Source organism: Enterobacter cloacae complex sp. SHL009, from assembly GCF_049237205.1.
Taxonomy (GTDB): Bacteria; Pseudomonadota; Gammaproteobacteria; order Enterobacterales; family Enterobacteriaceae; genus Enterobacter; species Enterobacter cloacae_M.
In genome coordinates this window covers 56114-113602 of the sequence record NZ_JBMKIW010000001.1, presented here as the reverse complement: position 1 = coordinate 113602, position 57489 = coordinate 56114, and the positions used below count along the sequence as shown (strand labels likewise).

At 56.9% G+C, this 57489-nt stretch carries 51 protein-coding genes and 1 pseudogene (1 of these 52 running past the window's edge); 27 read left to right on the top strand and 25 right to left on the bottom strand.

Translation table 11 applies throughout. The features are described 5' to 3' along the window. The first annotated feature begins 28 nt into the window (after positions 1-28). Positions 29-787 (top strand): DNA-binding transcriptional repressor DeoR, encoded by a 759-nt coding sequence (gene deoR, locus ACOTZC_RS00530; protein ID WP_008503427.1) that lies wholly within the window; start codon positions 29-31, stop codon positions 785-787. Positions 788-884: 97 nt separating this feature from the next. Here the strand turns inward: deoR and dacC are convergent, their stop codons facing one another. Beyond that, positions 885-2090 carry a serine-type D-Ala-D-Ala carboxypeptidase gene (gene dacC, locus ACOTZC_RS00525; protein WP_023310917.1) on the bottom strand — a complete coding sequence of 402 codons (1206 nt, stop codon included), beginning with the start codon at positions 2088-2090 and terminating at the stop codon, positions 885-887. A gap of 240 nt (positions 2091-2330) precedes the next feature. Here dacC and ACOTZC_RS00520 point away from each other — a divergent pair, with 240 nt between their 5' ends. Further along, positions 2331-2957: a glutathione S-transferase family protein gene (locus ACOTZC_RS00520; RefSeq protein ID WP_045403705.1), complete on the top strand. Its 627-nt coding sequence runs from the start codon at positions 2331-2333 to the stop codon at positions 2955-2957. Here the strand turns inward: ACOTZC_RS00520 and ACOTZC_RS00515 are convergent, their stop codons facing one another. Both ACOTZC_RS00515 and bssR read right to left on the bottom strand, forming a co-directional pair. Next, positions 2958-4076: a PQQ-dependent sugar dehydrogenase gene (locus ACOTZC_RS00515; protein WP_163353610.1), complete on the bottom strand. Its 1119-nt coding sequence runs from the start codon at positions 4074-4076 to the stop codon at positions 2958-2960. It abuts the gene before it with no gap. Positions 4077-4182: 106 nt separating this feature from the next. Beyond that, complete coding sequence (bssR, locus tag ACOTZC_RS00510; RefSeq protein ID WP_045355708.1) at positions 4183-4566, bottom strand: biofilm formation regulator BssR; 384 nt, start codon at positions 4564-4566, stop codon at positions 4183-4185. A 216-nt stretch (positions 4567-4782) separates the two neighbouring features. On the opposite strand from bssR, the gene rimO reads away from it, so the two are divergent. Next, positions 4783-6108 carry a 30S ribosomal protein S12 methylthiotransferase RimO gene (rimO, locus tag ACOTZC_RS00505; protein WP_023310913.1) on the top strand — a complete coding sequence of 442 codons (1326 nt, stop codon included), beginning with the start codon at positions 4783-4785 and terminating at the stop codon, positions 6106-6108. 63 nt (positions 6109-6171) lie between these two features. Here the strand turns inward: rimO and gsiD are convergent, their stop codons facing one another. Genes gsiD through iaaA form a run of 5 tightly spaced genes read right to left on the bottom strand, consistent with a single transcriptional unit; the run spans position 6172 to position 12394 of the window. Then, positions 6172-7083 carry a glutathione ABC transporter permease GsiD gene (gene gsiD / locus ACOTZC_RS00500; protein ID WP_024908682.1) on the bottom strand — a complete coding sequence of 304 codons (912 nt, stop codon included), beginning with the start codon at positions 7081-7083 and terminating at the stop codon, positions 6172-6174. A gap of 1 nt (position 7084) precedes the next feature. Beyond that, positions 7085-8005 (bottom strand): glutathione ABC transporter permease GsiC, encoded by a 921-nt coding sequence (gene gsiC / locus ACOTZC_RS00495; RefSeq protein WP_023310911.1) that lies wholly within the window; start codon positions 8003-8005, stop codon positions 7085-7087. 5 nt (positions 8006-8010) lie between these two features. Continuing rightward, the gene (gene gsiB / locus ACOTZC_RS00490; RefSeq protein WP_047173474.1) at positions 8011-9549 is read right to left on the bottom strand and encodes a glutathione ABC transporter substrate-binding protein GsiB; all 1539 of its coding nucleotides are present in this window, start codon (positions 9547-9549) and stop codon (positions 8011-8013) included. Positions 9550-9572: 23 nt separating this feature from the next. Further along, positions 9573-11444, bottom strand: coding sequence for a glutathione ABC transporter ATP-binding protein GsiA (gene gsiA, locus ACOTZC_RS00485; RefSeq protein ID WP_163353608.1), 1872 nt, complete (start codon positions 11442-11444; stop codon positions 9573-9575). An 11-nt stretch (positions 11445-11455) separates the two neighbouring features. After that, positions 11456-12394 carry a beta-aspartyl-peptidase gene (iaaA, locus tag ACOTZC_RS00480; protein ID WP_059446370.1) on the bottom strand — a complete coding sequence of 313 codons (939 nt, stop codon included), beginning with the start codon at positions 12392-12394 and terminating at the stop codon, positions 11456-11458. Positions 12395-12582: 188 nt separating this feature from the next. Between iaaA and moeA the strand changes: the two genes are divergently transcribed. Then, on the top strand, positions 12583-13815 hold the full coding sequence (gene moeA / locus ACOTZC_RS00475) for a molybdopterin molybdotransferase MoeA (protein ID WP_163353607.1): 1233 nt from the start codon (positions 12583-12585) through the stop codon (positions 13813-13815). A 1-nt stretch (position 13816) separates the two neighbouring features. Next, the gene (gene moeB, locus ACOTZC_RS00470) at positions 13817-14569 is read left to right on the top strand and encodes a molybdopterin-synthase adenylyltransferase MoeB (RefSeq protein ID WP_047173471.1); all 753 of its coding nucleotides are present in this window, start codon (positions 13817-13819) and stop codon (positions 14567-14569) included. An 89-nt stretch (positions 14570-14658) separates the two neighbouring features. On the opposite strand, the gene fsa is transcribed toward moeB, so the two are convergent. Further along, complete coding sequence (gene fsa, locus ACOTZC_RS00465) at positions 14659-15321, bottom strand: fructose-6-phosphate aldolase (RefSeq protein WP_045403718.1); 663 nt, start codon at positions 15319-15321, stop codon at positions 14659-14661. Positions 15322-15449: 128 nt separating this feature from the next. Here fsa and ACOTZC_RS00460 point away from each other — a divergent pair, with 128 nt between their 5' ends. The 4 genes from ACOTZC_RS00460 to ACOTZC_RS00445 all read left to right on the top strand — a co-directional run bounded on the left by ACOTZC_RS00460 (position 15450) and on the right by ACOTZC_RS00445 (position 21220). After that, positions 15450-16349, top strand: coding sequence for a glycyl-radical enzyme activating protein (locus ACOTZC_RS00460; protein ID WP_045619669.1), 900 nt, complete (start codon positions 15450-15452; stop codon positions 16347-16349). A gap of 4 nt (positions 16350-16353) precedes the next feature. Continuing rightward, on the top strand, positions 16354-18786 hold the full coding sequence (locus tag ACOTZC_RS00455) for a formate C-acetyltransferase/glycerol dehydratase family glycyl radical enzyme (protein ID WP_421635539.1): 2433 nt from the start codon (positions 16354-16356) through the stop codon (positions 18784-18786). A gap of 212 nt (positions 18787-18998) precedes the next feature. Continuing rightward, entirely contained in the window at positions 18999-19814 is an 816-nt protein-coding gene (locus ACOTZC_RS00450) for a Cof-type HAD-IIB family hydrolase (protein WP_421635538.1), read from the top strand. 149 nt (positions 19815-19963) lie between these two features. After that, positions 19964-21220, top strand: a complete 1257-nt coding sequence (locus ACOTZC_RS00445) for a DUF1479 domain-containing protein (RefSeq protein WP_421635537.1) — start codon at positions 19964-19966, stop codon at positions 21218-21220. On the opposite strand, the gene ACOTZC_RS00440 is transcribed toward ACOTZC_RS00445, so the two are convergent. Then, positions 21217-22290 (bottom strand): LacI family DNA-binding transcriptional regulator, encoded by a 1074-nt coding sequence (locus ACOTZC_RS00440; protein WP_047173467.1) that lies wholly within the window; start codon positions 22288-22290, stop codon positions 21217-21219. The genes ACOTZC_RS00445 and ACOTZC_RS00440 overlap by 4 nt on opposite strands. Positions 22291-22578: 288 nt before the next feature. Here ACOTZC_RS00440 and ACOTZC_RS00435 point away from each other — a divergent pair, with 288 nt between their 5' ends. Both ACOTZC_RS00435 and ACOTZC_RS00430 read left to right on the top strand, forming a co-directional pair. Further along, complete coding sequence (locus ACOTZC_RS00435; RefSeq protein WP_045355718.1) at positions 22579-23880, top strand: MFS transporter; 1302 nt, start codon at positions 22579-22581, stop codon at positions 23878-23880. A 17-nt stretch (positions 23881-23897) separates the two neighbouring features. Continuing rightward, positions 23898-26261, top strand: coding sequence for a glycoside hydrolase family 31 protein (locus tag ACOTZC_RS00430; RefSeq protein ID WP_248182401.1), 2364 nt, complete (start codon positions 23898-23900; stop codon positions 26259-26261). 187 nt (positions 26262-26448) lie between these two features. Here the strand turns inward: ACOTZC_RS00430 and ACOTZC_RS00425 are convergent, their stop codons facing one another. Beyond that, positions 26449-28044, bottom strand: coding sequence for an ABC-F family ATPase (locus ACOTZC_RS00425; RefSeq protein ID WP_023310897.1), 1596 nt, complete (start codon positions 28042-28044; stop codon positions 26449-26451). Between the two features lie 222 nt (positions 28045-28266). Between ACOTZC_RS00425 and ldtB the strand changes: the two genes are divergently transcribed. Then, complete coding sequence (gene ldtB, locus ACOTZC_RS00420) at positions 28267-29187, top strand: L,D-transpeptidase (RefSeq protein ID WP_045403737.1); 921 nt, start codon at positions 28267-28269, stop codon at positions 29185-29187. A gap of 42 nt (positions 29188-29229) precedes the next feature. On the opposite strand, the gene ACOTZC_RS00415 is transcribed toward ldtB, so the two are convergent. From ACOTZC_RS00415 to mntR, 9 genes are all read right to left on the bottom strand, one after another. Continuing rightward, on the bottom strand, positions 29230-29946 hold the full coding sequence (locus ACOTZC_RS00415) for a GntR family transcriptional regulator (RefSeq protein ID WP_045403739.1): 717 nt from the start codon (positions 29944-29946) through the stop codon (positions 29230-29232). 15 nt (positions 29947-29961) lie between these two features. Then, positions 29962-31284 carry a PTS sugar transporter subunit IIC gene (locus tag ACOTZC_RS00410; protein WP_045355721.1) on the bottom strand — a complete coding sequence of 441 codons (1323 nt, stop codon included), beginning with the start codon at positions 31282-31284 and terminating at the stop codon, positions 29962-29964. Positions 31285-31335: 51 nt separating this feature from the next. Beyond that, the gene (locus tag ACOTZC_RS00405) at positions 31336-32712 is read right to left on the bottom strand and encodes a glycoside hydrolase family 1 protein (RefSeq protein WP_126302844.1); all 1377 of its coding nucleotides are present in this window, start codon (positions 32710-32712) and stop codon (positions 31336-31338) included. Positions 32713-32860: 148 nt separating this feature from the next. Continuing rightward, a complete protein-coding gene (locus ACOTZC_RS00400; RefSeq protein WP_126302850.1) occupies positions 32861-33901 on the bottom strand; it encodes an aldo/keto reductase in 1041 nt (346 codons plus the stop codon). A gap of 102 nt (positions 33902-34003) precedes the next feature. Beyond that, complete coding sequence (locus ACOTZC_RS00395; protein ID WP_126302851.1) at positions 34004-35527, bottom strand: efflux transporter outer membrane subunit; 1524 nt, start codon at positions 35525-35527, stop codon at positions 34004-34006. After that, positions 35527-37098: a DHA2 family efflux MFS transporter permease subunit gene (locus ACOTZC_RS00390; protein WP_033145003.1), complete on the bottom strand. Its 1572-nt coding sequence runs from the start codon at positions 37096-37098 to the stop codon at positions 35527-35529. The genes ACOTZC_RS00395 and ACOTZC_RS00390 overlap by 1 nt, the downstream gene beginning before the upstream one ends. Continuing rightward, positions 37095-38189, bottom strand: coding sequence for an HlyD family secretion protein (locus ACOTZC_RS00385; RefSeq protein ID WP_163353593.1), 1095 nt, complete (start codon positions 38187-38189; stop codon positions 37095-37097). Before ACOTZC_RS00385 ends, ACOTZC_RS00390 begins: the two co-directional genes overlap by 4 nt. 101 nt (positions 38190-38290) lie before the next feature. After that, complete coding sequence (locus ACOTZC_RS00380; protein WP_115874561.1) at positions 38291-39400, bottom strand: anion transporter; 1110 nt, start codon at positions 39398-39400, stop codon at positions 38291-38293. After that, positions 39397-39870 carry a manganese-binding transcriptional regulator MntR gene (gene mntR, locus ACOTZC_RS00375; protein ID WP_045355726.1) on the bottom strand — a complete coding sequence of 158 codons (474 nt, stop codon included), beginning with the start codon at positions 39868-39870 and terminating at the stop codon, positions 39397-39399. The genes ACOTZC_RS00380 and mntR overlap by 4 nt, the downstream gene beginning before the upstream one ends. A gap of 183 nt (positions 39871-40053) precedes the next feature. On the opposite strand from mntR, the gene mntS reads away from it, so the two are divergent. Together mntS and ACOTZC_RS00365 are read left to right on the top strand one after the other, a co-directional pair. Continuing rightward, positions 40054-40182, top strand: coding sequence for a manganase accumulation protein MntS (gene mntS / locus ACOTZC_RS00370; protein ID WP_014831181.1), 129 nt, complete (start codon positions 40054-40056; stop codon positions 40180-40182). Positions 40183-40465: 283 nt separating this feature from the next. Continuing rightward, the gene (locus ACOTZC_RS00365) at positions 40466-42049 is read left to right on the top strand and encodes a phosphoethanolamine transferase (RefSeq protein WP_045403749.1); all 1584 of its coding nucleotides are present in this window, start codon (positions 40466-40468) and stop codon (positions 42047-42049) included. A gap of 145 nt (positions 42050-42194) precedes the next feature. Here ACOTZC_RS00365 and ompX read toward each other — a convergent pair whose 3' ends face one another. Next, on the bottom strand, positions 42195-42713 hold the full coding sequence (gene ompX / locus ACOTZC_RS00360; protein WP_023310884.1) for an outer membrane protein OmpX: 519 nt from the start codon (positions 42711-42713) through the stop codon (positions 42195-42197). A 354-nt stretch (positions 42714-43067) separates the two neighbouring features. On the opposite strand from ompX, the gene rhtA reads away from it, so the two are divergent. Together rhtA and dps are read left to right on the top strand one after the other, a co-directional pair. Next, complete coding sequence (rhtA, locus tag ACOTZC_RS00355) at positions 43068-43955, top strand: threonine/homoserine exporter RhtA (RefSeq protein WP_023310883.1); 888 nt, start codon at positions 43068-43070, stop codon at positions 43953-43955. A 299-nt stretch (positions 43956-44254) separates the two neighbouring features. After that, positions 44255-44758 carry a DNA starvation/stationary phase protection protein Dps gene (dps, locus tag ACOTZC_RS00350; RefSeq protein ID WP_010428924.1) on the top strand — a complete coding sequence of 168 codons (504 nt, stop codon included), beginning with the start codon at positions 44255-44257 and terminating at the stop codon, positions 44756-44758. A 45-nt stretch (positions 44759-44803) separates the two neighbouring features. Here the strand turns inward: dps and ACOTZC_RS00345 are convergent. Then, positions 44804-45008: pseudogene (locus ACOTZC_RS00345) on the bottom strand (IS4 family transposase); the annotation flags it as partial. Between the two features lie 200 nt (positions 45009-45208). Next, the gene (locus ACOTZC_RS00340; RefSeq protein WP_421635536.1) at positions 45209-45940 is read right to left on the bottom strand and encodes a hypothetical protein; all 732 of its coding nucleotides are present in this window, start codon (positions 45938-45940) and stop codon (positions 45209-45211) included. Between the two features lie 87 nt (positions 45941-46027). Here ACOTZC_RS00340 and ACOTZC_RS00335 point away from each other — a divergent pair, with 87 nt between their 5' ends. From ACOTZC_RS00335 to ybiO, 5 genes are all read left to right on the top strand, one after another. Next, positions 46028-46768 carry an SHOCT domain-containing protein gene (locus tag ACOTZC_RS00335; protein ID WP_226855144.1) on the top strand — a complete coding sequence of 247 codons (741 nt, stop codon included), beginning with the start codon at positions 46028-46030 and terminating at the stop codon, positions 46766-46768. 609 nt (positions 46769-47377) lie between these two features. Then, entirely contained in the window at positions 47378-48121 is a 744-nt protein-coding gene (gene glnH / locus ACOTZC_RS00330) for a glutamine ABC transporter substrate-binding protein GlnH (protein ID WP_013097464.1), read from the top strand. 83 nt (positions 48122-48204) lie between these two features. Further along, positions 48205-48864 carry a glutamine ABC transporter permease GlnP gene (gene glnP, locus ACOTZC_RS00325; protein WP_014169254.1) on the top strand — a complete coding sequence of 220 codons (660 nt, stop codon included), beginning with the start codon at positions 48205-48207 and terminating at the stop codon, positions 48862-48864. Beyond that, positions 48861-49583, top strand: a complete 723-nt coding sequence (gene glnQ / locus ACOTZC_RS00320; protein WP_023310879.1) for a glutamine ABC transporter ATP-binding protein GlnQ — start codon at positions 48861-48863, stop codon at positions 49581-49583. Before glnP ends, glnQ begins: the two co-directional genes overlap by 4 nt. A 125-nt stretch (positions 49584-49708) precedes the next feature. After that, a complete protein-coding gene (gene ybiO / locus ACOTZC_RS00315; RefSeq protein WP_045619660.1) occupies positions 49709-51922 on the top strand; it encodes a mechanosensitive channel protein in 2214 nt (737 codons plus the stop codon). Positions 51923-51970: 48 nt separating this feature from the next. Here ybiO and rlmF read toward each other — a convergent pair whose 3' ends face one another. Next, positions 51971-52882 (bottom strand): 23S rRNA (adenine(1618)-N(6))-methyltransferase RlmF, encoded by a 912-nt coding sequence (gene rlmF, locus ACOTZC_RS00310; RefSeq protein ID WP_023310877.1) that lies wholly within the window; start codon positions 52880-52882, stop codon positions 51971-51973. 243 nt (positions 52883-53125) lie between these two features. Here rlmF and mcbA point away from each other — a divergent pair, with 243 nt between their 5' ends. The 3 genes from mcbA to ybiJ all read left to right on the top strand — a co-directional run bounded on the left by mcbA (position 53126) and on the right by ybiJ (position 54327). Beyond that, positions 53126-53392 carry a DUF1471 family periplasmic protein McbA gene (gene mcbA, locus ACOTZC_RS00305; RefSeq protein WP_023310876.1) on the top strand — a complete coding sequence of 89 codons (267 nt, stop codon included), beginning with the start codon at positions 53126-53128 and terminating at the stop codon, positions 53390-53392. Positions 53393-53514: 122 nt separating this feature from the next. Continuing rightward, positions 53515-53781, top strand: a complete 267-nt coding sequence (locus ACOTZC_RS00300; protein ID WP_029739810.1) for a DksA/TraR family C4-type zinc finger protein — start codon at positions 53515-53517, stop codon at positions 53779-53781. 285 nt (positions 53782-54066) lie between these two features. Continuing rightward, the gene (gene ybiJ / locus ACOTZC_RS00295) at positions 54067-54327 is read left to right on the top strand and encodes a DUF1471 family protein YbiJ (RefSeq protein WP_023310874.1); all 261 of its coding nucleotides are present in this window, start codon (positions 54067-54069) and stop codon (positions 54325-54327) included. A gap of 115 nt (positions 54328-54442) precedes the next feature. Here ybiJ and ybiB read toward each other — a convergent pair whose 3' ends face one another. Continuing rightward, a complete protein-coding gene (ybiB, locus tag ACOTZC_RS00290; protein ID WP_023310873.1) occupies positions 54443-55405 on the bottom strand; it encodes a DNA-binding protein YbiB in 963 nt (320 codons plus the stop codon). Positions 55406-55670: 265 nt separating this feature from the next. Between ybiB and ACOTZC_RS00285 the strand changes: the two genes are divergently transcribed. The 3 genes from ACOTZC_RS00285 to ACOTZC_RS00275 all read left to right on the top strand — a co-directional run. Further along, positions 55671-56207 carry a fimbrial protein gene (locus ACOTZC_RS00285; protein WP_421635535.1) on the top strand — a complete coding sequence of 179 codons (537 nt, stop codon included), beginning with the start codon at positions 55671-55673 and terminating at the stop codon, positions 56205-56207. Positions 56208-56275: 68 nt separating this feature from the next. Beyond that, on the top strand, positions 56276-56950 hold the full coding sequence (locus tag ACOTZC_RS00280; protein ID WP_045403762.1) for a fimbrial biogenesis chaperone: 675 nt from the start codon (positions 56276-56278) through the stop codon (positions 56948-56950). Between the two features lie 25 nt (positions 56951-56975). After that, positions 56976-57489, top strand: partial view of a fimbria/pilus outer membrane usher protein gene (locus ACOTZC_RS00275; RefSeq protein ID WP_421635534.1) — the 5' end (the start) only. 2030 nt of this gene lie beyond the right edge of the window; only the first 514 of its 2544 coding nucleotides appear in the window; the start codon lies at positions 56976-56978; its stop codon lies beyond the right edge, outside the window.

The window sequence follows — 57489 nt, the reverse complement described above, 5'->3', positions numbered from 1 at the left end:
GGGGTTCACTTTTTTATCCCGAGGAACTATGGAAACACGTCGCGATGACCGCATTGCTCAGCTGCTACAGGCGCTGAAGCGCAGCGATAAGCTGCATCTTAAGGAAGCCGCCAACCTCCTCGGCGTCTCAGAGATGACCATTCGTCGGGATCTGAACAGCGAAAGCGCGCCCGTCGTGCTGCTGGGCGGGTATATTGTGCTTGAGCCGCGTAGCGCCAGCCATTACCTGATCAGCGACCAGAAGACGCGCCTGGTGGAAGAGAAGCGTAAGGCCGCCCGGCTTGCGGCCTCACTGGTACAGCCGCACCAGACGCTGTTTTTTGACTGCGGAACCACCACGCCGTGGATTATCGAAGCTATCGACAGCAGCATCCCTTTTACCGCCGTGTGCTACTCCCTGAACACCTTTCTGGCGCTGCAGGAGAAACCCGAGTGCCGGGTGATCCTCTGCGGCGGCGAGTTTCACGCCAGCAACGCCATCTTTAAGCCGCTTAACCTGCAAGATACGCTCAGCAATCTCTGCCCGGACATTGCGTTTTATTCCGCCGCAGGCGTCAACGTGCGTCAGGGCGCGACCTGCTTTAACCTGGAAGAGCTGCCGGTGAAGCACTGGGCGTTAAGCGCGGCGCAGTATCATGTGCTGGTGGTCGATCACAGCAAGTTTGGCAAGGTGCGTTCGGCAAGAATGGGGGAGCTGGCGCAGTTTGACGCCATCGTCAGCGACTGCCGCCCGGACGACGAGATTGTGGCCCACGCAAAGGCGCAGCAGGTGAAGTTGATGTATTAAGAGGGGTGCAGTCTGATGCCCGCACCCCGGCCCTCTCCCACAGGGAGAGGGAGAAAAAACACAGGCCGGGTAAGCGCAGCGCTACCCGGCAAAAAACTTAGCTGAACCAGCTGCCAAACCACCCGTGGAATTTCATCATCACGAAATCCCACATCCGGCTGAAGAAGCCGCCCTCTTCCACCGCTTCCATCACAATCAGCGGACGCTGTTCAATCGACTTCCCGTTTAGCTGGAAATCAATCGTCCCGACCACCTGGCCTTTTTTCAGCGGAGCCGTGAGCTGCGGGTCGGTCAGGGTATAGCTGGCCTTCAGGTTTTTTAGCTGACCGCGCGGAATGGTCACCGAGCCGCCTTCACCCGCCCCGAGATTGACTTCACTCTTGTCGCCAAACCAGACGCGCTGGCTGACGAACGTGGCATCCGGTTTAATCGGCGTCACGGTCTCATAGAAGCGGAAGCCCCAGGTCAGGAGTTTTTCTGATTCGTTAAAACGGATGCGATCGGTTTTAGTACCCAGCACCACCGAAATCAGGCGCATGTCGCCCTGGGTCGCGGAGGCCACAAGGTTATAGCCTGCGCCCGCCGTGGTGCCGGTTTTCATTCCGTCCACGTTAACGTTGCTGCTCCACAGCAGGCGGTTGCGGTTCGGCTGGCGGATTTTATTGAAGGTAAACTCTTTCTCTTTGTGGATGGCGTATTCATCCGGCACGTCGTGGATCAGCGCTTTCCCCAGCAGCGCCATGTCGCGCGCGGTACTGAACTGTCCCGGTGCATCCAGACCGTGAACCGTTTTGAACGTGGTGTTGGTTAAGCCCAATTTCTGCGCGTAGCCATTCATCAAACCAATGAAAGAATCCTGACTGCCGGCAACGTAATCGGCCAGCGCGATACATGCATCATTTCCCGACTGAATAATTACCCCTTTGTTCAGATCGGAAACGGAGACCTGATCCCCCGGCTTCAGGAACATCACCGAAGAACCCCGCAGCGCCGGGTTGCCGGTCGCCCACGCGTCCTTACCGATGGTCACCATATCGTCCAGCTTGATCTTGCCCGCTTTCAACGCCTGGCCTACCACATAGCTGGTCATGATTTTGGTCAGGCTTGCCGGATCGAGTTTCTCATCCGCATTGCCTTCCGCCAGCACTTTACCGCTGGAATAGTCCATCAGGATCCAGGCGCGCGCATCCACAGGCGGCGCTTCGGGCGCAGCCTGTTCAGCTGCGTAGAGCGTTGGTGCAAACAGGAAAAGGAGCGCAGAGCCTGTCGCAAGGCTGCGCAGAGAAGTCATTTTACGCGTCATAAATGCCACCCGAGTGTCCATTCAAAAATTACGTCACATCACCGTGTCGCAAGAAGCGATGAGTAATAGCGCACTAAAACGGTTAAAGAAACCCAACGAGGGTAAAGTTATTAAAGTTTATGCAATAACATTCAGATACGCTTTGATTCAGACGATTTTTTTGTCTTCTGTTGCGTAATTGTTAGGTTTATCTCACCATGGCGAAAGCTGACCCGGATTCACATCTCATCAGGAGTAAATATGATTACGCTTTGGGGCAGGAACAACTCGACCAACGTTAAGAAAGTGCTCTGGACGCTTGAGGAGCTGGATTTACCGTTCAATCAAATCATGGCCGGCATGTCGTTCGGCGTGAATAAAGAGGCCGACTATCTGGCCATGAACCCGAACGGCCTGGTGCCGCTGCTGCGCGATGATGAAACCGACGCGACGCTTTGGGAATCTAACACCATTGTGCGTTACCTCGCCGCCCAGTACGGTCAAGGGCGTCTGTGGGTAGAAAACCCGGCGCAGCGCGCCCAAGGCGAAAAGTGGATGGACTGGGCGAACCAGACGCTTTCGCCAACCCACCGCGTGATCCTGATGGGACTTATCCGCACGCCGGAAGCCGAACGCGATTATCCCGCGATTCACGCCGCGCAGGATGCCTGCGAAAATCTTTTCGCGATGATGGATGACGAGCTGGCGAAGCACGCCTGGTTCTCCGGCGAGGCGTTCGGCACAGGCGATATCGCCGTGGCGCCGTTCGTCTGGAACCTGACCAATATGGGCCTGAAGTGGACGCCGCGCCCTCACCTGGAGCGCTGGCTTAAACAGCTGAGCGATCGCCCGGCTTACCGCAACGTGGTAATGATCCCGGTCACCTGATTACGCGCCGGACGGGCTGACTTTCAACAGCTGCCCGTCCGTCTCGTCGGTCAGGACATACAGATACCCATCCGGCCCCACCCGCACATCGCGAATACGTTTATCCCGGTCGCCCAGAATTCGCCCGTCCTCCGTTACCTTATTGCCCTCCACGCTCAGCACGATAACGTCCTTTTCCTTCAGCGCGCCGATAAACAGCTTGTTTTTCCACTGCGGGAAGACGTCGCTGTTGTAAAACGCCATACCGCTCACGGCGGGCGAGACTTTCCAGAAGAACAGCGGTTTTTCGGTTCCCTCAACGTGTTCGCCTTTGGCTTCAGGAATTTTCAGACCGCTGTAGTTAATGCCGTGCGTCGCCAGCGGCCAGCCGTAGTTCTTTCCTTTCTCCGGGATGTTGATCTCATCCCCGCCGCGCGGACCGTGCTCGTTCAGCCACAGCGCGTCGCTCCAGGGATTCATCGCCATCCCCTGCGGGTTGCGAATGCCGTAAGACCAGATTTCGGGTCGCGCGCCGGGGGTATTCACAAACGGGTTATCCGGCGGCACTTTTCCGTCTTCGGTGAGGCGCACCACTTTACCCTGCAATTTATCCAGATCCTGCGCCGTCGGGCGCTGGTTGTTCTCGCCGAGTCCGATAAAGAGCGAGCCTTTGCCGTCGAATACCAGCCGCCCGCCAAAATGGTTCCCGGTGGAGAGTTTCGGCATCTGGCGGAACACCACCTGGAAGGTTTCAATGCGCGTAAAATCATCGCTTAACCGGCCATAGCCCACCGCCGTTCCGGCTTTGCCGTCACTTCCTGCTTCGGCGAAGCTCAGCCAGATGCGGCGCGATTTTTCAAAATCCGGGGCGAGGACCACGTCCAGCAATCCTCCCTGACCGTTTGCCCAGACCTTCGGCACGCCGACAATCGGATCGGACAGCCCTTTTCCGGCCTGCCAGCGTTTGAGCTGACCGCCCTTCAGGGTCACCAGCAGGCCTTTATTGTCCGGCAGAAACGCCAGAGACCAGGGATGATCGAGTTTGTTTTGCAGCACCTCGACCTTGACCGCCTCCGGGGCAGCAAGAAGCGAAAACGGAATGAACAGCGCAGGCAGGGAAATTAGCGAGGATCGAGGCATAACGCGCTCCTTTATCGGCATATGGCATAAAGGTTAGCCACTGCATCCGGACGCGTTACCACTTTTACAAAAGCTTAATCAGAAGGGGGAGTTACCTCCCCCTGGGTCAGTGCTGTTCAAGCTTCTCGTGCTCGTTCAGGCACATGATGCATAGAGAGAGCGTGGTCAGGCAGTTTTCAAGCTTCTCCGCGTTAACAGCGATAAAATTCGGGCAGTCGTGGCGTCCGTTCATCAGACATACCCCAGCGATGGAAAGCACCTCAGCGGCGCGGCGCAGGGCGATCAGCTCACTTTCGCCGTATTTCGCCTTCAGGGTCGGTGCTTTTTCACGCATGAAATTGCAAAGTTCAAACAGGTTATCACGCAGATGTTCGCTTTCGCTGACTGACATATACCCTTTTGCCTTCCTCAACTGCAGGTACGCGGCCAGGTCGATTCGGGCGTTGATCAGCTTGGTAAGCAGATCGCGTTTAAGTCTGTCAACGGTCATGCTCTTTCCTCCTCTGTCAGCCATTGTGCATAGTCAGGATAAGTACATTTTTTGTACAGTTTAATGCCTGGGATCAATTTTTATTAACTGATTAACATTATTTACAATGTTACAACGTCCGCCCGGCGCATCCGCCTTGCAAAGAGTGTATAAATCCCCCGCGATACGCTGTAAAATCCCGCCCTGATAACTCCATAATTGATGAATTTTTAACCTATGAGCAATGTTACGCACCAGCCGAAAATCGGCTTCGTCTCCCTGGGCTGCCCGAAAAACCTCGTGGATTCCGAACGCATCCTGACCGAACTGCGCACCGAGGGCTATGACGTGGTGCCAAGCTACGACAACGCCGATATGGTGATCGTGAACACCTGCGGGTTTATCGACAGCGCGGTTCAGGAATCACTGGAAGCCATCGGTGAGGCCCTGACGGAAAACGGTAAAGTGATTGTTACCGGCTGTCTGGGCGCGAAAGAAGACCAGATCCGCGAAGTGCACCCGAAGGTGCTGGAGATCACCGGCCCGCACAGCTACGAGCAGGTGCTGGAACATGTTCATCACTACGTGCCAAAACCAAAGCACAACCCGTTCCTGAGCCTGGTGCCGGAGCAGGGCGTTAAGCTGACGCCGCGCCACTACGCGTACCTGAAAATTTCCGAAGGCTGCAACCATCGCTGCACCTTCTGCATTATCCCGTCCATGCGTGGCGATCTGGTGAGCCGTCCGATTGGCGAAGTGCTGGCGGAAGCTAAACGTCTGGCCGACGCGGGCGTGAAGGAGCTGCTGGTCATCTCCCAGGACACTTCGGCTTACGGGGTGGACGTTAAACACCGCTCCGGTTTCCACAACGGCGAGCCGGTGAAAACCAGCATGGTCGGCCTGTGCGAGCAGCTGTCTAAACTCGGTATCTGGACGCGTCTGCACTACGTCTATCCGTACCCGCACGTTGACGACGTGATCCCGCTGATGGCGGAAGGCAAAATTCTGCCGTACCTGGATATCCCGCTGCAGCACGCCAGCCCGCGTATCCTGAAGCTGATGAAGCGCCCTGGCTCCGTTGATCGCCAGCTGGCGCGCATCAAGCAGTGGCGTGAAATCTGCCCGGATCTGACCCTGCGCTCCACCTTCATCGTCGGCTTCCCGGGTGAAACCGAAGAAGACTTCCAGATGCTGCTCGACTTCCTGAAAGAAGCGCGTCTGGACCGCGTAGGCTGCTTCAAGTACAGCCCGGTAGAAGGCGCAACCGCCAACGAGCTGGCGGACCAGGTGCCGGAAGAGGTGAAAGAAGAGCGCTGGAACCGCTTCATGCAGCTGCAGCAGCAGATCTCTGCCGAGCGTCTGCAGGAAAAAGTGGGCCGCGAGATCATGGTGATCGTTGACGAAGTGGACGAAGAAGGCGCGATTGGCCGCAGCATGGCGGACGCCCCTGAGATCGACGGCGCGGTGTACCTGAACGGCGAAACCAACGTCAAACCGGGTGATATTATTCGCGTGAAGGTTGAAAACGCGGACGAGTATGACCTGTGGGGTAGCCGGGTTTAATCTTCCTGCTCCTCTTTTGTAGGCCGGGTAAGGCGTAGCCTCCACCCGGCACATTTCACTGCGCTATCCCTTAATCCTCGGATCCAGCGCGTCGCGCAGACCGTCACCCAGCAGGTTAAACGCCAGCACGGTCAGAAAAATCGCCAGGCTCGGGAAGATCGCCACGTGCGGTGCAATCACCATATCCGCCCTCGCCTCGTTCAGCATCGCGCCCCACTCCGGCGTTGGAGGCTGAGCCCCCAACCCTAAAAACGACAGGCTGGCCGCCGAGATAATCGACACGCCGATGCGCATGGTGAAATAGACCACGATGGACGACACCGTACCCGGCAGAATATGGCTGAACAGGATGGTGGCGTCGCTGGCCCCCATGCTGCGGGCAGATTCTATAAAGGTCTGCTGTTTCAGCACCAGCGTGTTGCCGCGCACCAGGCGCGCAAACGCCGGAATCGAAAACACCGCGACCGCTATGATGACGTTGGCCATGCCGCTGCCCATGATCGCCACCACGGCAATCGCCAGCAGAATGCCGGGAAAAGCAAACAGCACGTCGCAGATGCGCATGATGATGCGGTCCCACCAGCCTTCGTAATATCCGGCAACGAGCCCCAGCACGGTACCGATAGCCGCGCCGATCAGCACCGCGAACACCCCGGCGGCAAGCGAGATTTGCGCCCCGACCAGCACGCGGCTAAAGATATCGCGCCCGAGGGAGTCCACGCCGAACCAGTGCAGCATCGACGGTCCGTCGTTCAGACGGTCGTAGTCAAAATAGTTTTCCGCATCAAATGGCGCCACCCACGGCGCAATCACCGCCACTGCAATAAGCAGCAGCACAAACAGCCCCGCGGTCATCGCGACCGGCTGACGGCGAAAACGCCGCCAGAATTCAGACCACGGGGTGCGGACGTGGTCCGGTTTTAGCCCCGGCATCGCGTTTAAAACGGCCTGACGTCGCCAGTTCAACAATCGCATCTTACTTATACCTGATGGCCGGGTTAATGGCGGCGTAGAGCACGTCCACCACTAAGTTGATAAGAATAAACTCCAGCGAAAAAAGCAGGACTTCCGCCTGGATCACCGGGTAGTCGCGCATCTCGACGGAATCGACCAGCAGGCGTCCCAGCCCCGGCCAGTTGAAGACCTTTTCCACGACGATCGAGCCGCCGAGTAGGAAGCCAAACTGCAGCCCCATCATCGTCACCACCGGGATCATCGCATTGCGAAACCCGTGCTTGAGAATGACCCACTTCTCGCTGACCCCTTTCGCCCGCGCGGTGCGAATATAATCTTCGCTCAGCACGTCAACGAACGAGGCGCGGGTAAAGCGCGCCATTACCGCCGAAACGGCAGCCCCCAGCGTCATGGAAGGCAGGATGTAATGCTTCCAGGTATCGGCCCCGACGGTCGGCAGCCAGCCCAGTTCGACGGAGAAGATCTGCATCAGCAGCATTCCCAGCGCGAACGCCGGGAAGGAGATGCCGGTCACCGCCAGCGCCATGCCGAGCTTGTCCGGCCAGCGGTTGCGCCAGACGGCCGCGATAATCCCGGCGCCAAGCCCAAACACGACCGCCCAGCTCATGCTGGCTATCGTTAACCAGAATGTCGGCATAAATCGACTGGCAATCTCCTCCGACACCGGACGGCGCGACACCATCGAAATACCAAAATCGCCCTGCAGAACGTTACAGATATAGTGGATAAACTGCATATACAGCGGCTGGTCGAGGCCAAGCTGCTTACGCACCAGGTCAATAACGGTGGCATCCGCCTCAGGGCCGGCAACCAGACGCGCCGGATCGCCCGGCAGCATATGGACAAACAAAAACACCAGGACCGCCACAATCAGCAGCGTCGGGATAAGCCCCAGCAGGCGTTTACAAACGTAATTCAGCATGAGGTTTATTTTAAATCCGCGTCGTCAAAGCTAAAGCCCGTGTCCGGCATGATGTAAAACCCGGTCAACGCTTTGTTATGGGCTGACACCAGTTTCTCAACCACCAGCGGCACCCACGGTGACTCTTTCCAGATAATATCCTGCGCGTCTTTGTAGAGGCGCGCCTTCTCTTCCGGTTTGGTGGTTTTCAGGGCATCGGCCAGGTCTTTGTCCACCTGCGGGTTGCTGTAAAACGCGGTGTTGAACAGGGTTGGCGGCCAGTTCTGCGAGGCAAACAGCGGCGACAGCGCCCAGTCGGCTTCACCGGTCGAGGCCGTCCAGCCGGTATAGAACATCCGCACGCCGCTCTCTTTCTGCCCTTTCCCCTCCACTTCTGCAGCACGCTGTCCGGCATCCATCGCGGTCACCTGTACCTTGATACCCACCTGCGCCAGCTGCTGTTGGGTAAACTGCAGCACCTTCTGGGCGGTACTGTGATTATGCGAGGACCACAGCGTGGTGCTGAAACCGTTCGGGAAGCCCGCCTCTTTCAGCAGCTCGCGCGCTTTAGCCGGATCGTACGGCCACGGCTGATAGCTTTGCGCATAGGCGATCGCCGGCGGCAGCACGCCGGTGGCCGGAGTGGCATATCCGGCGAAGGCGACCTTCACCAGCGCCTGACGGTTAATGGCGTAGTTGATGGCTTCACGCACCTTCGGATTATCGAACGGCTTTTGCGTGACGTTCATGCTGATGTAGCGCTGCATGATCGACGGGCTGGCGACCAGCTCCAGCTTGCTGTTTTTCTGCAAAATGGCGGCCTGCTCATACGGGATCGGGAAGGCAAACTGCGCCTCGCCGGTTTGCAGCATCGCCGCGCGGGTGTTGTTGTCCACCACCGGACGCCAGGTGATAGTGTCGAGCTTCGGCAGCCCCTGCTGCCAGTATCCGGCGAATTTCTTCACCTTCACAAAATCGGTCTGGTTCCAGGTAAGCAGTTCATAAGGGCCGGTGCCAACAGGGTGGAAGCCGATCTCCTTGCCGTATTTTTTCAGCGCGGCAGGGGAAATCATCGCCGTCGCCGGATGCGCCAGAATATTGATAAACGCGGAGAACGGCTCTTTCAGGGTGATTTTTACCGTCGTCGGGTCAACCACCTCGGTTTTGGCGATGTTTTTATAGAGGTTATAACGCTTGAGGCTGTTTTCAGGATTGCTGGCGCGGTCGAGGTTTACCTTGACCGCCTCCGCATTGAAGTCGGTGCCGTCCTGGAACTTCACCCCAGTTTTGAGCTTAATGGTGTACACCAGCCCGTCATCCGAAACGGTGTACCCCTCCGCCAGCACGTTTTTGAGCTTCATCTCTTTATCGAGGCCAAACAGGCCCTGATAGAACGATTTCGCCACCGCCTGAGAGAGCGTGTCGTTAGCGTCATACGGATCGAGCGTGGTGAAATTCGAGCCGACGGCAACCACCACGTCTTTGGCAGCGAACGCGGGGGCAGCGGCCAGGGCTGCCGTCACGCTCGCGGCTAACAACCATCTACGCGCTACAAATGTAACCATTGTGTTCTCCTGCCTGTTGTAAGTTATAACCGCGAAAAAGCGTTGTCCTGACGCGGGGGAGCGACGAAATGACCCGGCTCGACCTCGCGCAGCGTCACGCGCTCCACGGCCTCGCCGCGTTTATGAATATTGCCCGGCATTTCATCCTGCAGCAGCACGCGCTGGCCGTGACGATGCGCGGGATCGGCTACAGGGACCGCCGCGATAAGCTTGCGGGTGTACGGATGCTGCGGGTTTTCAAACACCGCCCTTCGCGGACCAATCTCCACGATCTGCCCCATAAACATCACCGCCACGCGATGGCTGATGCGCTCGACCACCGCCATATCGTGCGAGATAAACAGGAAGGCAATGCCCATATCCCGCTGTAAATCCAGCAGTAAGTTGATGATTTGCGCCCGGATAGAGACATCCAGCGCCGAGACGGACTCATCGGCAATCACCACTTTCGGGTTCAGCGCCAGAGCGCGGGCGATGCAGATACGCTGTCGCTGTCCGCCGGAAAACTCGTGCGGATAACGCCAGGCGTGCTCCGGCTTCAGGCCGACGCGCTCCAGCAGCCAGGCCACGCGGCGCTGGGCCGCTTCGCCGTCGAGCAGGTTATGCACCCGCAGCGGCTCCATGATCGAATACCCCACCGTATGGCGCGGATCGAGGGAGGCATACGGATCCTGGAAAATAAACTGAATATCCCGCCGCACCGCCTGCAGCCTGCTGTCCGGAAGGGTATCAATGCGCTCACCGTTAAAGGTGATGCTGCCTTCCTGAGATTCCACCAGACGGAGCAACGCGCGCCCGGTGGTGGATTTACCGCAGCCGGACTCCCCCACCAGCGCCAGCGTTTCGCCCGGCCAGAGATCGAAGCTGACGTTTTCCACCGCGTGCACTTCGCGCTTAACGCGGTTCAGTATGCCGCTGCGCAGCGGAAAACGGGTGACCAGATCGCGCACTTCCAGAATGGGCTTGCCCGGCACCACGGTGTCCTGCTCGCGCTCATCCTCCTGCTGCTCAGATGCCTCAAGAGAAATCAGGGGGAAGCGGCGCGGCAAATCGCTGCCGTTCATCGCCCCCAGGCGCGGAACCGCCGCCAGCAGCGCTTTGGTGTAAGGATGAACCGGCGCGTGAAAAATCTGCTCGACCGGGCCGGTTTCCACCGCGCTGCCTTTGTGCATCACCAGCACCCGATCGGCGATATCGGCGACTACGCCCATATCGTGGGTGATGAAAATCACCCCCATCTCCATCTCCTGCTGCAGCACTTTGATGAGCTGCAGGATCTGCGCCTGAATCGTCACGTCCAGCGCCGTCGTCGGTTCATCGGCAATCAGCACCGCCGGACGGCACGAGAGCGCCATGGCAATCATCACCCGCTGACGCATGCCGCCGGAAAGCTGATGCGGATAGCGGCCCAGAATGGCCTGCGCCTCCGGAATGCGCACCAGCTCCAGCATCCGCCGGGCCTCTTTGAGCGCTTCATCGCCGCTCAGCCCCTGATGCAGGCGGATAGACTCGGCAATTTGCTCCCCGACCGGGAACACCGGGTTCAGAGAGGTCATCGGCTCCTGGAAGATCATCGCAATATCCGCCCCGCGCACGCCCTGCATCTGCGCGCCGCTCAGCTCATTTAAATCAATGACCTGACGGTTACGGCGGCGCAGGAGCATTTTCTCGCTGCTGATTTGCCCGCCCGTCTGTTCCAGCAGGCGCATCAGCGCCAGCGCGGTGACCGATTTCCCGGAACCGGATTCGCCAACAATCGCCAGCGTCTCGCCGCGCCTGAGCGTGAACGATAAATTCTGTACTGCGGGGAAGAACTGCCGCTCTTCCTGAAACGCAATATTCAGCTGATGGACAGCCAATACTTCGCGGTTGTCCAGCTCTTCACTGTGCGGCACGCGCTGCCCCCTTATTCACGATAGATGCCCGTGCTCGGCTCATCACCGGCATAGCCCCAGGCGCGATACATGCCTTCGCTGTTGAACGGCAGAGCCACGTTGCCCTCACGATCCACCGCAATGAGCCCGCCGACGCCGCCCAGGGCGGGCAGTTTTTCCATAACCACGCGCTCGCAGGCCTCGCTCAAGCTTAAGCCGCCGTAATCCATCAGCGCGGTAATGTCATAGGCCGCAAGGGCGCGGATAAACACTTCCCCAGTTCCGGTACACGACACCGCCGCCGTCGCGTTATTGGCATAGCAGCCCGCGCCGGGCAGCGGGCTGTCGCCGACGCGCCCGGGCAGCTTGTTGGTCATTCCGCCCGTGGAAGTTGCCGCCGCGAGGTTTCCGGCTTTATCGAGCGCCACCGCGCCGACCGTGCCCATTTTGGTGGTTTCATCCAGCGGCGCTGTATGGTCAAGCTGCGTCATGCCCGCCGAACGGGCCTCCAGCAGCTGCTGGTAGCGCTCCTCCGTGGAAAACAGATCCGGCGATACCGGTTCCATCCCGTGCTCGAAGGCAAACGCCTCCGCCCCGGCCCCCGTCAGCAGCACGTGCGGACTCGCCTCCATCACCAGACGCGCCGCCAGCACCGGATTACGCAGATGGCTCACGCCCGCCACGGCGCCCGCTTTCAGGGTGACGCCGTCCATCACGCAGGCATCAAGCTCGTGCGTTTCATCCCGGGTAAAGACCGAACCGATCCCCGCATTAAATAACGGACACTCTTCCAGCAGGCGCACCGCCTCGGTGACCACGTCCAGCGCGCTTTCGCCCGCTTCCAGCATTTTCTGGCCCGTTTCCACAATGGCGTACAGCGCGTCGATATAGCGCTTTTCCTGCTCGGGACTGAGCTGTGCTCGGGTGATTGCCCCGGCGCCACCATGAATTGCGATTACCGCATTAACCATTCGCATCACCCGTTAGCCTGATTTGCGGCTTTTTCTATAAATATCATTATCGTCGATGAAACTTCAGATGATTTTTGAATATAGAAAGACGTAACTGTGATGTAAAGCGTACACCCATCGGGTCATACAGTTAGCCGCACTTTTCTGCCATAATGAGCGCTTTCGTTGTTACTCCGCAGGAGCCCACCATGGATTTTACCGCCGGACTGATGCCGCTTGAGACGGCACTCACGCAGATGCTTGACCGAGTTTCCCCGCTGCATGACGTTGAGACGCTGCCCCTCGTGCGCTGTTTTGGCCGTATTGCCGCGCGCGATATCGTCTCTCCGCTCAACGTGCCGGGGTTTGATAATTCCGCGATGGACGGTTACGCGGTACGCCTAGCGGATCTCCAGGCGGGTAACGCCCTGCCGGTGGCGGGTAAAGCCTTTGCGGGCCAGCCGTTTAGCGGTGAATGGCCTGCGGGCACCTGCGTGCGCATCATGACCGGCGCGCCGGTTCCGGCCGGCTGCGACGCCGTTGTGATGCAGGAAGAGACAGAACAGACCGACGGCGGCGTGCGTTTTACCGCCAGCGTCAAAGCGGGCCAGAACATCCGCCGCACGGGCGAAGATATCACCCTTGGTGCGACGGTCTTTTCTGCCGGGCAGAAGCTGACGGCAGGTGAGCTGCCGGTGCTGGCGTCGCTCGGCGTGGCTGAAATCGACGTTATCCGTAAAGTGCGCGTTGCCGTTTTCTCCACCGGTGACGAGCTGCAGCTTCCGGGCCAGCCGCTGCAGGACGGTCAGATTTACGACACCAACCGCCTGGCGGTACACCTGATGCTGGAGCAGCTGGGCTGCGAGGTGATTAACCTCGGCATTATTCCTGACGATCCGGAAAAACTGCGCGCCGCGTTTATCGAGGCGGATAACGCCGCCGACGTGGTCATCAGCTCCGGCGGCGTCTCCGTGGGCGAAGCGGATTACACCAAAACCATCCTTGAAGAGCTGGGGGAAATCGCCTTCTGGAAGCTGGCCATCAAGCCTGGAAAACCGTTCGCGTTTGGCAAGCTCACTCACGGCTGGTTCTGCGGCCTGCCGGGTAATCCGGTCTCGGCGGCACTCACCTTCTACCAGCTGGTGATCCCGCTGCTGGCGAAGCTTTCCGGCAACAGCGCCAGCCCGCTGCCGGAACGCCAGCGCGTGCGCGCCGCCACGCGCCTGAAAAAATCGCCGGGTCGTCTCGATTTCCAGCGCGGCATTCTGGCGCGCAACGCGGACGGCGAGCTGGAAGTGAGCACCACCGGGCACCAGGGCTCACACATTTTCAGCTCCTTCAGCCAGGGCAACTGCTTTATCGTCCTGGAGCGCGAGCGCGGCAATGTGGAAGCAGGCGAGTGGGTTGAGATCGAGCGTTTTAACCACCTGTTCGGAGGCTGACATGACGGTGGAGCTGAGCGACCCGGAGATGATGCGCTACAACCGCCAGATTGTGCTGCGCGGGTTTGATTTCGAAGGCCAGGAAGCGCTTAAGGCAGCAAGCGTGCTGGTTGTTGGGCTCGGCGGTCTTGGCTGCTCCGCCGCGCAGTATCTTGCGGCGGCGGGCGTGGGCAGGATGACGCTGCTGGATTTCGATACCGTGTCGGTGTCAAATCTCCAGCGCCAGACGCTGCACAGCGACGCGACGGTTGGCCAGCCGAAAGTGGACTCTGCCCGCTCGGCGCTGGCGCGCATCAACCCCAACGTTCAGTTCACCCTGATTGACGCGATGCTGGATAACGGCGCACTGTCGGCGCAGATTGCGCAGCATGACCTGGTGCTGGACTGCACCGATAACGTCGCCGTCCGTAACCAGCTGAACGCAGGCTGTTTTGCCCACAAAATCCCGCTGGTCTCCGGCGCGGCGATCCGCATGGAAGGGCAAATCAGCGTCTTCACGTACGCGGAAGGCGAACCCTGCTACCGCTGCCTGAGCCGCCTGTTCGGCGAGAACGCGCTGACCTGCGTTGAGGCGGGCGTGATGGCGCCGCTCGTCGGCGTGATTGGCTCCCTGCAGGCGATGGAAGCGATCAAAGTGCTGGCGCGCTACGGCACGCCTGCGGCGGGGAAAATCGTGATGTATGACGCGATGACCTGCCAGTTCCGCGAGATGAAGCTGATGCGTAACCCGGGGTGTGAGGTTTGCGGAGGTTAAAGCAAACGGCAACCTTCAGGTTGCCGTTTTAGTGTTTGCTCCCTTTCCCTGTGGGAGAGGGTTGGGGTGAGGGCATCAGGCTGCACCCGTCAGATCGACGTCCGTCCAAACGCCCCCTGCCAGTCCTGCTCAAACTTCACAATCGCCGCATCCACGGCCGGAGAGGTAATAAACTGCTGCGCCACGTCCAGCGGCAGCGTGATTGACGCGCAGCCTGCCAGCAGGCAGTCCAGCGCCTGACGCGGCGTTTTGAAGCTCGCGGCCAGCACCTTTGACTGCGGGGCGTGCAGCGTCAGCAGCTGTTGCAGTTCAACCACGGTCTGGATCCCGTCCCCGCCCTGCGCGTCCACGCGGTTAACGTAAGGCGCCACATACTCCGCCCCCGCCAGCGCCGAGAGCATCCCCTGTGCGGCACCGTAAACCGCCGTACCCAGCGTCGGGATCCCTTCCGCTTTCAGCATCTTGATCGCCGCCAGCCCTTCGGCGGTCACCGGCACTTTTACTACCAGGTCGTTAATGATGGCGCGCAGCTTACGCGCGTCCTCCACCATCCCTTCGGCGGTGGTAGCCATCACCTGGGCGAACAGACGGCCTTTACCGCCCAGCGCGTCGTGCAGCGCCGGCAGCAGCTCGTCCAGCGGCGTTTTACCTGCCCCCACAATGCTTGGGTTGGTGGTTACGCCCGCCAGCGGGAAGATACGCGCCAGCTTTTTGACTGCCGCAACGTCAGATGTGTCGAGATAAAGTTCCATGATGTCACCCTCAAAATTAGCCTGCACTTACCCTATCACGACAAAACCTGCTCAGGAGTTGACCTGCATCAAGATAACTTTCATTCGAAAGTAATTTAATCTTCATATGCAATACGAGAGGCGAAATCATGATCTTCAATATTCAGCGTTACTCTACCCACGACGGCCCCGGTATTCGAACCGTGGTGTTCCTGAAAGGCTGCTCGCTGGGCTGTCGCTGGTGTCAGAACCCGGAAAGCCGCTCCCGCAGCCGGGACGTGCTGTTTGATGCGCGCCTGTGCCTGGACGGCTGCGACCTGTGCCAGCAGGCGGCGCCGGGCTACATCGAACGCGCGCTGAACGGTCTGGTTATCCACCGCGAGAAGCTTGATGAAGCCGCGCTCAACGCCCTTACTAACTGTTGCCCGACGCAGGCGCTGACCGTCTGCGGTGAAGAACAGCAGGTCTCGGAGATCATGGCAACCGTACTGCGCGACAAGCCCTTTTACGACCGCAGCGGCGGCGGGATCACCCTCTCCGGCGGCGAGCCGTTTATGAACCCCGAACTGGCACAGGCCCTGTTTAAAGCCAGCCACGAACAGGGGATCCACACTGCCGTGGAAACCTGCCTCCACGTGCCGTGGCATTACATCGAGCCGTCATTACCCTACGTCGATCTGTTCCTCGCCGACCTGAAGCATGTTGACGGTGAGGTATTTAAGCGGTGGACGGACGGTTCGGCTAAGCGAATCCTGGACAACCTGAAGCGCCTTGCCGCCGCCGGGAAAAAAATCACCATTCGCGTGCCGCTGATCCAGGGCTTTAACGCTGACGAAGCGTCCATAACCGCCATTACCAACTTCGCTGCCGACGAGCTCGGCGTCGACGATATTCATTTTCTGCCGTATCACACGCTGGGCATGAACAAATACACCCTGCTCGGCCAATCCTACTCTGCCCCTGACAAACCGCTGGATAACCCTGACCTGCTGGACTTCGCGCAGCAGTACGCCTGCCAGAAAGGGTTAACCGCGACCTTACGAGGATAAACCTATGACGACCCTGAATCTCAACACCCTCAGCGAGCGCATTAAGGCGCACAAAACGGCGCTGGTGCATATCGTCAAGCCGCCGGTCTGTACCGAGCGCGCGCAGCATTACACCGAAATGTACCAGCAGCACATGGACAAGCCGATCCCGGTGCGCCGCGCCCTCGCGCTGGCGCATCACCTGGCCGAGCGCACCATCTGGATCAAACACGATGAGCTGATTATCGGTAACCAGGCAAGCGAAGTGCGCGCCGCGCCGATTTTCCCGGAATACACCGTCTCCTGGATTGAGAAAGAGATCGACGACCTGGCAGACCGCCCGGGCGCGGGCTTTGCGGTGAGCGAACAGAACAAGCGTGTGCTGCACGAGATCTGCCCGTGGTGGCGCGGCCAGACGGTGCAGGATCGCTGCTACGGCATGTTCACCGACGAGCAGAAAGGCCTGCTGGAAACCGGCATTATCAAAGCCGAAGGCAACATGACATCAGGCGACGCGCACCTGGCGGTGAACTTCCCGCTGGTGCTGGAGAAAGGTCTCGACGGCCTGCGTGCCAAAGTGGCCGAACGCCGCTCGCGCATCAACCTGACGGTGCTGGAAGACCTTCACGGCGATCAGTTCCTGAAGGCGATCGATATCGTGCTGGAAGCGGTAAGCCTGCACATCAAACGTTTTGCCAACCTGGCGCGTGAAATGGCCTCGACCGAAACCCGCGAAAGCCGCCGCGACGAGCTGCTGGCAATGGCGGAAAACTGCGACGTGATTGCCCACGAGCCGCCAAAAACCTTCTGGCAGGCGCTGCAGCTGTGCTACTTCATTCAGCTGATCCTGCAGATTGAGTCCAACGGCCACTCCGTTTCCTTTGCGCGTATGGACCAGTATCTCTATCCGTACTACCGCCGCGACGTGGAGCTGAACCAGAGCCTCGACCGCGAACACGCCATTGAACTGCTGCACAGCTGCTGGCTGAAATTGCTTGAAGTGAACAAGATCCGCTCCGGCTCGCACTCCAAAGCCTCCGCCGGTAGCCCGCTGTACCAGAACGTCACCATCGGCGGCCAAAAGCTGGTCAACGGTGAGCCGATGGACGCGGTGAACCCGCTCTCCTACGCAATTCTGGAATCCTGCGGTCGCCTGCGCTCCACCCAGCCGAACCTGAGCGTGCGCTACCACGCGGGCATGAGCAACGACTTCCTCGACGCCTGCGTGCAGGTGATCCGCTGCGGCTTCGGGATGCCCGCGTTCAACAACGATGAAATCGTGATTCCGGAATTCATCAAGCTCGGCGTTGAACGAGACGACGCCTACGACTATGCGGCCATCGGCTGCATCGAAACCGCTGTGGGCGGCAAGTGGGGCTACCGCTGTACCGGCATGAGCTTTATCAACTTCGCCCGCGTGATGCTGGCGGCGCTGGAAGGCGGCCGCGACGCCACCAGCGGCAAGGTGTTCCTGCCGCAGGAGAAAGCGCTCTCCGCTGGTAACTTCGACAACTTCGACGAAGTGATGGCGGCGTGGGATAGCCAGATCCGCTACTACACCCGCAAATCCATCGAGATTGAGTACGTGGTGGATACCATGCTGGAAGAGAACGTCCACGATATTCTCTGCTCGGCGCTGGTGGACGACTGCATCGAACGCGCGAAAAGCATCAAGCAGGGCGGCGCGAAGTACGACTGGGTCTCCGGCCTGCAGGTGGGCATCGCCAACCTCGGCAACAGCCTGGCGGCGGTGAAGAAGCTGGTGTTCGAGCAGGGCACTATTGGTCAGCAGCAGCTGGCGGCGGCGCTGGCGGATGACTTCGACGGACTGACCCACGAGCAGCTGCGTCAGCGCCTGATCAACGGCGCGCCGAAGTACGGCAACGACGACGACAGCGTGGACATGCTGCTGACGCGCGCCTATCAGACCTACATCGAAGAGCTTAAGCAGTACCACAACCCGCGCCACGGCCGCGGCCCGATTGGCGGTAACTACTACGCGGGCACCTCTTCCATCTCCGCAAACGTGCCGTTTGGCGCGGCAACGATGGCCACGCCGGACGGACGTAAGGCGCACACCCCGCTGGCGGAAGGAGCAAGCCCGGCTTCCGGTACGGACCACCTCGGCCCGACGGCGGTAATTGGCTCGGTGGGTAAACTGCCGACGGAAGCGATTCTCGGCGGCGTGCTGCTTAACCAGAAGCTGAACCCGTCGACGCTGGAAAACGACAGCGATCGCCAGAAGCTGATGGTGCTGCTGCGCACCTTCTTCGAAGTGCATAAGGGCTGGCATATTCAGTACAATATCGTCTCGCGCGAAACGCTGCTGGAAGCGAAGAAACATCCTGACCAGTATCGCGATCTCGTGGTGCGCGTCGCGGGCTACTCGGCATTCTTCACCGCCCTGTCGCCGGATGCGCAGGACGATATTATCGCCCGTACTGAGCATACGCTGTAACGGCATATCCCATCACTCTTGATGGTGAGGGGATATGCGCACGCTGATGCCCTCACCCCGGCCCTCTCCCTCTCCCCGTGGGAGAGGGAGAAAACACTAAAAACGGCAACCTCGGTTGCCGTTTTGCTTTTACTTTCGAATGAAATTAAATTTGTGCTCCCCGTCACCTTGTTATTAGAATGTTTCAAAACGCAGTGACCCAGGAGCACAGTATGACCGTTAAAGTTATCGTCACCGATATGGACGGAACTTTCCTTGATGATGCCAAGCAGTACGATCGTGACCTCTTCCAGGCACAGTTTGAACAGCTTAAAGCCCGCGACATTGAATTCGTTGTCGCCAGCGGCAATCAGTATTACCAGCTCATCTCCTTCTTTCCGGAGCTCACAGATCGGATCTCCTTCGTCGCGGAAAACGGCGCGCTGGTCTTCGATCGCGGCGAACAGATTTTCCACGGCGAGCTGACGCGGCATGAATCGCAAATCGTGATTGGCGAGCTGCTGAAAGATAAAGGGCTGAACTTTGTGGCCTGCGGGCTGGAGAGCGCGTATGTGAGCGATAAAGCCCCGGACGCGTTCGTGGCGCTGATGTCAAAGCACTATCACCGCTTAAAGCGCATCAGCGATTACCGCGAAATTGACGACGTACTGTTTAAGTTCTCCCTGAACCTGCCGGACAGCGATATCCCTAATCTGGTGGATAAACTGCACGTCTCCCTGGACGGCATTATGAAGCCGGTCACCAGCGGCTTTGGTTTTGTCGATTTGATTATCCCCGGCCTCCACAAGGCCAACGGCATCAGTCGTCTGCTGAAACGCTGGAAAATCTCCCCGCAGGAGTGCGTGGCCATTGGGGACAGCGGCAACGATACCGAGATGCTGAAGCTGGTGAAATATTCCTTTGCGATGGGCAACGCGGCAGAGAGCATCAAAGAAATCAGCCGCTACGGCACAGACGACAACAACCATCAGGGCGCGCTGAACGTCATTCAGGCCGTGCTCGACAACCATTCCCCGTTCGATCTCTGATCCTTTCCTCGCCGGAGCGTCGCTCCGGCCTCTCACTCTTTTTCCGACCTGTGGCTTGCGTCAAGTTTTTAAACTTGCATTAACTTAATTTTAACTTAAAGTATCACTTGTAGACATTTTTACTTTCGAATGAAAGATGCGAGGCAGTTATGACCTTTACCAGTGAAACCTTACCAGCGGACCACAAAGCGGCAATCCGTCAGTTAAAACGTGAGCTGCGCGCGCAGATCGGCGACGTGCAGGCGGTGTTTAATAAGCTCAGCGACAAAATTGCCACCCGCGTGGCGGAAATCAACGCGCTTAAGAACAAAGGCGAATCCGTCTGGCCGGTAATTCCGTTTGCGGATGTGACAAACGGCACGATTACCGACGCACAGCGCGAGGCCGTTAAACGCCGCGGCTGCGCGGTGATTAAAGGTCATTTCCCGCGCGAGCAGGCGCTGGCGTGGGATCAGTCGATGCTCGACTACCTCGATCTGAATAAGTTTGACGAGGTCTACAAAGGCCCGGGCGATAACTTCTTCGGCACCCTGACGGCCTCTCGTCCGGAGATTTACCCGATTTACTGGTCTCAGGCGCAAATGCAGGCGCGCCAGAGCGAAGAGATGGCGCAGGTGCAGTCGTTCCTGAACCGTTTATGGACATTCGAGAGCAACGGCAAGCAGTGGTTCAACCCGGACGTGAGCGTGATTTACCCGGACCGTATCCGCCGCCGCCCGCCGGGAACGACCTCGAAAGGGCTTGGGGCGCATACCGACTCCGGCGCGCTGGAGCGCTGGCTGCTGCCAGCCTATCAGCAGGTCTTTGCCCGCGTGTTTGACGGCAATGTCGACAAGTACGATCCGTGGAACGCCGCGCACCGTACCGAAGTGGAAGAGTACACCGTCGATAACACCACCAAATGCTCGGTGTTCCGCACCTTCCAGGGCTGGACGGCGCTGTCGGACATGATCCCAGGTCAGGGGCTGCTGCACGTGGTGCCGATCCCGGAAGCGATGGCCTACATTCTGCTGCGGCCGCTGCTGGACGACGTGCCGGAAGACGAGCTGTGCGGCGTAGCGCCGGGGCGCGTGCTGCCGGTTTCCGAGAAGTGGCACCCGCTGCTGATCGAGGCATTAAGCAGCATACCGGCACTCGAGGCGGGTGATTCCGTGTGGTGGCACTGCGATGTGATCCACTCCGTGGCGCCGGTGGAAAATCAGCAGGGCTGGGGCAACGTGATGTACATCCCTGCCGCGCCGATTTGCGAGAAAAACCTCGCCTACGCTAAGAAGGTCAAGGAAGCGCTGGAAACCGGCGCGTCGCCGGGAGACTTCCCGCGCGAGGATTATGAAAAAAGCTGGCAGGACCGCTTTACCGTGAACGATCTCAACATCCACGGCAAGCGCGCGCTGGGCATGGTTTAACTGTCGTACAGCCCTTCCCGCTCCACGGCGGTGCGTCGTTTCCCCTGACGTATCCGCCGTACCGATTCCCGCACGGCCAGCGTGCCGTTAAGCAGTAACGTCCCGACCGGCGCGTCCGGGCGCATCAGCCGCTGCTGGAGCATATATACCGCTTCGGTTCCCAGCTCATCGCGGGGGACATGCACGGCCGTCAGAGGCACATCCTGGATTGCGGCCAGGTTAAAGCCGTCAATGCTCATCACCGACACGTCCTGCGGCACGCGCAGGCCGTGGTTTTGTAAGGCGCTAATGGTGCCCGCCGCCATAAAGTCGCCGCCGACCAGGAACGCGGTAGGTAAATCCTTCCCCTGCACTTCACTGAGCCAGCTGCTGACCATCTGTTCCGTTTCGCGCGCGCTGAAGCTGGGCACCACCAGCAGATCGCGTTTATCGTTGAATTTCAGGTTGTGAGACTGCCACGCGTCGCGGATCCCCGACAGGCGCAGCTCCATGGTGTAGCGACGCAGGCACAGCACGTTCATCACCTCGCGGTGCCCCATCTCGAACAGGTACTCCGCCGCCCGCTCGCCGATGGCGCGATGGTCCGGCGCGACGGCAGGCAGACGCATGTGCCGGTCGCGGCAGTTAATCAGCATGCAGGGTTTACCCACGTCCACCGCCAGATCGTGGATATGGGGATCGTCGATGCCAAGAAGGATTGCCGCCTGAGTGTCCGCTTCGTTCATGCGTGCCAGAAACAGCTGGGCGTCGCTGTCGTTCTCCTCCAGCGCGCAGTAGCGAAGGCGCACATCGTGGGACGCCAGGCCTTTACTCACGCTCTGGATCACGCGGTAGTAAAAGATATCGGACCGTTCGTCAAACGCCCGCTGCGGGGCAAAAACCACCAGGCTATTAAGCAGCAGACGCCCTGCCGCCATGCCGTCCATCACCCCCAGCTCCCGCGCGCACGCCAGCACCTTCGCGCGCGCTTTTTCACTGGTATTCGCTTTTCCCGCCAGCACCCGCGATACGGTGCTGATCGAGAGCTGCGTCCGGGCCGCGATTTCGGTGATTTTTAGCCTTTTGTCCATTTTGTGATCTGGCTCCATTTGCGAAATGAAAAAATTTTCATAGCGTATTGGTCAGGTAATAGCTGACATAAAAGCCATCATGCCAGAGGGTTTACGTCAGTTATGAGAAATTTTGCACAAAATCCACTTTTGCCCACTCATTTTCTTCCTTAAGGTGAACTTGTCACACAACTTCCATACTAGTTGTATACCAACTTAAGCAGTTTAAACGGATAGAAATCAAAGGCATAAAAATCCGTGTGACACCTGAACCTCCGTTCCCTTACCGTCCGTCTTGTGGAGAGTAAAATGAGTCAGGACATCAATAACACCGTAGCGACAAGCAAAACCCGTCGCGTCATCAAGAACCTGCGCTGGTACGTGCTGGTGCTGTTCTTACTTGGCGTCACCGTTAACTACATCACCCGAAACTCACTCGGGATCCTCGCCCCGGAACTGAAAGAGAGCCTCGGGATCACCACCGAGCAATACTCCTGGATCGTCGGCGCGTTCCAGATCGCCTATACCATTTTCCAGCCCCTGTGCGGCTGGCTGATTGACGTCATCGGCCTGAAGATTGGCTTTATGGTCTGCGCCGGGATCTGGGCGCTGATGTGTATCTTCCACGCGGGTGCCGGAAGCTGGCTGCACCTCGCTATTCTGCGCTTCTTTATGGGTGCCTCTGAGGCCGCCGCTACTCCGGCGAACGCCAAAACCATCGGCGAATGGTTCCCGAAATCAGAGCGACCCGTTGCCGCCGGCTGGGCTGGCGTGGGCTTCTCCATCGGCGCAATGCTGGCTCCGCCTATCATCTACTTTGCTCACGCATCGTTCGGCTGGCAGGGCGCGTTTATGTTTACCGGCGTGCTGGCGCTGCTGTGGGTGATCCTCTGGTGGGCGTTCTACCACAACCCGGAGCAGCACCCGAACCTGAGCAAGGACGAACTGGCGTTCATCAAGCAGGATAACGAACCGCCTGCGGTGAAACTGCCCTTCCTGACCGCGCTGAAAACCGTCTCGAAAAACAAACGCTTCTACGGGATCGCCATCCCGGCCTTTATGGCGGAACCGGCCTGGGCGGTGCTGAGCTTCTGGGTGCCGCTGTACCTCGCCAAAGAGCACGGCATGGACCTGAAGCAGATTGCGATGTTTGCCTGGCTGCCGTTCCTCGCCGCCGACCTCGGCAGCGTGGCGAGTGGCTACCTGACGCGTCTGTACACCCGTCTGTTCGGCTGCTCGCGCGTTAACTCGGTCGTTGCCAGCTCCGTGACGGGCGCGTTCCTGATGATCTCGCTGGGCATCGTGGCCATTACCCGCGACCCGTATATCACCATCGTGCTGATCTCCATCGGCGGCTTCGGGCACCAGATTATCTCCTGCATGCTGAGCGCCCTGGTCGTTGAGTCGTTCGACAAAGGCCAGATGGCGACCGTAAACGGCATGCGCGGCTCTGCGGCGTGGATCGCCAGCTTCCTGTTCTCGCTGTTAATCGGCGTGACCGCCGACAAAATCGGCTTTAACCCGCTCTTTATTGCCATGGGCTTCTTTGACCTGATTGGCGCTCTCTTCCTGGTAGCATTTATTGCTGAACGTCGCGCCAAGCGCGCCTGATAGTGGATGTATTGCATATGAAAACCCTGAAAAACTGGACCCTTGATACGCAGTCGGCAAACCATCTGGAACTGCTGGTCGATAACCAGCACCGCCTGTGCCTGTATGTGCTGGAAGAGAACCTGTTCCGCGTGCTGATCAAACGCAAAGGCGAGCTGGCGCTGGACCGCACCTGGAGCATCGCGCCGGAAAAAGACGTGCCGTGGGAAGGCCGCCGTCGTGACGATATAAGCGGCTTCTCCTGCCCGGCCTGGACCCTGACGCAGCAGGATGAGACGCTCACCGTGGCAACCGAACAGCTGCGCGTGACGGTCCACCAGCCGCTGTGGCTGGAGTGGCACTACCGCAATGAGGCGGGCGAGTGGCAGCCGCTGGTCAACGACCGTCCAACCAGCGCCTACCTGCTGAACGCCCACGGCGACGGCGTGGCGCACTACCTCAGCCGCCGCAAGGACGAGCGTTTCTATGGCCTGGGCGAAAAAGCGGGCGATCTGCAGCGCAACGGCAAGCGCTATGAGATGCGCAACCTCGACGCAATGGGGTACAACGCGGCCAGCACCGACCCGCTCTACAAGCATATTCCGTTCACTATCGCCCGCCGCGACGACGTCAGCTACGGCCTGTTCTACGACAACCTGAGCAGCTGCTGGCTGGATCTGGGTAACGAAATCGACAACTACCACACCGCCTATCGTCGCTGGCAGGCGGAAGCGGGCGATATCGATTACTACATCTTTACCGGCAAGCGCGTGCTGGACGTCACCAAAGCCTTCGTGCGCCTGACCGGGAAAACGCTGTTCGGACCGAAATGGAGTCTGGGCTACAGCGGCTCGACCATGCACTACACCGACGCGCCGGACGCCCAGAACCAGCTGATGAACTTCATCCGCCTGTGCGAAGAGCACGCCATCCCGTGCGACTCGTTCCAGCTCTCCTCCGGCTATACCTCTATCAACGGCAAGCGCTACGTCTTTAACTGGAACTATGACAAGGTGCCGCAGCCGAAGGTGATGAGTCAGGCGTTCCACGACGCGGGGCTGAAGCTGGCGGCAAACATCAAGCCGTGCCTGCTGCAGGACCATCCGCGCTATAACGAAGTGGCGGAGAGCGGCCTGTTCATTCGCGATTCAGAAACCGATGCACCGGAACGTTCCAGCTTCTGGGATGACGAAGGCTCGCACCTCGACTTTACCAACCCGCAGACGGTGCAGTGGTGGCAGAACGGCGTGACCACGCAGCTGCTGGAGATGGGCATCGACTCTACCTGGAACGACAACAACGAATATGAAGTGTGGGACGGAGAAGCGCGCTGCTTTGGCTTTGGCAAGGAGATCGCCATCAAGCACATTCGCCCGGTGATGCCGCTGCTGATGATGCGCGCCTCGCTGGAAGCGCAGCAGCGTTTCGCGCCGGAAAAACGTCCGTATCTCATCTCCCGCTCCGGCTGCGCCGGGATGCAGCGCTACGTTCAGACCTGGAGCGGCGACAACCGCACCAGCTGGGACACCCTGCGCTATAACATCCGCATGGGGCTGGGCATGAGCCTGTCCGGCCTGTTCAACGTCGGCCACGACGTCGGCGGTTTCTCCGGCGACAAGCCTGACGCCGAGCTGTTCGTACGCTGGGTGCAGAACGGCGTGATGCACCCGCGCTTTACCATTCACTCGTGGAACGATGACCACACCGTGAACGAGCCGTGGATGTACCCGGGCGTCACGCCAGCCATTCGCGGCGCGGTTGAGCTGCGCTACCGCCTGCTGCCGTACCTTTATACCCTGCTCTGGCAGGCGCATGCCGACGACGAGCCGATGCTACGCCCGACCTTCCTCGACCACGAGCATGATGCGCAGACGTTTGAGGAGTGCGATGACTTCCTGCTGGGCCGCGACCTGCTGGTGGCCAGCGTCGTCGAAGCCGGGCAGCGCGAGCGCCGCGTCTGGCTGCCGGATAACGCCACCGGCTGGTATGATTTTTACACCCACGCGTGGTATGCGGGCGGCCAGTCAATCGTCCTCGACGCGCCGCTGGAAAAACTGCCGTTGCTGGTGCGCGCCGGTGCCGGTCTGCCGCTGAGCGAGCGCATCACGCATGTGAATGCCGAAAAAGATACGGCACGCGAGCTGAAGCTGTTCCCGGTAAAAGGCGTCGGGACAACCTCCGGAATGCTGTTTGAAGACGACGGCGAAAGCTGGGGCTACCAGTACGGCAACGCGCTGTGGGTGGAGTGGGAAATGGTGTGCGACGGCGCAACCATCAACCTGAAGGTCAACGCGCGCGGGGATTATCGTCCGGCGTGGAAATCGCTTAAGGTGTCGCTGCCTGTAGGGGAAAAACGTACGCTGCTGGTGAATGGGGTTGAAGGGGGCGAGTGGGTGGTCTAGTGCGGCCTGATGCCCTCACCCTGACCCTCTCCCACAGGGAGAGGGAATAAAGGCACGCCCCCTTTCCCTAAGTATTTCGCGCTGCAGGAAGGCGGCAAACCTGTGAATCCCCGGGAGCTTATATAAGTAAGTGACCGGGGTGAACAGGTGAAGCCAACGCATCTGCAGCGTGAAAGACGACGGGAAATTAGCCGTCGATACCTTTACTGCGCAGGTAATCTTCATAGTTACCGGTGAAGTCCACCACGCGCTCTGGCGTAATTTCGATCACGCGGGTCGCCAGCGAGCTGACGAACTCACGGTCGTGAGAGACGAAGATCAGGGTCCCCTGATACATCTCCAGCGCCATGTTCAGGGATTCGATGGATTCCATGTCCAGGTGGTTAGTCGGTTCGTCCATCACCAGGATGTTTGGTTTTTCCATCATCAGCTTGCCGAACAGCATGCGGCCCTTCTCACCACCGGAGAGCACCTTAGCCGGCTTTTTGATGTCGTCCTGGCTGAACAGCAGACGACCCAGAATGCTGCGTACCGCCTGCTCGTCGTCGCCTTCCTGCTTCCACTGGCTCATCCAGTCAAAGACGGTCAGGTCATTTTCGAACTCGTATTCATGGTCCTGCGCGTAGTAGCCAATCTGCGCGTTTTCAGACCACTTCACGGTGCCGTTGTCCGGCTGCAGTTCGCCGACCAGGGTTTTCAGCATGGTGGATTTACCCACGCCGTTGGCACCGAGGATGGCAATCTTCTCGCCCACTTCCAGCAGCAGGTTGAAGTTTTTAAACAGCGGGCCTTCATCGAAGCCTTTGGTAAGGGCTTCCACTTCCAGCGCGTTACGGAACAGCTTCTTGTCCTGCTCGAAGCGGATGAACGGGTTCTGACGGCTGGAGGCTTTAACCTCTTCCAACTTGATTTTATCAATCTGACGCGCGCGCGAGGTCGCCTGACGCGACTTAGAGGCGTTGGCGCTAAAGCGGCTGACGAAGGACTGCAGGTCAGCAATCTGCGCTTTCTTCTTGGCGTTATCCGCCAGCAGACGTTCACGCGCCTGGGTAGCCGCCGTCATGTACTCGTCGTAGTTGCCCGGGTAAACGCGCAGCTCGCCGTAGTCCAGATCCGCCATGTGCGTACAGACCATGTTCAGGAAGTGACGGTCGTGCGAAATGATGATCATGGTGCTGTCGCGATCGTTCAGCGTCTGCTCCAGCCAGCGGATGGTGTCGATGTCCAGGTTGTTCGTCGGTTCGTCGAGCAGCAGGATGTCCGGGTTAGAGAACAGCGCCTGTGCCAGCAGTACGCGCAGCTTCCAGCCTGGCGCCACTTCGCTCATCGGGCCGTAATGTTGTTCGACAGGAATACCCACGCCCAGCAGCAGCTCGCCCGCGCGCGCTTCCGCCGAGTAGCCGTCCATCTCGCCATACTGCGTTTCCAGATCGGCCACTTTATAGCCATCTTCTTCGCTCATTTCGGCCAGCGCGTAGATGCGATCGCGCTCCTGCTTCACTTCCCACAGTTCCCCATGCCCCATGATCACGGTGTCGAGCACGGTGAACTCTTCGAAAGCGAACTGATCCTGACGCAGCTTACCGATACGCTCGTTAGGGTCGAGCGATACGTTGCCGAGCGTCGGCTCCAGGTCACCGCCGAGGATCTTCATAAAGGTGGATTTTCCGCTACCGTTGGCACCAATCAGGCCGTAACGGTTGCCGCCGCCAAATTTGACGGAAATGTTTTCGAACAGCGGCTTACTGCCAAACTGCATAGTGACGTTGCTGGTAACTAACACGGGGAGATTCCTGCGAAAAGTGTGATAAACACGGCATTATGCCACAATTCCGAATTGAGATCCCGTGTTGCGGCAATCCACTAAACTTTAACAAAATCGAAAAAAATGTGATTTCGTACACATCTGAATTCCCTGTTAGCGGGAATGCACATATAATGCGCTCCCATCACAGATTCAGACTTATCAACTCATCGCCAGAATGGCTTAGATACCTCGCACAACATGAACATGAAATTAACAACGCTTTTAGCGGCGGCGTTAGCCGTAGTAGGTTTTTGTAAGACCGCGTCTGCGGTGACGTATCCCCTGCCAACAGACGGTAGCCGTCTGGTAGGCCAGAACCAGGTTGTGACGGTACCAGAAGGTAACTCTCAGCCGCTGGAGTATTTCGCTGCGCAGTACCAGCTGGGCCTGTCTAACATGCTGGAAGCGAACCCGGGCGTTGACCCGTATCTGCCGAAAGCGGGTACCGTGCTGAATATTCCTCAGCAGCTGATCCTGCCGGATACCGTTCATGAAGGTATCGTGATTAACAGCGCCGAAATGCGTCTGTATTACTACCCGAAAGGCACCAACACCGTTATCGTGCTGCCAATCGGTATCGGCCAACTGGGTAAAGACACCCCAATGAACTGGACCACCAAAGTTGAGCGTAAGAAAGCGGGCCCAACCTGGACGCCGACTGCCAAAATGCACGCGGAATACATCGCTGCGGGCGAACCGCTGCCAGCCGTTGTACCGGCAGGCCCGGATAACCCAATGGGTCTGTACGCGCTGTACATTGGCCGCCTGTACGCTATCCACGGTACCAACGCCAACTTCGGTATTGGCCTGCGCGTAAGCCACGGCTGCGTGCGCCTGCGTAACGACGACATCAAATTCCTGTTTGAAAACGTGCCGGTCGGTACGCGCGTGCAGTTCATCAACGAACCGGTGAAAGCGACCTCTGAGCCAGACGGCAGCCGCTACATCGAAGTGCACAACCCGCTGTCCACCAGCGAAGACCAGATCAACAACAACGAAGTCGTTCCTGTTACGCTGAACAGCGCGGTACAGGCGGTAACGTCTCAGCCAGACGTAGAAACGGCGATTGTTGACCAGGCCGTGCAGAACCGCTCCGGTATGCCGGTGCGTTTGAACTGATAGCGAAGCATTAAAAAAGCGGGCCTCGTTGCCCGCTTTTTTTTATCCGTTATTCACGATCACGATCCCACCGTGGTCGTACCGATAGTGGCAGTGGGCATACTCCAGCGGCGTGCCGTCCTCCAGATAAATCACCTGCTCCACTTCCAGCACCGGATCGGTCTGCTCGCAGACCAGATGCTCCCTGTCCAGCGCGTTGGGCTTAAGCGCCCGAACCACCCGATACGACCCCATAATTTTCAGCGCCAGGGTCTCCTGAACGTACTGAAACACCGACCCTTCAAGATGGTTTTTCGTCAGGCCCGGCACCAGATTCATCGGCATCACCGTGGAATCCAGCGACATCGGTTCGCCGTTCAGCAGGCGGAGTCGAATGAAGTCATAGATCGGCGCATCGGCGTTAATCATCAGCGACGCCTGCTCTTTTTCGTTCGGGAAGCGCAGCTCGAAATGCACCACCCGGCTGGTCACCGTGCCCAGATGTTCCCAGGTTTTGGTCGCACCAAAGTAGTCGCTGCCGGAGAGATCCCACTGCGAGAGCTGAAGGAAGTTTTTACGGATGAACGTGCCCTGCCCCTGGCGGGTATAGACCAGACCTTCGACGATCAGCTGGCGCATCGCCTGCTGAATGGTCATCCGGCTGGAGTTGAACTCCGCCGCCAGCGCAAACTGGTCCGGCAGCGGTTCATTGGCGGCGTACTGCTGGCTGATAATGCGTTTCTTAATTTCCCGCGCTATGGTGATGTACTTCGCCGCCATCGTCCTTCCTTTCAGTTAGTTTTCTATCCCGCTGTTTTTCAACGCCACTCTCTCGGCAATCTTGAGGAAAGGCAGGTAGAAGAATACACCAAATACGATGATTGCCAACTGCACCACCACCGCCCGCCAGTCCCCCGCCGTGGCAAGCCAGGCGCTGAGAATGGGCGGCGTGGTCCACGGGATCATCACCACGCAGCGCGACATTAACCCCAGCGTGGTACAGAGCCAGGCGAAGTAAATGCCGATGGCGGGCAGCAGCACGAACGGGATCATCAGCGGCAGGTTAAACACAATCGGCAGGCCAAAAATCACCGGCTCGTTGATGTTAAACAGGCCCGGCGCCAGCGACAGACGCGCCACCTGCTTCGCCGATTTTTGTCTGGAGAAGATAAAGATGGCAATCAGCAGCGAGATCGTGCTGCCCGTGCCGCCCACCATGCCAAACGTCGGCACGAAGATGTTGTTGATGATATGCGGGATGGGCTGGCCGTTGGCGAAAGCCAGCATGTTCTCGTTGGTGTTGATCAGCAGGAACGGCTCCAGCACCACGCTGTTAACGACAGATTGATGAATACCGAGCGTGAACAGGAAGTTACCGAAGCTGTAGATGAAAATCGTCCCCGGCAGACTGGTGTTGATCAGCCGCAGCGGCTGCTGGATAAAGGTCGTAATAAGATGGATCAGGTCCGTGTGCAGCACGTTTGCCAGTATCGCCGCCAGCACCGCGAACAGGGAGAGCGTGAGGATGGTCGGGATCAGCGCGGTAAAGGATTTGCTCACCGCCGGAGGCACGTTTTCCCCGAGGGAAATGTGCAGCGCCTTCAGCCGCGAAATGGCGATAAACACTTCCGTTGAGAGCAGCCCGATCAGCACCCCGGCGAAAATCCCGGTTGAGCCGATATTGGCGAACGTCAGCACCTGGGTGACGTTCACCGCGGCGTCGCTGCCGACGGGCGTAATCTGCAGGCGCATCGGCATCATGATGATAAAGCTGCTGACGGCGATAACCACTGCCGAGACCGGATTGTCGAAATCTTTGTTGCGCGCCAGCGACCAGGCAATCATCGGGGCCAGCAGCAGCGCGGCGATGTTCAGCGTGCCGTTGATAATCGCCTCGCCCCACACCTTAAACTGCGCGAGCGTGTCGCCGTGAAAAATCCACGGAAATACCACGTTGTTTACCAGCACCGCCAGACCGGCGAGGATGAAAATGGGCATCACCGTGGCGAAAGCGTCGCGCAGGGAGCGAAGGTGCACCTGGTTTGCCAGGCGCGCCGAGAACTCAACAAACTTATCGACAAAAGACTGCATGTGCGGTGTTATTTTTGTTTCAGACATAGCGGATAGTTCCCATCAATCAGTCACAAAAACGGCCCGGCAGCGTACGGCTTACATCTCGCGTCCGTTGGTATGGATAACCTGTTTTAACCACGCGTAGCTCTTCTTCGGCACGCGCTTCAGGTCTTTCAGGTCGTGGTTTTCCCGGTTGACATAGACCACGCCGTAACGCTTACGCATGTCGCCCTGGGAGCTGAGAATGTCGATTAACCCCCAGCCGAGGTAGCCGATCACCTCTGCCCCGTCCTCGAACATCGCCTCCTTCATGGCATTGATATGCGCCCGGTGGTAGTCGATGCGGTAGGTGTCCTCGATCGGATTGACGCCGTCCCAGGACTCAATCACCCCGATGCCGTTTTCGATCGGGAAGACCGGCATCCGCCAGTCGTTGGCGTAGCGGGTGATGATGGTGCGAAAGCCCAGCGGATCGATCTGCCAGTTCCACTCGGTGGCCTTCAGGTACGGGTTGTTTTTCTCGCCGTGCAGCAGGTAATAGTTCACCGGCGTGCCTTCCGGGATCGCATCGCTGTCCAGCGTTTTGCTGGCGTAGTAGCTGAAGGCCATATAGTCGTTTCTGGTGCGCGCCAGCAGCGCTAAATCCTCGGCGCGGTAGATATCGCCAAAGCCCTCCTGCTCCACCACCGCCATCACCGCCGGGCTGTAGCCCTGCCCTGCGAATACGCGCAGCAGGTTCTGGTTGAGGAACTCGTCGTACTGCTGGGCGCAGAAGATATCGCGCGGTTTGCAGGTGGCCGGGTAGATCAGCTGGTGCGCCAGCATGCCGCCCATCAGCTGGCCCGGTCTGGTCTGGTGCAGATACTCGGTCAGCGCCATGTGCGCCACCATCGTATGGTGCTGCAGCTCGTACAGCTCGCGCAGGGTTTTCTCGCCTTTCATATAGCCGGAAATGCGGAACGCTTCCGGCATATGGAAGATGTTCTGCTCGTTGAAGGTCAGCCAGTACTTCACGCGGTCGCCATAGCAGTCGATCATCTTTTTGCCGTAGCGGATAAAGGCATCCATTACCCGGCGATCATTAAAGCCGTTGTACTCCTGCGCCAGCGCCAGCGGCATATCGAAGTGGTACAGGCAGACCATCGGCTCGATGCCGCGGGCGATCAGATCGTCGATAAAACGGTCATAAAACGCGATGCCTTCGTCGTTGAACGCGCCGTCGCCCTGCGGGCAGACGCGGCTCCAGGAGATCTGAAAGCGGTAGCAGTTCATGCCCAGATCCTGCATCAGGTCGAAATCTTCCCGGTAGCGGTGATAGGAGTCGGTCGCGACTTTCCAGTCGGAGACGTTCTCCCCGGCTTCGCGAATGTCGTACACCGACATGCCTTTCCCACCCTCGTTCCAGGCCCCTTCCGTCTGCATGCTTGACACCGAGTTGCCCCATAAAAAATTGGCCGGCAGCTGATTGTTCATGTTCCCTCCCTATATGACTAGTCATTTAAAATTTCATGACTAGTCATATAAGCGAAGATGAAATGGGGATCAAAGAGGAGGATCGTTTTTTGTGAGCAATGCGGGAAAAAAAGCCCCGGTTAGCGATGCACTACCGGGGCAAGGAAGGTTATTGTTGCGCGAGCTGATTGCGGCGATATTCCCCCTGCCGCTCCAGCATCCACCCCGGGTATTCGCGCGGCAGCGCGCTCACCGCATCAAGCTGCTTGAGCTCATCTTCGCTCAGTCGGATTCCGGTCGCGGCGATATTGTCGTCCAGCTGTTCGACGCGTTTCGCACCAATAATCACGCTGGTCACCGCTTTCTGGTGCAGCAGCCAGGCCAGCGCGATTTGCGCGACTGAGACACCCTTGCTTTCGGCGATAGTGCGCATTACGTCCACGCAGTCGAAGGCGCGATCTTTGTTCACCGGCGGGAAGTCAAACTCCAGACGGCGACCGCCGGCTTCGCTCTGCCCGTCGCGGCCATATTTTCCGCTCAGCAGGCCGCCTGCCAGCGGGCTCCAGACCATCAGCCCGACGCCTTCGCTTTGCATCATCGGCACCAGCTCGCGCTCAAGATCGCGTCCGGCGATGGTGTAATACGCCTGGAGGGATACGAAGCGCGCCAGCCCAAGACGTTCAGAAATACCGAGCGCTTTGGCAATCTGCCACGCCGCCCAGTTCGAGACGCCGATGTAGCGCACGTGGCCGTGCTGCACCAGGTTATCCAGCGCGTAGAGCATTTCTTCAATCGGCGTTGCGGGGTCGAAGCCGTGAAGCTGGTAGAGATCGATATGATCGAGCTGCATGCGGCGCAGGCTCTCCTTCACGCTGCTGATGATGTGATAGCGCGAGCTGCCGCGCGAGTTCACCCCGGCCGTTCCCGTTTCGCCGAACACTTTCGTGGCGACCACCACGTTCTCGCGCGGGATTTTCAGGTTTTTCAGCGCCTGACCGGTGATCTCCTCCGAACGCCCTTCCGAGTAAACGTCCGCGGTGTCGATAAAGTTGATCCCGGCATCCAGCGCGCGGCCCACCAGCTGCTCGGCTTCACTTTGCTGGAGCTGGCCAATCTTGCCCCACATGCCGCCCTCGCCGCCGAAGGTCATGGTGCCTAGGCACAGTTCAGAAACGAACAGACCGGTATTGCCCAGTTTTTGATAACGCATAAGTTATTCCTCGCATGTCGATTGGGTACCCGATAGTTATACCCGCCCCTCAGCCATCGCGAATGTGGCGTTCCTGTCCGTTTCTTGCCCAATCCTCTGAATTTATCCGCGCGGGGCGTCGCCAAAGACGCTGTAGTCCGGTAACTGCACCTGCTGATACGGCTCCCAGCCGCCGCCGAGGGCCTTGTAGAGCGCCACGAGATCGAGCGCGCTCTGCACCTGCGCCTGTGCGCGCTGCTGCTGGGCCTGCGCGAGCTGCCGCTGCGCGTCCAGAACGTCGATAAAGCTGGCGATCCCCTGGCGGTAGCTGTCGCTTGCCAGGTCAAAAGCGTTTTGCAGGGCGTCGATCGTTTTTGCGAGACCCGCTTCACGCTGCTGGTCGGTGCGATAGCTCACCAGCGCGTTTTCCACATCCCCGAGCGCGGTCAGCACAGTCTGGCGATAGTCCAGCACCGCCGCTCCCTGCTGCGCGCGCGCCACCTTGACGCTGGAGACCAGCCGACCGCCCTGGAAGATGGGAATGGAGACCTGCGGGCCGAAGCTGTAGAAGTGGCTGCTCCAGTCGGTCAGCCAGTTGGTTTCGCTGTTGCGCAGGCCAAACTGCCCGGAGAGCGTAAAGCTCGGGAACAGCTCCGCCACCGAGACGCCGATTTGCGCCGTGGCGGCGTGAAGGTTCGCCTCCGCTTCGCGCACGTCCGGACGGCGTCGCGCCAGCGTGGACGGAATGCCGGTCTGCACGATATCCGGCAGGGCCGGCATCGGCTGCACGCTTTGCAATTCCGCATCCAGCGCCCCAGGCGGCTTGCCGAGCAGGATCGCCAGGCCGTTCATCGCCTGCCGCTCCTGCGCCTGATACTGCGGAAGCTGTGCTTCAAGGTTGCCCAGCTGCGCTCGGGCGTTTTCCACGTCCATCTGTGGCGACAGCCCGCCCCGCTGGCGGCTTTCCGTCAGATCCAGCGTCTGCTGCGCGCTTTTAATCTGGGTGTTCAGCGTGGCGATAATGCTCTGCGCCCCGCGCAGCTGGAGCCACGCGCGCGCCACTTCGGCTTCCAGCGACACCAGCGCATCGTTACGCTGCTCAATGGCGGCTTTCTGCTGCGCTTCGGCGGCTTCCACCTGACGACGCACCTTGCCCCACAGGTCGATTTCCCACTGGGCATCGAAGCTGCCCTGGTAGAGGTTAATCGGCTGCGTCAGCGGCCCTAACGCGCCCCGCAGTTCAGGATCGACATTATCAAGCTGGTCGTACACGCCATGAGATTTCAGCTCCCCTTCAAGCCCAAGCTGCTGGCGCGTCGCCTGCAGATTGCCGTTCACCGACGGATAAAACGCCCCGCCCGCCTGGTTAATCTGCTCTCGCGCTCCGGCGATGCGCAGCACCGTCTGCTGCAGCGTCAGGTTTCCGGCAATGGCGCGCTCAACCAGGCTGTCGAGCTGCGGCGAGCCGAAGGTCTTCCACCAGCGCGGGTTGGTCGCGGCGGAGGTAGTTTGCGATTTCACCGCGCTGTCGCCCTTATCGTTCCAGTGCGTAACGGCGGGCGGCGCAGGCTGCTGGTAGTCCGGCCCGACGGCGCAGCCCGCCAGCAGCATCATTATCATCAGGGGGTGTAAACGTCTGTGTATCATCAATGTGCTCCTGCACTCCCCTCGCTCTTAACCGGCGAGAGCAACAAACAAAACGGAATCAGTAACAAGGCCACCGCGCTCAGAATGGTAAAGACGTCGATGTAGGCCAGGAAGCGCGACTGCTCGATCATCGTCTGGTACATGCGTCCGGTGGCGATGCCGGTGGGGTCGCCCACCTGGGTAGTGAAGTTCTGGATCGCCTGGGCGCTTTCGCGTATCGCCTGCTGGAACTGCTCGTTAAGCGGCGAGGCGTGGTACGCCAGATGCGCGCTGTGCGCCTGCGCGCGTTCGGTGATGGCCGCCGTCGAAAGGGATATGCCAATCGAACCCGCTACGTTGCGGAACATGGTAAACAGCGCCGCCGCATCGGCATTCAGCCGCCTCGGTATCGAGATAAACGCAATAGTCGTGAGCGGCACAAACAGGAACCCCAGCCCTATCGACTGGGCGCTGCGGAACAGCACCAGCGTTTCGAAGTCGATATCCGGCGTCAGCGTTCGCGACCAGAAGAACGACACCGCCAGACAGGTAAAGCCAAAGGCGATAATCCAGCGCGTCTGCACCACCGGCATCAGCTTCAGCACCAGCGGAATGGTTAACACAATCAGCACCGCGCCGGGCGACAGCACCAGCCCCGACCAGGTAGCGGTGTAGCCCAGGTCCTGCTGCGCCAGCTGCGGGATAACAACCGAGCTGCCGTACAAAATCATCGCCATCCCCGCCATCAGCAGGCTGGAGATGGCAAAGTTGCGGTCCTTCATGCAGTGCAGATCCACCACCGGCTTTCTGGCATATACCAGCCAGTAGATGGCGCCTATAATGCCGACAAGCGTCAACACGCCGAAGGTGCGGATAAAGTTCGAGTAGAACCAGTCCTCGTCTTCTCCCCGGTCGAGCATCACCTGCAGACAGCCCAGCCCCAGCGCGATCAGGCCGATCCCCGTCCAGTCGATAGTCAGCTTCTCTTTTGATTTGCTCTCCCACGGCGGATCTTCCAGCAGCTGGTAGATCGCCAGCACCGTCACAATCCCCACCGGAATGTTGATAAAGAACACCCAGCGCCAGGAATAGTTGTCGGTGATCCAACCGCCCAGCGTCGGGCCGAGCACCGGCGCAACGATAATCGCAATGGAGGACAGACCAAACGCTTTGCCCCGGTCTTCGGGTTTGAAGTAGTCGAGCAGCACCGACTGCTGCGTGGGCTGCAGCCCGCCGCCAAAAAAGCCCTGCATCACGCGGAACAGGATGATCTGCCACAGCTCGGTGGCAATCCCGCACAGGAACGAGCAGACGGTAAACATGACGATGCAGATCAGGAAGAACTGCTTGCGGCCAAACACCCGGCTCAGAAACGCCGAGATGGGCAGCACGATGCCGTTCGCGACCAGATAGCTGGTTAACACCCAGGTAGATTCGTCATAGCTGGACGAGAGCGATCCTGCCACGTGGGGGAGCGCCACGTTGACGATGGTGGTATCCAGAATTTCCATGAATACCGCCAGGGTGACGACAATCGCCACCGCCCACGGATTGCTGGCGGGCTTCCAGCTGTCGTGGCTGTGATCCGTCATTCCACCGTCACCTTCGGTGCGACCGACAGCCCCAGCGGCAGCGGTTTGTTTGGATCCAGGCCCTTATCAATCACGATTTTGACCGGCACGCGCTGCACAATTTTGACGAAGTTACCGGTGGCATTTTCTGCCGGGAAGGCGGAGAAGCGCGAGCCGCTGCCCTGCTGGATACTGTCTACGTGGCCCTCAAGCTCCATATCCGGCCACGCGTCGACGGACACGGTGACCTTATCGCCCGGCTTCATGCGCTCGAGCTGCGACTCTTTAAAGTTCGCGACCACCCACACGTTAGGGGAAACCAGCGAGAACAGCGCCGTTCCCGCCTGCACCAGCGTGCCGGGCTGCACGTTGCGTTTGGTAACAACGCCGTCGAACGGGGCGCGAACTTCGGTATAGGAGAGATTAAGGTTGGCGGTTTCCAGCTGCGCTTTAGCCTGATCGACCTGACGCTCGCGCGCTTCAACGTTGGTTTCCTGCTGGCGGATTTGCAGCTGTACCTGCTCTGCCACTTCCAGCTGCGCCTGAGCGCTGGCCAGCCCTGCCTGCGCGCTGCGCAGTTGAGCATTCGCGGAATCAATACTTTGCTGGGTGGTCGCACGCGGGTCGACGCCGCGCTGACGACGGTACTCCGCCTGCGCGTTCGCCAGATCGGCCTGCGCTTTCAGCACCTGCGCTTTGGCTTCGTCACGCTGGGCGGGATACTGGACTTTTGAAAGCGCCAGCTGCGCCTGGGCCTGATGCAGCTGCGCGATAGCCAGCCCAAGCTGGGCCTGAGCCTGATCGCGCTGCGCGGTGGTGTCCCGCGGATCGATAACCACCAGCAGATCGCCCTTTTTCACGCGCTGGTTATCGCGCACGCGCAGCTCGGTAACGTAGCCCGCCGTTTTGGGGGCAATCGTCACCACGTCGCCGTCGGTAAAGGCGTCGTCGGTCGTCTCTTCGTTACGGGTTAAAAACCACCAGACCAGCGCCACGACCACCATTACCACCACGACAATGCCGAGGATAATTAACGGTTTCTTGCCCGGGCGCTTACGCTCATTATTGTTTTTGTCCTGCTCGTCAGCAGGCGAGTTTTGATCTTCAGCCATAGTTCAGCAACGGTCCTGTCAGTGAGCGGCATCACACTATGCCGTTCACTAAAGCTAGGACGTTGCTATACGTTTGCCAGGAAAAACTGACAAATTGCGCACTATATGAGAAGGAATATTCCGAAACCGATCGCCGCGGCCCAAACCAGCATCGGAATCGACCAGATGTGGAAACGCCACCAGATACGACGATCGTTGGCCATGCGCAGGGCTATCAGGTTTGCCAGCGAGCCGGGCAGCAGCCCAAACCCGCCGATGTTCACCGCCCAGGCCAGAAGCGTGTCCGGCGGAACGTAGTTGAGCAGCAGAATGGTGGAAGGCACGTTGCTGATAAACTGCGACAGGCCAATCGCCGTCAGCCACAGCCCTGCCTGCGGCAGACTGCTGACGCTGTGCAGAACGGTTTGCAGCACCGGGAGCTGAATAAGCAGATGCACGTCGATGAACATCGCCATAAAGACCAGCAGCAGCGTCCAGTCCACGCTTACCAGAACGCGACGCGCCAGGACGACAAAGCCTGCGGCAACGAGCAGGACGCCCGCCAGCTCATACTTCAGCTCCAGCGCAAACAGAAAGACGATGTATAACCCGAGGCAGCTCCACACCAGACGCGGCTGCCACTGCGGGCCCGTTGTGCCGCTGTGGTACTGCAGCTTTTTATCCGGAAACGCAAACCAGCATACCGCCAGCAGCGACAGCATCATCACCAGCGCCAGAGGGGCCATCTGCCAGGTAAAGGCGGCGAACGACAGCCCGGAACGTCCCCAGAGAAGGATATTTTGCGGATTGCCGATTGGCGTCAGAAGTGAGCCGGCGTTAACGGCGAGCGCTTCAAAGATGATCAACCGGCTGACCGGGATCTCGCATAGCTTACGCAGCGTAAGCGTGAGGGGCACGATGATAAACAGCGCCACATCGTTGGTCAGAAACGTCGACAGCACCGCGGCAGAAAACACCATAAACAGGGACAACCTGCGTTCGGTGGCAAAGCGGCGAACCATTTTACGGCCAAGAACGTCAAAGTAGCCGCTCAGCTCGACCCCTTTGGTGAGCATCATCAGGCCGCTCAGGGTAATGATGGTGCGCCAGTCAATCGCGGCGGGCCAGGCCTGCGGCGTAAACGGCACAAAGAGGCTTAACCCTACGCCAATGAGTAATAAGAGATGGAAGAAACGATCGCGTGCCAGGGCCTGCAGTCCAGGGATTTTCATTCAGCGGAGGGACCATATTTAAGGGTAAATTCGCGAAACTTCACCAGCGTCTCTTCGCTGACGTGGTGTTCCATGCCTTCCGCATCCCGGCGGGCAATCTCCGGGCTGACGCCCAGCACCAGTAAAAAATTCTCGACAAGCTGATGGCGCTCGCGGCTCTCCTGCGCGAGTTTCTCCCCCTCCGGCGTCAGAAAAACACCGCGCCAGGGGATCATTTCAATTAAGCCCACGGAGGCCAGGCGTTTTAACATTTTAGCGACAGTTGGCTGTGAAACCCCCAGCCTGGCGGCCATATCGACCTGGCGCGCTTCACCAACCTCACGGATCAGATCGGAAATGAGTTCAACATAGTCATCAATCAGTTCACGCCGGTGCGCTTCACGGACCTGGCGAAAACCTTCGACATGTTCTTCAACATTCACCAGTTGCGTCGTTTTCCTGATTGTCGGATGACCTGCGCGACGGTTCATTGTACTTCCTCAGTGGGGTGACGCTTCCAGCGCCCGGTTTCGAGAGCGCACATTGTAAACCATAGCTCCGCAAGCACAAAAAATTAACGAAATAGCCATAGCTATACAATATAGCCTGTGCTATATCTGTATGTAATGCAGTCACCCTTCACGGATCGAAGGGATCAAAACTCAGGAGGTCTTATGAACGAATTCAAGAGGTGCATGACCGTGTTTACCCACTCTCCCTTTAAAGTGCGCTTAATGCTGTTGAACATGCTGTGCGATATGTTTAACAACAAACCGCATCAGGACGACAAACCTTCCCACTAAGCGGCGTTGCGGTACGCCGCTTCATTTTCCCGTCACAATCACGCTGTAAACTGGCTTCCAGCCGCCTTATTCCCGATCTTTTTTGCGGATTTGCAATCCCCTTCGCAAAACATCTGCTTAGCAACTGTTGATATTATTTAGCGCTCGCACTATCTTCTTGCAGCCCTGCACAATTTGCGGCTCGCTGAAGCGGACCCTCATTCCCTCTCCACGCACTGTCAGGCAGGTTATGACCCTTGACGCCAGGGTGAGCACATGGCGTTTTCATCCATGATAGTGACCTATGAATGTAACCCTGATAGATACCGTTGTGACCCGCAGCCGGGCCTTAAGCCCGTGGACGGGTTTTTACTTTTTGCAGTCATTGCTGATTAACTTTGCGCTGGGTTATCCCTTTAGTCTGCTCTACGCGGTGGCTTTCACCTGCGTTCTGCATGTGCTGTGGCGAACCGCACCGCGCGTGCAAAAAGCGTTAATCGGGATCTGCTCGCTGGTCGCTGCACTCTATTTCCCGTTTGGCCAGGCTTACGGCGCGCCAAACTTTAATACCCTGCTGGCGCTGCACTCGACCAATATGGAAGAGTCAACGGAGATCCTGACGATCTTCCCGTGGTACAGCTACGTGGTCGGGATCTTTATCTTCGCGTTGGGCGTTATCGCCATCCGCCGTCAGCCGGGCGAGAAAAAATCCTGGGGTAAGATCGAAATACTCTGTCTGGTGTTCAGCGTTGCCGTGGCGTTTGTCGCCCCCATCCAGAATATTCCCTGGGACGGTAAGCTCAGGCTCACCAATATCGGCTATCCGGTTTTTCGCTTCGTGAAGGACGTCGTTGTCAATAATAAAGAGGTTCTCGACGAACAGGCGCGCATGGCTGAGCTTTCCAATATGAAAGACACCTGGAACGTGCTGGCCGTTAAGCCGAAGTATCACACCTATGTGGTGGTGATTGGGGAAAGTGCCCGTCGCGATGCAATGGGAGCCTTCGGCGGACACTGGGATAACACACCGTTTGCCAGTTCGGTCAAAGGCACGCTGTTTACCGATTATGTTGCGGCCAGCGGCTCGACGCAGAAATCGCTCGGCCTGACGCTTAACCGGGTCGTCGACGGCAAACCTCAGTATCAGGATAATTTTGTCACCCTGGCAAACCGCGCGGGTTATCAGACCTGGTGGTTCTCCAATCAGGGGCAAATTGGCGAATACGATACGGCCATCGCCAGTATCGCCAAACGTGCCGACGAAGTGCAGTTCCTGAAGAACGGCGACTTTGAAGCCGACAAAAATACCAAAGACGAAGCGCTGTTGAAAATGACGGCACAGGTCTTCGCCACTCCGCGCACCCAGCCTCAGCTGATCGTCCTGCACCTGATGGGGTCGCACCCGCAGGCCTGCGATCGGACCGGCGGGAAGTACGCGGAGTTCGTGCAGTCCAAAGAGACCTCTTGCTATCTCTACACCATGACGCAAACCGACGACCTGCTGAGCAAGCTGTACGATCAGCTACGCAATACGGGCGACAGCTTCTCCATGGTCTATTTCTCGGATCATGGGCTGGCGTTTAAAGAGCGTGGTAAAGAGGTGCAGTACCTGGCGCACGATGACAAGTTCCAGCAGAACTTCCAGGTGCCGTTTATGGTGCTGTCGAGTGATGATAAAACGCATCGCGTGATTAAAGCGCGCCGTTCGGCAAATGATTTCCTGCAGTTCTTCTCGCAGTGGACGGGAATTACAGCCGGGCAGATAAAAACGGCTTACCCGTTTGTCTCTAACAAGAAAGCTCCCCCAGTGTACGTTACCAACTTCAAGTTACAGAAAGTTGACTACAACCATCTGGGTACGGATATTTTCGATATTAAGAGTAAGTAGCGGTCCGATACCCTCACCCTGACCCTCTCCCACGGGGAGAGGGAATAACACTAAAAACGGCAACCTGGGGTTGCCGTTTTGCTTTTACTTTCCACAAAAAAAATCCGCCACATTGGGCGGATTTTTTATTAGCTCACCGGAGTGATTAGAAGCGGTAACCTACGCCCGCGATCCAGGTGCCAACGTCAACGTTGCGGATACGGCTCTGCTCATAGGAGAAGTCCAGAGCAACGTCCTGGATTGGGTTGAACTGCAGGCCTGCGCCATAGGAGAAGCCATAGTCGCTGTTGCTTGCAGTGCGGCTTTCGCTCTGGTTTTCAGTCTGCTGGAATTTACCGTAGCCAACACCTACAACACCGTAGATGCTCGCCCAGTCATTCAGACGGTAAGCTGGACCAGCGGTGATACCGTAATACTGGCCTTTGTTGTATGCGCCGTTTTCAGAACGATCTTTCTCGGTGTAGGTGAAAGAACCGATCACGCCCAGTGGATTGTTATCCTGCTCGTAGCGATACTTCAGGTTGAAACCGTTAGCTTTGTTCATCACGCCCTGATAGTCGCTCTGAGCGTAACCACCAGTAACAGTAGAAGTAGCAGCTACAGCGGTACCTGCGGAAACAGCCAGTACAGCGGCCAGTGCTGAAAGACATGCAATTTTTTTCATAACCACCTCAAATGTGCTTCAAGTAAGTCCGTAAGTTTTAAATATATCAAAAAAATTTGCGAAACTCTTTGTGATTCGTGATGTCTAATGAAACCTTTCCTGTAACAGAACGTTTCCAGCATCAGCTATCTCTTTCAAATCACATGCAATTTTCACTACTAAATGCGCATAGTGCGCGCAAGCGCCGTTACATTCATCCAGATTATTCCTAATCTATCAGGCGATAAATCCACCAGCGCTTAACCATTTTACGGATTTCACGAGGTTTTTTTTCAACAGCACCTCAACCGTTGCCGCTTATTTCCTTTACACTGCAACCTTTACCTCATTTGACATAAGCTGACAGGAGAAAGGATGCCTGGGTTATCCCGCACGTCGTCGGTCTGGTTGCCGGTAGCAGTCATACTCATTGCCATGTTGTCCATTCAAAGCGGTGCTTCGCTTGCAAAATCACTTTTTCCGCTGGTCGGTGCGCCTGGGGTGACTGCCCTGCGTATCGTGCTGGGCACGGTGATACTGGTGGTCATTTTCAAACCCTGGCGTCTGCGCTTCAAAAAGGAGCAGCGTTTACCCCTGCTGTTTTATGGACTCTCCCTTGGGGCAATGAACTATCTGTTCTACCTCTCTATTCAGACGATACCGCTGGGGATCGCCGTCGCGCTGGAGTTTACCGGCCCGCTGGCGGTGGCGCTGTTCTCCTCGCGACGTCCGGTCGATTTTATCTGGGTCGTGTTAGCCGTTCTGGGTTTATGGTTCCTGCTGCCGCTGGGCCAGAGCGTCGCTGAGATCGATCTGACGGGTGCAGCCCTGGCGCTGGGTGCAGGCGCCTGCTGGGCCGTCTATATACTTACGGGCCAGCGTGCAGGAGAAGAGCACGGTCCGGCGACCGTCGCCTTAGGTTCCCTGATCGCAGCCATCGTCTTCGTGCCTATCGGCATGGCGCAGGCAACCGAATCTATCTGGCAATGGTCCGTCATGCCCATCGGGCTGGCGGTCGCGATTCTTTCTACCGCACTCCCCTACTCTCTGGAGATGATTGCCCTTACGCGTCTGCCGACGCGCATATTTGGCACGCTGATGAGCATGGAGCCTGCGCTAGCCGCCATTTCCGGAATGGTGTTTCTCGGCGAAACCCTCACGTTGACCCAGACGCTGGCGCTCTGCTCGATTATCGCGGCATCAATGGGCTCGACGCTCACCATGCGCCCGGAGCCTAAAGTTGAGAAAGTGGATATCAGCTAAGGCCATATATTCTGCATGGCTTCCACGCCATGCAGAATAAAGGCCAGAAAGACAGACGTTATAATTTCTTACACACTTTGCGCTATTTTCGAAATATCCCTCTGCGTTTACATCCCCAATCAGCAATTAAGATTGATCTGTATCAATTTAAAAATTACCCATTAATTTCAATAAATTAAATTCTAAAGCCACTTCTCGCTATTAAACCGATAGGCATAGCCAAACCGCAGAGAAAAAATCCGGTGCTATACTTAGTTCCGTAATTACCTGGGACATAAACATCAAGAGGATATGAGATTATGAGTACCGCTAAACTGGTGAAAACGAAAGCGTCTAATCTGCTTTATACCCGTAACGATGTATCGGATAGCGACAAGAAGGCGACCATTGAGTTGCTGAATCGCCAGGTGATCCAGTTCATCGATCTTTCGCTGATCACCAAACAGGCCCACTGGAATATGCGCGGTGCAAACTTTATTGCCGTTCATGAAATGCTGGATGGCTTCCGCACAGCACTGGTAACCCACCTCGATACGATGGCTGAACGTGCCGTTCAGCTGGGCGGCGTGGCGCTTGGTACCACACAGGTGATCAACAGCAAAACGCCACTGAAGAGTTATCCGCTGGATATCCATACCGTTCAGGATCACCTTAAAGAGCTGGCGGACCGCTATGCGATTGTGGCCAATGACGTGCGCAAAGCGATTGGCGAAGCCAAAGACGAAGATACCGCAGACATTTTCACCGCCGCGTCACGCGACCTTGATCAATTCCTGTGGTTTATCGAATCTAACATCGAGTAATTCATATAATTGCTCTATTAAACCCTCGCCATGACGCGATGCCGTTCACATAAGCGGAGCGGCACTGTGTTTCACTGAATAAATGGTTTTGATATCTTAACCGCCCGCGGCCTTCATGGTCGGGGGCGTTTTATTATGAACAACGCTTCCAGATTTCCACGCAGATGTTCCAGCTTTTTCGAGACGGTTCCTGGTGACGCTCTATTTCCAGCACTGGCATGTCCGTCGCTATAAGCCAGGACGCGATCTTGAGCAAGGTGTTAACGTCGGGTCGAGGATAAAAAAACGGCAGAGCGCATAATCGCTCTGCCGCCAAACGCTAATGCTTAATTTTTCGGCGAAAAAAGAGAGCAAGACATATGATACAAATCATATTTTCAATGAATGTTAAAAAAGCAGCCTCGCTGTTGGCCCTTCACTCGCACGAACAGACGAGGAAGCTTGCTGCCCTTACTGTTCAACGATCGAAATAACATTCCCGGTTCGCAGATCTACCCGCGCAGAGACAGTCTCTTTGACTACGCCACCAAAGGCGTTGGTGCCACGGAATGTGGTATCTATCGTGGCATGCGGATCGTCGGTCAGAACCAGATGATACCGTGTGGAGAGGTGTTTGTAGGAGGAATCATCATGCATGTCGGCTTTGATCATGGCCTCTAACGGACGATAAGCCCCGTTCCAACCGCTAAAATTATCCTGAAATGTATCGAAGTTGATGCGTTTTGCCAGCATCTCAGGACTGGAACGGTATTCAGTGAAACACCAGTTCGCTATCACGCCAAACGGTGTGTCACCCTGCGTGGTGTAGCTGTTCTGGCTCACGCAGGCATAAAACCCCTCTTCTGGCGCGACGGGCACCTGACGATATGCCATATAAGCAGCCACAATCTTGTGTCGCGTATCCTTACGCTCCCTACGATACTCGGTAAGGGTTTTATCGGCATATTTGAAAGGCGGCGGGGAGACGTCCGCATTCTGCGGCTGATCCTGTTTTTTCACGACGGCCGGACTGCGGTCGGCCGGTAGCAGGATGGCACTGATTACGCAGAGGCCCAGAAAACCGCCCAGATAAACGGCACTGACTTGCTTACGACCGGGCATTTTGACCAGCGAAGGTTTAATCAGGCCAATAATAAAGGCTACAAACAGAATAAATGCGATTAAAGAAAGAAAAGTGCTCATCGTTATCCTTTTGACTGTATATATCCATTAAAAAACAATGTCATATTATCAGAAAAATAAGATCTAATTAGGGAGTAATTCACTCTTATGCGCCAGCACCGGAAGAGACGTGGCGGTCGTCTTCATTCTGCCGGCAGGATTCTTTCTTCGCATCCGCTCGCTGACCCCTCCGCGTCTGAAGCAGATCATCCGGTAAATACCGTGTACAAAATCGCCTTTCAAGAAGTGCAGTTATCCCGGGTATGCAATATGATAGATGATTCATTTTGCAGTGACTTCAATCCGATGCAGGCCAAATGCATCGGTCTTCTTAAAGGGAGTTTTTTGATGAAAGAAAATAAGCACGTCAGCAAATTCGAAGCAAACCATCTCAATCCTGGTGAAGCCGTTCTGCAGTGGGGAGAAGGTTATATCGGCAAAGTGATGGGACAGGGTAAGGACAAACAGCACAACGGTGCACTGATCGTTACGGGCCAGCGAGTGGCATTCTACCGTAAAGGTTTTCTCGGCGAGGTGATTGAGACTATCCCGTTAAAATCCATTACGTCGATTGAACGCAAGTCCACGCTGGGTCACCGGGTCATTCGGATCCATACTTCCCACGACGATCTGGAATTTAAGATGTTCAGCAAGGATGCAGAACTCGCCCTGATTGAGGCGATTGAAGCTGGCCGCGGAGTAAAGACGGAAACACCAATAGCCGAACCGGCTATGACCCATCAGGATCCCTATGAGCAGCTCAAAAAGCTTTCCGAACTCAAAGAGAGCGGGATCATTTCGGAAGAAGAATTCCAGGCCAAAAAAAGCAAATTAATGGAGCTGATTTAACGTTCCTTCCTCCGGGTTAACTGGGGAAATTATTGGATTCCGCAGCCAATTCACCGGATAACGGTTTTTGCTATCTTAATCGCCCTCGGCCTTGCTGGTCGGGGGCGTTTGTTGCCTCACGCCGTAATAGCGGTCCGCGGCAGCGATGTCAGCACCATTTTCTCTACGCCGTGCACCTCACAAGATATCCCTCAGACATATCAGTACTCTGGCAGTGAAGGTTTCTCTTTCCGTGCCTGTTTTGACACTTTCAGTTTCAGCTGCCTGTCACCTGTGCCATTGGTGAGGGTTTTGCACATCTATGGTGCACACTTTTTGCCTGCACACCTGCAAAAGTGAACGAAATGTAATAATCACCTCACACAACCGTTAACGGAAGATTGTTTTTTCGTCAGAATTTACGCTAAATATCTCCCCGTCAGTTGAGCCAAACGAAGCGCACCAAAACGGTGCTCCAGTATGGTGCAATAACACCTCATTGCCCCATTTATTGTGCAATGCATGACATCATCCCCTTTGCAAAACAATAGCTTGTAAAGTTGGCACGATTTTTTCATTGTGCCACCTGTTCTCGCAGGGGATCGCCCCGTGGATATAAAAGGAAATGCTATGAAGTCTGTATTAAAAGTTTCACTGGCTGCACTTACCCTGGCTTTTGCAGTGTCCTCTCAGGCTGCCGACAAACTGGTTGTGGCGACCGACACGGCGTTCGTTCCGTTTGAATTCAAACAGGGTGATAAATACGTTGGTTTTGATGTGGATCTGTGGGCCGCTATCGCAAAAGAACTCAAGCTGGATTACACCCTGAAGCCTATGGACTTCAGCGGCATCATCCCGGCACTGCAAACCAAAAACGTTGATCTGGCACTGGCAGGCATCACCATTACCGATGAACGTAAAAAAGCGATCGACTTCTCTGACGGCTACTACAAAAGCGGCCTGCTGGTCATGGTCAAAGCCGATAATAACGACGTAAAAAGCGTGAAAGATCTCGACGGCAAAGTGGTGGCAGTGAAGAGCGGCACCGGTTCTGTTGATTACGCGAAAGCAAATATCAAAACCAAAGACCTGCGTCAGTTCCCGAACATCGACAACGCGTACATGGAACTCGGCACCAACCGTGCTGACGCTGTTCTGCACGACACGCCTAACATCCTGTACTTCATTAAGACAGCCGGTAACGGCAAGTTCAAAGCCGTTGGCGAGTCTCTGGAAGCGCAGCAGTACGGTATCGCATTCCCGAAAGGCAGCGACGACCTGCGCACGAAAGTTAACGGCGCGCTGAAAACGCTGAAAGAGAACGGCACCTATAACGAAATCTACAAAAAATGGTTCGGCACCGAGCCTAAATAATAAGACGTAAAATCACGTTCACTCGGGGGCGACCTTTCGCCCCTGCTATTTTTGAAACACGGTAACAGTAACAGGAAATTATCATGCAGTTTGACTGGAGCGCCATCTGGCCTGCCATTCCTATCTTGCTTGAAGGCGCTAAAATGACCCTGTGGATTTCGGTCCTGGGTCTGGTTGGTGGGTTGATTATCGGTCTTGTCGCCGGTTTCGCCCGCACCTACGGCGGCTGGATCGCAAACCACATCGCACTGGTTTTCATCGAAGTGATCCGCGGCACGCCTATTGTCGTGCAGGTCATGTTCATCTACTTCGCCCTGCCAATGGCATTCACCGACCTGCGCATCGACCCGTTCAGCGCGGCCGTTGTCACCATTATGATCAACTCAGGTGCCTACATTGCGGAAATCACCCGCGGTGCGGTGCTGTCGATTCATAAAGGTTTCAGTGAAGCCGGTCTGGCGCTAGGTCTTTCTCGTCGCGAAACGATCCGCCACGTTATTCTGCCGCTGGCGCTGCGTCGCATGCTGCCGCCGCTCGGTAACCAGTGGATCATCAGCATTAAAGATACGTCGCTGTTCATTGTTATCGGCGTGGCCGAGCTGACCCGTCAGGGGCAGGAGATCATTGCAGGCAACTTCCGCGCGCTGGAAATCTGGAGTGCGGTAGCCGTTGTCTACCTGATCATTACTCTGGTTCTGAGCTTCGTTCTGCGTCGTCTTGAAAGAAGGATGAAAATCCTGTGATTGAATTTAAAAACGTTTCCAAGCACTTTGGCCCAACCCAGGTGCTGCACAATATCGATCTGAACATCAAACAGGGTGAAGTGGTGGTGATTATTGGGCCATCCGGCTCCGGTAAATCCACCCTGCTGCGCTGCATCAACAAGCTGGAAGAGATCACCAGCGGCGATCTGATCGTCGACGGCCTGAAGGTAAACGACCCAAAAGTGGACGACCGTCTGATTCGTCAGGAAGCGGGCATGGTGTTCCAGCAGTTCTACCTGTTCCCGCACCTCACGGCGCTGGAAAACGTGATGTTTGGCCCACTGCGCGTGCGCGGTGCCAGCAAAGCGGCGGCGGAAGCGCTGGCAAAAGATCTGCTGGCGAAAGTCGGCCTGGCAGAACGTGCGCACCACTACCCTTCCGAGCTGTCAGGTGGTCAACAGCAGCGTGTGGCGATTGCTCGCGCCCTGGCGGTCAAACCGAAAATGATGCTGTTTGATGAGCCTACGTCCGCACTCGACCCGGAGCTGCGCCACGAGGTGCTGAAAGTCATGCAGGATCTGGCGGAAGAAGGGATGACGATGGTTATCGTGACCCACGAAATCGGCTTTGCTGAAAAAGTGGCGTCCCGCCTGATCTTTATTGATAAAGGCCGTATCGCGGAAGACGGTAACCCGCAGGAGCTGATTGCGAACCCGCCGAGCCAGCGTTTGCAGGAGTTCCTGCAGCACGTCTCCTGATTGTTCGCTTCAAACGTAAGCCGGGCATGCCCGGCTTTTTTACGCCAGATTGTTCCCAAAAATCCCCCGCCGCGCCCCGACTTCTATACTTATCATTTTGTTCGACATTTTCACCGGAGGACGCCGTGCCGTGGATCCTGCTGCTGTTGATTAGCCTGTTTAGTGCGCCATCGTTCGCCGTCGCGATCCCTGGAGTGACCACCGGGAACACCGCTACCCAGCAAAGTACGCCGCCTCCGGAACCCGATGTTGAACAGAAAAAAGCCGCCTACGGCGCGCTTGCCGACGTCCTTGAAAACGACACCTCCCGGCAGGAGCTCATTGGCCAGCTGCGCAAAGCCGCCGCCACGCCGCCGCAGGAGTCGGTGCCAACCCTCACCCCTCCGCAGGCTGAGGAGCAAAAAACGGTGCTGGAAAACGTCACCGACGTGAGCCGTCACTATGGGGAAGCGCTCTCCTCGCGCTTCGCTCAGCTTTACCGCAACCTGATTGGCTCCCCGCATAAGCCATTTAACCCGCAAACGTTTACCGCCGCCGCCACGCAGTTCCTGATGCTGGCGGGGGCGGTGTTTCTTTTTTACTGGCTGGTGCGCCTGTGCGCGTGGCCGCTGTACCGCAAAATGGGGCAATGGGGACGCAGAAAGAATCAGCATAAAAGCAGCTGGCTGCACCTGCCGTTGATGATCGCCTCCGCGTTCATCATCGATTTACTGCTGCTGGCGTTGACGCTGTTTTTAGGCCAGATGCTGGCCGACACGCTGAATGCCGGCAACAAAACCATCGCCTTCCAGCAGTCGCTTTTCCTGAATGCCTTTGCCCTGATTGAGTTCTTCAAGGCGCTGCTGCGGTTACTCTTTTGTCCGCACGTGCCGGAGCTGCGGCCTTTCTCCATTCGGGATGCGAGCGCGAAGTACTGGGCGCTGCGCCTGAGCGTGCTCAGCGGGCTGATTGGCTACGGCCTGCTGGTTGCCGTGCCGATCATCTCCAACCAGGTGAACGTCCAGTTTGGCGCGCTGGCAAACGTTCTAATCATGATCTGCATTACCGTCTGGTCGCTGTACCTTATCTTCCACAATAAAAAAACCATTACCCAAAGCCTGTTGAATCTGGCCGATCGTTCCCTCTCGTTCTTTAGCCTCTTTATCCGCGCGTTCGCCCTGGTGTGGCACTGGCTGGCAAGCGCTTACTTCATCGTGCTGTGCTTCTTCTCGCTGTTCGACCCGGGCAATAGCCTGAAGTTTATGATGGGAGCGACGTTCAAAAGCCTGGCCATTATCGGCATCGCGGCGTTTGTGTCAGGGCTGCTGTCGCGCTGGATCTCGAAAACCATCACCCTGTCGCCGCAGGTCCAGCGTAATTACCCGGAACTGCAAAAGCGGGTAAACGGCTGGATGTCGGTATCGCTCAAGGTGGCGCGCATTCTCACCGTCTGCGTGGCGATTATGCTGCTCCTGAATGCATGGAGCCTGTTTGATTTCTGGAACTGGCTGCACAACGGTGCGGGTGAAAAAACGGTAGATATCCTGATTCGCATCGCGCTGATTTTATTCTTCTCCGCCGTCGGCTGGACGCTGCTGGCGAGCCTTATTGAGAACCGCCTGGTATCGGATATTCACGGCAGGCCCCTGCCCAGCGCACGGGCAAGAACGCTGTTAACCCTGTTCCGCAACGCGCTGGCGGTGATTATCAGCACCATCACCATCATGATCGTGCTGTCGGAAATCGGCGTGAATATCGCCCCGCTGCTGGCGGGTGCCGGTGCCCTGGGGCTGGCCATCTCCTTCGGCTCTCAAACGCTGGTGAAGGATATTATTACCGGTATCTTCATTCAGTTTGAAAACGGGATGAACACGGGCGATCTGGTGACCATCGGGCCGTTAACCGGCACCGTGGAGAGGATGTCCATCCGCTCGGTTGGCGTGCGTCAGGACACCGGGGCGTACCACATCATTCCCTGGTCTTCGATCACCACCTTCGCCAACTTTGTGCGCGGCATTGGTTCCGTTGTGGCGAACTACGATGTGGATCGCCACGAGGATGCGGACAAAGCGAAGCAGGCACTTCGCGATGCGGTAGAAGAACTGATGGAGATGGAGGATATTCGCGGGCTGGTGATCGGAGAGCCGTCATTTGCCGGCATCGTCGGGCTGACGAACACAGCCTTTACCCTGCGCGTGTCGTTCACCACCCAGCCGCTGAAGCAGTGGACGGTGCGCTTTGCGCTCGACAGCATGGTGAAAAAACACTTTGATCTGGCGAACGTGCGGATGCCCGTGCAGACGTATCAGGTATTGCCGCCGCCCGCATCGCCGCTCCCTCCGCAGGAGCCGACGCTGTGACCTGGTTGCCGGGTGGCGGCTTCGCCTTACCCGGCCTACGACGGAGTGCTATTTGCGACGTTTGTTGTTGTCCATAAACGTCCAGGCGATAAAGCGGCTCTGTTTCTGGCCCTGCGCCATCTCTTTTTTCACCACTTTTACGGCGCCCGCTTCGGTCAGCGCGCGGTAGAGCGGCGGCAGGTTATCCCCCCGGGAAACCAGCGTCGTAAACCACTTCACCTGACGGCTAAACTGTTTGCTTTCCGCAATCATGCGCAGGATAAACGCCACTTCGCCCCCTTCACACCAGAGCTCCTGCTGCTGTCCGCCGAAGTTCAGCGCGGCATCTTCAGCCTGACCCAGGTTACGGCGCTTGCGCTCGCTGCCCGCACGGGCCGATGCCGCCGAATCATGGAACGGCGGGTTGCACATCGTGGCGTCATAGCTTTCGTTTTTGTGAATAATGCCGTTGAATATCGACGCCGCGTCTTTCTGACGACGCAGGCGAATGGCGCGGCTCAATCCCGGGTTAGCGCTGATAATCGCCTGGGCGCTGGCAAAGGCCTCGTCACCGATTTCGCTTCCGGTAAAGCGCCACTGATATTCATGCGCCCCTATCAGCGGGTAAATCAGGTTCGCACCGGTGCCAATATCCAGGATGGTGGCCTGCTGTGGAACGACACCCTCATTGCCTTCGGCAAGGAGGTCGGCAAGGTGATGTACGTAGTCAGCGCGGCCCGGCACAGGTGGACAGAGAAAGCCTTCCGGGATATCCCAGTGAGCTACACCGTAAAAATGCGCCAGCAGGGCTTTGTTCAGCATTTTAACCGCCTGCGGGTCAGCAAAGTTGACCGAGGATTCACCCGCAGGGGTCTGAACAAGATAGTCCTGCAGCGGCGGGCAGCTCAGGCATAACGCGTTCATGTCGTAGCGGCTGCGGTGGCGATTTCGCGGGTGCAATCCCGGCTTTTGGGCAGTCATGGCATTCTCCTTTAAACAGCGGCGTAAGATACTCTTTGCTGGCCCAACGGTAAATCTTTCTCTGCTACACTCAAAAACCCGCCATAAATCAAACACCTTTATGTCTATGATCCGTCAGCGAATTGTCAATTTACATTGTTCAAAAAATAAGCAGATCATCATCAAATATTTGCGCTAAGTCACACTCGTCAGGCTTCTAAACTTAAAGGGAATCACCTGTTGTTTCCTCATGAGGATGTGATTATGAAAAAGTACCTGACCCTTGCTGTTATCGCAGCCGCCCTGGCGACCGCGTCCTTCTCTGCCATGGCCGTTCAGTCACTGACCCAAAGTACCGATACGAGCCAGCTACGTGCTGCGGGCACCGTTTCGGTAAGCCGTGCCAGTAACCTTGACGATCTACAGGATAAGCTCGCCGAAAAAGCCCGTCAGGAAGGTGCAAAAGGATTCGTGGTGAACTCCGCTGGCGGAGATAACCATATGTACGGCACTGCGACCATTTATAAATAATCTGTCTCTTCCACAAGACTGCATCTGCTCAACGGGTGCAGTTCACTTCTCTCTTCGCCTTGATTGTTCATTTTTTAACCCCATAGTAAACATATGGCCTAAACCGATTTCAGGAGGACGCTATGGCTTCCGGCTGGGCAAATGACGACGCTGTTAACGAACAGATCAACAGTACTATTGAAGATGCGGTTGCGCGTGCCCGCGGTGAAATTCCGCGCGGTGAAAGCCTAACGGAATGCGAAGAATGCGGAGAACCCATTCCGGAGGCGCGCCGAAAAGCCATTCCCGGCGTGCGGCTTTGCATCACGTGCCAACAGCATAAAGATTCAAAAAATGCATCACACTCGGGATATAATCGCAGAGGTTCGAAAGACAGCCAGTTACGTTGACTTTGCTTTACCAAAGCTAACCGAGCGCGCGCGTTCCTTTACGCTCACGGTTTTTAGCCAGACGCGTAGCAAAACGTGCCCTTCGTATCGCTTCTGTAAAGCGCATCCGCAAGAAGTGTAAAGTGGTGCTTTGAATTTATTAATATTCAATAAGTTATTTGTCATTCAATTTTTTTGAGCAACCACGTCAATTCTCTTCGATTTTATCACTCGCAAAAAACCGTGATACTTATCACATCGACGGAACATTGTCCCCTTAACAGAAACACCTGCGAGAGATTAATTATGAAAACCATCAAATATGCTGTAGCTGCTGTTGCCCTGTCCGCTCTGTCTTTCGGCGCTTTCGCTGTAGAGCCAGTCTCTTCCACTCAGGCACAGAACATGAACAAAGTCGGTGTGGTGAGTGCTGATGGCGCAACCACCCTGGACGGTCTGGAAGCCAAACTGGCTGAGAAAGCCGCTGCTGCCGGTGCAAGCGGATACACCATTACCTCCGCTAACGGCAATAACAAGCTGAGCGGTACCGCGGTTATCTACAAATAATCGACTGAACGAATGCTGTACCCTCGCCATACCCTCTGGTGAGCTGCTCCACCCTCATTGACCCTGTTGTTGTTACCCTTGCTTGCCCGTCCGCCACTGGACGGGCTTTTTTTGTCTAAAACGCCTGCGCCACGCGTTCAAGGCCGGCCTGGACGGATTCCACTTCTCCGGTTGCCAGCAAACAGCAGGCCATCTGCAGCTTTATGGAATGCGGAACAGGAACATTTCCGGCGAGGCACTGCTCAATCCAGTGGGCTGTGGTATGGGGATCTTTTGCCTCAGGCAATATCACACCGCTATTCTCTTCCCCGCGTTCCAGAACGGCGCGCGTTCCGGCAGAATCGATCAGCATCACCTGCGGACAGCGCTGCGGGTTCGCATAAACCTCGCCTTCCGTGCCGTGCATCAGTAACGCCCTTGCGCCAATTGCCTCAAAGAACTGCCCCACGCGCGCCACGTATTCCGGATGCGAAACGCTGGAGAGACGCAGGGCGGCATCTTCGCCAAACGGCGTGGCCAGTTTCGCCAGCGTGTGCGCGCTGTTGCGCACGCCCATGCGCCAGCGCATATCGAGCTGCTTTTCCAGCGGCGGACAGAGCGTGCCGACCGGGATATAAACAGGCTGATGGCCATCCAGCTTCGCCTGCGCCTGACCGGCATGACGCGTTGGCTCGATGCCCAACATCCCGAAAATGGTTTCCGTCAGCACGCGGGTGGGATCTTCGCTTACGCCGTGCACCACCACCGGAAATCCCAGCTTGTGTAATAAGATTGCGAGCAATGGAGTTAAATTTGCCTGCTTGCGCGCGCCGTTGTAGCTCGGGATCACGATCGGCATGGGTTTTGCCACCGGCGGCGTTAAGCGCAGCGTTTGCGCCTGCATGGCTTCATAGAACCCGCGCATCTCCGCTTCACCTTCGCCTTTGATACGCAGCGCGATCAGAATGCCCCCCATCTCCAGGTCGGGGACGTCGCCCTCCAGCATGCGGGTATAAAGCGCACGCGCGGTTTCATGGTCCAGATCGCGGGCATGATTTTTCCCGCGCCCTACCTCTTTGATAATTTTGCGATAATCCACGACATTTCTCCTTACAGCAGGTTATCAACAATATAGCCCTGATGATGACTCCGCTGTTAGTTTTTTTGCCCGCCCTGCGGATTTTTATAATCAATTGTTTTAGTAAAAAAATTATTTTGCAAGAATTAATTGAATTATTTGGAAGCTTCGCGGGATCTTTCCCGGCCTGAATTTTCTGATTAAATAGCCAGCGGTGAGTAGTTGAGACATAACTTCGAATAATGCGGGACGCAGAGGTCGAAAGGAGAAACATACAGGTTTAAATATGAAAAAAGTCATTTTAGGTTTATTCATTGCTGCAGCTTTGGGATGCTCTGCATCTTCTTTCGCGGTATCCACCGGCGAAGGGCAAATTAACTTCACGGGTGAAATTATCGATTCCGCCTGTCAGGTGGTGAACGGTTTAAGCAGTCCGCTGAATGTTGCGCTGGGCAAAGTATCCAAAACAACATTTACCGGCGCAGGCTCTACCAGCACCTTAACGAAATTTGATATTCAGTTAAAAGACTGCCCGGAAACGGTCACGTCTGCAGCCATCAACTTCGGTGGTACGCCCGATGCGGATAATAATACCACGCTGGCCTTAACCCCGGGTGCGACAACTGCAACCGGCGTGGCGATTCAGCTGGTTGATTCATCCGAACAGCCCGTCAGTCTGTATACGCCTTCAAAGCAGTATCCTTTAACTCCTGGAACGACGGTAACTAATCTGGAGTTTGGCGCACGTTATATTCAGACTCAGGCTGCGATCACGGCCGGGCAGGCTAACTCAGCCTCTACTTTTACCGTTATTTATAACTGATACGTTTAATGAGGAGATATTCGCCTTCACGCAAAGGTTACTATCTCCTCTTTCTTTGAGACATATTTATGCGACACAGTTATTTATTAAGCGCGCTTTTACTGACCGCAGTAACAGCCCATGCAGGTGTGATCATTAATGGCACCCGACTGGTTTATCAGGGAGAGAAAAAAGAGTCTTCGATTGGGGTTTCCAATCCGGATGATATTAACTATCTGGTACAATCCTGGGTGGATACCGGTTTGAAAAAAGGCGGTAAAGCACCGTTTCTGATTACCCCGCCGCTGTTCCGTCTGAATGCTAAAGAAGATAACGTGCTGCGCGTGGTACGCACCGGCGGAAATATGCCGGAAGATCGCGAGTCGTTGTACTGGTTAAATATTAAAGCCATTCCTTCTTCAAGCCATGAAGAGGGCGTTAATACATTACAAATCGCCATTAATACCCGTATTAAATTGCTGTATCGCCCTACTTCGATTAAAGGCAAACCCGAAGCGGTGGCTGATAAACTGGAATGGCACCGCGAAGGCAACGATCTGGTGGTCAACAACCCTACTCCTTTTTATATGAATTTCCAGAGCGTAACGCTGAACGGCCAAAAAGTAACAAAAGCGACCTGGGCTGTGCCAAATACCGCTACCCGCTTTGCCCTTCCGTCAAATATGAGCGGTAACACCGTGAGCTGGTCGGTCATTAACGATTACGGAAGCATCAGTAAAACCTGGTCTGCATCCGTTCGTTAATACTCTATTCGACGCCTGGATAATCATGTACAGCACAACTAAGCCGCTATTACGTCGACTGCGTGAAATGCTGCCCACTTTTTGTGGGATAGCGGTGACATGCTGCGCGCTCCAGGCCCACGCTGATGATTATTTTAACCCTGCCCTGCTGGATATTGATAATCCAGAGCAGGCAAAGACCGATCTCTCTGTTTATGAAAAAGGTCCCGGTCAGGCGCCAGGCAAATATCAGGTAACGATGTTCGTCAATAACAATAAAATCGACACCCGTGACGTCCTTTTTACATTACAAAAAGATGCGCAGGGAGATGATTCCCTGCAGCCCTGCCTGAGTCTGGATGAATTAACGCATCTGGGCATCAAAACAAAAGATTATCCAAAGCTGGCGGCAAAAGGGGAATGCGCGGATCTCAGCGCCATCCCTTCGGCCTCGGCGACTTTCCGCATCAAAAACCAGCAACTACTGCTGAGTATTCCCCAGTCGGCGCTGGGCCAGGTGCCTCGCGGCTACATCGATCCGAAAGAGTATGACGAAGGGA

Bases quoted from the DNA above. Each gene is read 5' to 3' on its own strand.
- ACOTZC_RS00520 (WP_045403705.1), top strand. From the start codon at position 2,331: ATGATTACGCTTTGGGGCAGGAACAACTCGACCAACGTTAAGAAAGTG.
- ACOTZC_RS00280 (WP_045403762.1), top strand. From the start codon at position 56,276: ATGCGACACAGTTATTTATTAAGCGCGCTTTTACTGACCGCAGTAACA.
- rimO (WP_023310913.1), top strand. From the start codon at position 4,783: ATGAGCAATGTTACGCACCAGCCGAAAATCGGCTTCGTCTCCCTGGGC.
- ACOTZC_RS00445 (WP_421635537.1), top strand. From the start codon at position 19,964: ATGACCTTTACCAGTGAAACCTTACCAGCGGACCACAAAGCGGCAATC.
- ACOTZC_RS00395 (WP_126302851.1), bottom strand. From the start codon at position 35,527: ATGATACACAGACGTTTACACCCCCTGATGATAATGATGCTGCTGGCG.
- dacC (WP_023310917.1), bottom strand. From the start codon at position 2,090: ATGACGCGTAAAATGACTTCTCTGCGCAGCCTTGCGACAGGCTCTGCG.
- ACOTZC_RS00410 (WP_045355721.1), bottom strand. From the start codon at position 31,284: ATGTCTGAAACAAAAATAACACCGCACATGCAGTCTTTTGTCGATAAG.
- dps (WP_010428924.1), top strand. From the start codon at position 44,255: ATGAGTACCGCTAAACTGGTGAAAACGAAAGCGTCTAATCTGCTTTAT.
- moeB (WP_047173471.1), top strand. From the start codon at position 13,817: ATGACGGTGGAGCTGAGCGACCCGGAGATGATGCGCTACAACCGCCAG.
- rhtA (WP_023310883.1), top strand. From the start codon at position 43,068: ATGCCTGGGTTATCCCGCACGTCGTCGGTCTGGTTGCCGGTAGCAGTC.
- gsiD (WP_024908682.1), bottom strand. From the start codon at position 7,083: ATGCGATTGTTGAACTGGCGACGTCAGGCCGTTTTAAACGCGATGCCG.
- ACOTZC_RS00440 (WP_047173467.1), bottom strand. From the start codon at position 22,290: ATGGACAAAAGGCTAAAAATCACCGAAATCGCGGCCCGGACGCAGCTC.
- ACOTZC_RS00405 (WP_126302844.1), bottom strand. From the start codon at position 32,712: ATGAACAATCAGCTGCCGGCCAATTTTTTATGGGGCAACTCGGTGTCA.
- mntR (WP_045355726.1), bottom strand. From the start codon at position 39,870: ATGAACCGTCGCGCAGGTCATCCGACAATCAGGAAAACGACGCAACTG.
- ACOTZC_RS00400 (WP_126302850.1), bottom strand. From the start codon at position 33,901: ATGCGTTATCAAAAACTGGGCAATACCGGTCTGTTCGTTTCTGAACTG.
- ACOTZC_RS00365 (WP_045403749.1), top strand. From the start codon at position 40,466: ATGAATGTAACCCTGATAGATACCGTTGTGACCCGCAGCCGGGCCTTA.
- ACOTZC_RS00415 (WP_045403739.1), bottom strand. From the start codon at position 29,946: ATGGCGGCGAAGTACATCACCATAGCGCGGGAAATTAAGAAACGCATT.
- ACOTZC_RS00455 (WP_421635539.1), top strand. From the start codon at position 16,354: ATGACGACCCTGAATCTCAACACCCTCAGCGAGCGCATTAAGGCGCAC.
- ACOTZC_RS00450 (WP_421635538.1), top strand. From the start codon at position 18,999: ATGACCGTTAAAGTTATCGTCACCGATATGGACGGAACTTTCCTTGAT.
- ACOTZC_RS00380 (WP_115874561.1), bottom strand. From the start codon at position 39,400: ATGAAAATCCCTGGACTGCAGGCCCTGGCACGCGATCGTTTCTTCCAT.
- glnH (WP_013097464.1), top strand. From the start codon at position 47,378: ATGAAGTCTGTATTAAAAGTTTCACTGGCTGCACTTACCCTGGCTTTT.
- mntS (WP_014831181.1), top strand. From the start codon at position 40,054: ATGAACGAATTCAAGAGGTGCATGACCGTGTTTACCCACTCTCCCTTT.
- ldtB (WP_045403737.1), top strand. From the start codon at position 28,267: ATGAACATGAAATTAACAACGCTTTTAGCGGCGGCGTTAGCCGTAGTA.
- ybiJ (WP_023310874.1), top strand. From the start codon at position 54,067: ATGAAAACCATCAAATATGCTGTAGCTGCTGTTGCCCTGTCCGCTCTG.
- moeA (WP_163353607.1), top strand. From the start codon at position 12,583: ATGGATTTTACCGCCGGACTGATGCCGCTTGAGACGGCACTCACGCAG.
- rlmF (WP_023310877.1), bottom strand. From the start codon at position 52,882: ATGACTGCCCAAAAGCCGGGATTGCACCCGCGAAATCGCCACCGCAGC.
- iaaA (WP_059446370.1), bottom strand. From the start codon at position 12,394: ATGGTTAATGCGGTAATCGCAATTCATGGTGGCGCCGGGGCAATCACC.
- ACOTZC_RS00340 (WP_421635536.1), bottom strand. From the start codon at position 45,940: ATGAGCACTTTTCTTTCTTTAATCGCATTTATTCTGTTTGTAGCCTTT.
- ACOTZC_RS00335 (WP_226855144.1), top strand. From the start codon at position 46,028: ATGCGCCAGCACCGGAAGAGACGTGGCGGTCGTCTTCATTCTGCCGGC.
- gsiC (WP_023310911.1), bottom strand. From the start codon at position 8,005: ATGCTGAATTACGTTTGTAAACGCCTGCTGGGGCTTATCCCGACGCTG.
- ompX (WP_023310884.1), bottom strand. From the start codon at position 42,713: ATGAAAAAAATTGCATGTCTTTCAGCACTGGCCGCTGTACTGGCTGTT.
- glnP (WP_014169254.1), top strand. From the start codon at position 48,205: ATGCAGTTTGACTGGAGCGCCATCTGGCCTGCCATTCCTATCTTGCTT.
- ACOTZC_RS00385 (WP_163353593.1), bottom strand. From the start codon at position 38,189: ATGGCTGAAGATCAAAACTCGCCTGCTGACGAGCAGGACAAAAACAAT.
- ACOTZC_RS00515 (WP_163353610.1), bottom strand. From the start codon at position 4,076: ATGCCTCGATCCTCGCTAATTTCCCTGCCTGCGCTGTTCATTCCGTTT.
- gsiB (WP_047173474.1), bottom strand. From the start codon at position 9,549: ATGGTTACATTTGTAGCGCGTAGATGGTTGTTAGCCGCGAGCGTGACG.
- fsa (WP_045403718.1), bottom strand. From the start codon at position 15,321: ATGGAACTTTATCTCGACACATCTGACGTTGCGGCAGTCAAAAAGCTG.
- mcbA (WP_023310876.1), top strand. From the start codon at position 53,126: ATGAAAAAGTACCTGACCCTTGCTGTTATCGCAGCCGCCCTGGCGACC.
- ACOTZC_RS00430 (WP_248182401.1), top strand. From the start codon at position 23,898: ATGAAAACCCTGAAAAACTGGACCCTTGATACGCAGTCGGCAAACCAT.
- ACOTZC_RS00300 (WP_029739810.1), top strand. From the start codon at position 53,515: ATGGCTTCCGGCTGGGCAAATGACGACGCTGTTAACGAACAGATCAAC.
- ACOTZC_RS00285 (WP_421635535.1), top strand. From the start codon at position 55,671: ATGAAAAAAGTCATTTTAGGTTTATTCATTGCTGCAGCTTTGGGATGC.
- ACOTZC_RS00460 (WP_045619669.1), top strand. From the start codon at position 15,450: ATGATCTTCAATATTCAGCGTTACTCTACCCACGACGGCCCCGGTATT.
- deoR (WP_008503427.1), top strand. From the start codon at position 29: ATGGAAACACGTCGCGATGACCGCATTGCTCAGCTGCTACAGGCGCTG.
- ACOTZC_RS00435 (WP_045355718.1), top strand. From the start codon at position 22,579: ATGAGTCAGGACATCAATAACACCGTAGCGACAAGCAAAACCCGTCGC.
- ACOTZC_RS00390 (WP_033145003.1), bottom strand. From the start codon at position 37,098: ATGACGGATCACAGCCACGACAGCTGGAAGCCCGCCAGCAATCCGTGG.
- bssR (WP_045355708.1), bottom strand. From the start codon at position 4,566: ATGACCGTTGACAGACTTAAACGCGATCTGCTTACCAAGCTGATCAAC.